51 protein-coding genes (1 of these 51 running past the window's edge) are annotated in these 57,671 nt (G+C 42.4%); 32 read left to right on the top strand and 19 right to left on the bottom strand.

Going from position 1 to position 57,671, the window contains the following annotated elements; all coding sequences use genetic code 11:
* From NE535_RS15055 to hemC, 3 genes are all read right to left on the bottom strand, one after another.
* A protein-coding gene (locus NE535_RS15055; protein ID WP_188843644.1) for a uroporphyrinogen-III C-methyltransferase crosses the window boundary here: on the bottom strand, positions 1-58 show its 5' end (the start). Its footprint begins 1,136 nt before the window's first position; the window shows 58 of its 1,194 coding nt (coding positions 1-58); it begins with the start codon at positions 56-58; its stop codon lies beyond the left edge, outside the window.
* Between the two features lie 78 nt (positions 59-136).
* Positions 137-859 (bottom strand): uroporphyrinogen-III synthase, encoded by a 723-nt coding sequence (locus NE535_RS15050; RefSeq protein ID WP_188843646.1) that lies wholly within the window; start codon positions 857-859, stop codon positions 137-139.
* Positions 860-869: 10 nt separating this feature from the next.
* Positions 870-1,799: a hydroxymethylbilane synthase gene (hemC, locus tag NE535_RS15045; protein ID WP_261299436.1), complete on the bottom strand. Its 930-nt coding sequence runs from the start codon at positions 1,797-1,799 to the stop codon at positions 870-872.
* Positions 1,800-2,307: 508 nt separating this feature from the next.
* Here hemC and NE535_RS15040 point away from each other — a divergent pair.
* The gene (locus NE535_RS15040; RefSeq protein ID WP_261299430.1) at positions 2,308-4,749 is read left to right on the top strand and encodes a class I adenylate cyclase; all 2,442 of its coding nucleotides are present in this window, start codon (positions 2,308-2,310) and stop codon (positions 4,747-4,749) included.
* A 31-nt stretch (positions 4,750-4,780) separates the two neighbouring features.
* On the opposite strand, the gene cyaY is transcribed toward NE535_RS15040, so the two are convergent.
* Complete coding sequence (cyaY, locus tag NE535_RS15035) at positions 4,781-5,110, bottom strand: iron donor protein CyaY (protein WP_261299429.1); 330 nt, start codon at positions 5,108-5,110, stop codon at positions 4,781-4,783.
* A 67-nt stretch (positions 5,111-5,177) separates the two neighbouring features.
* Here cyaY and lptM point away from each other — a divergent pair, with 67 nt between their 5' ends.
* From lptM to NE535_RS15000, 7 genes are all read left to right on the top strand, one after another.
* Positions 5,178-5,366 (top strand): LPS translocon maturation chaperone LptM, encoded by a 189-nt coding sequence (gene lptM, locus NE535_RS15030; RefSeq protein WP_261299428.1) that lies wholly within the window; start codon positions 5,178-5,180, stop codon positions 5,364-5,366.
* 15 nt (positions 5,367-5,381) lie between these two features.
* Positions 5,382-6,626: a diaminopimelate decarboxylase gene (gene lysA / locus NE535_RS15025; protein ID WP_261299427.1), complete on the top strand. Its 1,245-nt coding sequence runs from the start codon at positions 5,382-5,384 to the stop codon at positions 6,624-6,626.
* Positions 6,627-6,651: 25 nt separating this feature from the next.
* On the top strand, positions 6,652-7,479 hold the full coding sequence (gene dapF, locus NE535_RS15020; RefSeq protein ID WP_261299426.1) for a diaminopimelate epimerase: 828 nt from the start codon (positions 6,652-6,654) through the stop codon (positions 7,477-7,479).
* Between the two features lie 124 nt (positions 7,480-7,603).
* Positions 7,604-8,233 (top strand): DUF484 family protein, encoded by a 630-nt coding sequence (locus tag NE535_RS15015; RefSeq protein ID WP_261299435.1) that lies wholly within the window; start codon positions 7,604-7,606, stop codon positions 8,231-8,233.
* 80 nt (positions 8,234-8,313) lie between these two features.
* Positions 8,314-9,216, top strand: coding sequence for a tyrosine recombinase XerC (gene xerC, locus NE535_RS15010; RefSeq protein ID WP_261299425.1), 903 nt, complete (start codon positions 8,314-8,316; stop codon positions 9,214-9,216).
* Entirely contained in the window at positions 9,213-10,013 is an 801-nt protein-coding gene (locus tag NE535_RS15005) for an HAD-IA family hydrolase (protein ID WP_261299424.1), read from the top strand. Before xerC ends, NE535_RS15005 begins: the two co-directional genes overlap by 4 nt.
* Before the next feature lie 90 nt (positions 10,014-10,103).
* Positions 10,104-10,595, top strand: a complete 492-nt coding sequence (locus tag NE535_RS15000) for an Sbal_3080 family lipoprotein (protein WP_261299423.1) — start codon at positions 10,104-10,106, stop codon at positions 10,593-10,595.
* 80 nt (positions 10,596-10,675) lie between these two features.
* On the opposite strand, the gene NE535_RS14995 is transcribed toward NE535_RS15000, so the two are convergent.
* The 4 genes from NE535_RS14995 to NE535_RS14980 form a co-directional block, all read right to left on the bottom strand.
* Positions 10,676-11,173: an AlbA family DNA-binding domain-containing protein gene (locus NE535_RS14995; protein ID WP_261299422.1), complete on the bottom strand. Its 498-nt coding sequence runs from the start codon at positions 11,171-11,173 to the stop codon at positions 10,676-10,678.
* 91 nt (positions 11,174-11,264) lie between these two features.
* On the bottom strand, positions 11,265-11,801 hold the full coding sequence (locus NE535_RS14990) for a hemerythrin domain-containing protein (protein WP_261299421.1): 537 nt from the start codon (positions 11,799-11,801) through the stop codon (positions 11,265-11,267).
* A 370-nt stretch (positions 11,802-12,171) separates the two neighbouring features.
* On the bottom strand, positions 12,172-12,618 hold the full coding sequence (locus NE535_RS14985) for a YeeE/YedE family protein (RefSeq protein ID WP_261299420.1): 447 nt from the start codon (positions 12,616-12,618) through the stop codon (positions 12,172-12,174).
* A gap of 1 nt (position 12,619) precedes the next feature.
* Positions 12,620-13,042, bottom strand: a complete 423-nt coding sequence (locus NE535_RS14980) for a YeeE/YedE family protein (RefSeq protein ID WP_261299419.1) — start codon at positions 13,040-13,042, stop codon at positions 12,620-12,622.
* Positions 13,043-13,326: 284 nt separating this feature from the next.
* Between NE535_RS14980 and NE535_RS14975 the strand changes: the two genes are divergently transcribed.
* Positions 13,327-13,851 (top strand): DUF3087 domain-containing protein, encoded by a 525-nt coding sequence (locus NE535_RS14975; RefSeq protein ID WP_261299418.1) that lies wholly within the window; start codon positions 13,327-13,329, stop codon positions 13,849-13,851.
* A gap of 90 nt (positions 13,852-13,941) precedes the next feature.
* On the opposite strand, the gene ohr is transcribed toward NE535_RS14975, so the two are convergent.
* A complete protein-coding gene (ohr, locus tag NE535_RS14970; RefSeq protein ID WP_261299417.1) occupies positions 13,942-14,364 on the bottom strand; it encodes an organic hydroperoxide reductase Ohr in 423 nt (140 codons plus the stop codon).
* 263 nt (positions 14,365-14,627) lie between these two features.
* Between ohr and NE535_RS14965 the strand changes: the two genes are divergently transcribed.
* Positions 14,628-15,746 carry a tetratricopeptide repeat protein gene (locus tag NE535_RS14965; RefSeq protein WP_261299416.1) on the top strand — a complete coding sequence of 373 codons (1,119 nt, stop codon included), beginning with the start codon at positions 14,628-14,630 and terminating at the stop codon, positions 15,744-15,746.
* Positions 15,747-15,974: 228 nt separating this feature from the next.
* Positions 15,975-17,735 carry an alkaline phosphatase D family protein gene (locus tag NE535_RS14960; RefSeq protein WP_261299415.1) on the top strand — a complete coding sequence of 587 codons (1,761 nt, stop codon included), beginning with the start codon at positions 15,975-15,977 and terminating at the stop codon, positions 17,733-17,735.
* 79 nt (positions 17,736-17,814) lie between these two features.
* On the opposite strand, the gene NE535_RS14955 is transcribed toward NE535_RS14960, so the two are convergent.
* Positions 17,815-18,870, bottom strand: coding sequence for a class I SAM-dependent rRNA methyltransferase (locus NE535_RS14955; RefSeq protein ID WP_261299414.1), 1,056 nt, complete (start codon positions 18,868-18,870; stop codon positions 17,815-17,817).
* A 201-nt stretch (positions 18,871-19,071) separates the two neighbouring features.
* Positions 19,072-21,240, bottom strand: coding sequence for an OmcA/MtrC family decaheme c-type cytochrome (locus tag NE535_RS14950; RefSeq protein WP_261299413.1), 2,169 nt, complete (start codon positions 21,238-21,240; stop codon positions 19,072-19,074).
* A 504-nt stretch (positions 21,241-21,744) separates the two neighbouring features.
* Between NE535_RS14950 and NE535_RS14945 the strand changes: the two genes are divergently transcribed.
* Positions 21,745-22,722, top strand: a complete 978-nt coding sequence (locus tag NE535_RS14945) for a LysR family transcriptional regulator (RefSeq protein WP_261299412.1) — start codon at positions 21,745-21,747, stop codon at positions 22,720-22,722.
* Entirely contained in the window at positions 22,709-23,662 is a 954-nt protein-coding gene (locus tag NE535_RS14940) for a LysR family transcriptional regulator (RefSeq protein WP_261299411.1), read from the top strand. Before NE535_RS14945 ends, NE535_RS14940 begins: the two co-directional genes overlap by 14 nt.
* 16 nt (positions 23,663-23,678) lie before the next feature.
* Here the strand turns inward: NE535_RS14940 and aroQ are convergent, their stop codons facing one another.
* A complete protein-coding gene (aroQ, locus tag NE535_RS14935) occupies positions 23,679-24,134 on the bottom strand; it encodes a type II 3-dehydroquinate dehydratase (protein WP_261299410.1) in 456 nt (151 codons plus the stop codon).
* A gap of 119 nt (positions 24,135-24,253) precedes the next feature.
* A complete protein-coding gene (gene arfB / locus NE535_RS14930; RefSeq protein WP_261299409.1) occupies positions 24,254-24,673 on the bottom strand; it encodes an alternative ribosome rescue aminoacyl-tRNA hydrolase ArfB in 420 nt (139 codons plus the stop codon).
* A 138-nt stretch (positions 24,674-24,811) separates the two neighbouring features.
* On the opposite strand from arfB, the gene NE535_RS14925 reads away from it, so the two are divergent.
* The 9 genes from NE535_RS14925 to NE535_RS14885 all read left to right on the top strand — a co-directional run bounded on the left by NE535_RS14925 (position 24,812) and on the right by NE535_RS14885 (position 38,398).
* Complete coding sequence (locus NE535_RS14925) at positions 24,812-25,177, top strand: SpoIIAA family protein (RefSeq protein WP_261299434.1); 366 nt, start codon at positions 24,812-24,814, stop codon at positions 25,175-25,177.
* 64 nt (positions 25,178-25,241) lie between these two features.
* On the top strand, positions 25,242-25,418 hold the full coding sequence (locus tag NE535_RS14920; RefSeq protein WP_261299408.1) for a DUF3012 domain-containing protein: 177 nt from the start codon (positions 25,242-25,244) through the stop codon (positions 25,416-25,418).
* Positions 25,419-25,439: 21 nt separating this feature from the next.
* On the top strand, positions 25,440-25,883 hold the full coding sequence (locus NE535_RS14915; protein ID WP_261299407.1) for a hypothetical protein: 444 nt from the start codon (positions 25,440-25,442) through the stop codon (positions 25,881-25,883).
* Between the two features lie 126 nt (positions 25,884-26,009).
* The gene (locus tag NE535_RS14910; RefSeq protein WP_261299406.1) at positions 26,010-27,257 is read left to right on the top strand and encodes an efflux RND transporter periplasmic adaptor subunit; all 1,248 of its coding nucleotides are present in this window, start codon (positions 26,010-26,012) and stop codon (positions 27,255-27,257) included.
* 9 nt (positions 27,258-27,266) lie between these two features.
* Positions 27,267-30,446: an efflux RND transporter permease subunit gene (locus tag NE535_RS14905; protein WP_261299405.1), complete on the top strand. Its 3,180-nt coding sequence runs from the start codon at positions 27,267-27,269 to the stop codon at positions 30,444-30,446.
* Positions 30,447-30,624: 178 nt separating this feature from the next.
* On the top strand, positions 30,625-30,999 hold the full coding sequence (locus NE535_RS14900; protein ID WP_226413031.1) for a BlaI/MecI/CopY family transcriptional regulator: 375 nt from the start codon (positions 30,625-30,627) through the stop codon (positions 30,997-30,999).
* A complete protein-coding gene (locus tag NE535_RS14895; protein WP_261299404.1) occupies positions 30,999-32,216 on the top strand; it encodes a M56 family metallopeptidase in 1,218 nt (405 codons plus the stop codon). The genes NE535_RS14900 and NE535_RS14895 overlap by 1 nt, the downstream gene beginning before the upstream one ends.
* Before the next feature lie 549 nt (positions 32,217-32,765).
* On the top strand, positions 32,766-35,600 hold the full coding sequence (locus NE535_RS14890) for a hypothetical protein (RefSeq protein ID WP_261299403.1): 2,835 nt from the start codon (positions 32,766-32,768) through the stop codon (positions 35,598-35,600).
* Between the two features lie 89 nt (positions 35,601-35,689).
* Positions 35,690-38,398: a TonB-dependent receptor domain-containing protein gene (locus tag NE535_RS14885; RefSeq protein ID WP_261299402.1), complete on the top strand. Its 2,709-nt coding sequence runs from the start codon at positions 35,690-35,692 to the stop codon at positions 38,396-38,398.
* A 593-nt stretch (positions 38,399-38,991) separates the two neighbouring features.
* Here NE535_RS14885 and NE535_RS14880 read toward each other — a convergent pair.
* Entirely contained in the window at positions 38,992-40,926 is a 1,935-nt protein-coding gene (locus NE535_RS14880; protein ID WP_261299401.1) for a B12-binding domain-containing radical SAM protein, read from the bottom strand.
* A gap of 160 nt (positions 40,927-41,086) precedes the next feature.
* Positions 41,087-41,767, bottom strand: a complete 681-nt coding sequence (gene mtgA, locus NE535_RS14875; RefSeq protein WP_261299400.1) for a monofunctional biosynthetic peptidoglycan transglycosylase — start codon at positions 41,765-41,767, stop codon at positions 41,087-41,089.
* Between the two features lie 225 nt (positions 41,768-41,992).
* Here mtgA and NE535_RS14870 point away from each other — a divergent pair, with 225 nt between their 5' ends.
* The gene (locus tag NE535_RS14870) at positions 41,993-43,276 is read left to right on the top strand and encodes a glycerophosphodiester phosphodiesterase family protein (RefSeq protein ID WP_261299399.1); all 1,284 of its coding nucleotides are present in this window, start codon (positions 41,993-41,995) and stop codon (positions 43,274-43,276) included.
* 184 nt (positions 43,277-43,460) lie between these two features.
* On the opposite strand, the gene NE535_RS14865 is transcribed toward NE535_RS14870, so the two are convergent.
* Positions 43,461-44,015 carry a protein tyrosine phosphatase family protein gene (locus NE535_RS14865; protein WP_261299398.1) on the bottom strand — a complete coding sequence of 185 codons (555 nt, stop codon included), beginning with the start codon at positions 44,013-44,015 and terminating at the stop codon, positions 43,461-43,463.
* 34 nt (positions 44,016-44,049) lie between these two features.
* A complete protein-coding gene (locus tag NE535_RS14860; RefSeq protein WP_261299433.1) occupies positions 44,050-44,676 on the bottom strand; it encodes a DsbA family protein in 627 nt (208 codons plus the stop codon).
* A 194-nt stretch (positions 44,677-44,870) separates the two neighbouring features.
* On the opposite strand from NE535_RS14860, the gene NE535_RS14855 reads away from it, so the two are divergent.
* The 5 genes from NE535_RS14855 (at position 44,871) to NE535_RS14835 (ending at position 49,839) form a co-directional block, all read left to right on the top strand.
* On the top strand, positions 44,871-45,254 hold the full coding sequence (locus NE535_RS14855; RefSeq protein ID WP_261299397.1) for a hypothetical protein: 384 nt from the start codon (positions 44,871-44,873) through the stop codon (positions 45,252-45,254).
* Positions 45,244-45,729, top strand: a complete 486-nt coding sequence (locus tag NE535_RS14850) for a GNAT family N-acetyltransferase (protein ID WP_261299396.1) — start codon at positions 45,244-45,246, stop codon at positions 45,727-45,729. The genes NE535_RS14855 and NE535_RS14850 overlap by 11 nt, the downstream gene beginning before the upstream one ends.
* Before the next feature lie 122 nt (positions 45,730-45,851).
* The gene (locus tag NE535_RS14845) at positions 45,852-47,114 is read left to right on the top strand and encodes a DEAD/DEAH box helicase (RefSeq protein ID WP_261299395.1); all 1,263 of its coding nucleotides are present in this window, start codon (positions 45,852-45,854) and stop codon (positions 47,112-47,114) included.
* Between the two features lie 32 nt (positions 47,115-47,146).
* The gene (locus NE535_RS14840) at positions 47,147-47,455 is read left to right on the top strand and encodes a hypothetical protein (RefSeq protein WP_261299394.1); all 309 of its coding nucleotides are present in this window, start codon (positions 47,147-47,149) and stop codon (positions 47,453-47,455) included.
* Positions 47,456-47,769: 314 nt separating this feature from the next.
* On the top strand, positions 47,770-49,839 hold the full coding sequence (locus NE535_RS14835) for a PhoX family protein (RefSeq protein WP_261299393.1): 2,070 nt from the start codon (positions 47,770-47,772) through the stop codon (positions 49,837-49,839).
* 94 nt (positions 49,840-49,933) lie between these two features.
* Here the strand turns inward: NE535_RS14835 and NE535_RS14830 are convergent, their stop codons facing one another.
* Positions 49,934-52,234, bottom strand: a complete 2,301-nt coding sequence (locus NE535_RS14830) for an aminotransferase class V-fold PLP-dependent enzyme (protein ID WP_261299392.1) — start codon at positions 52,232-52,234, stop codon at positions 49,934-49,936.
* A gap of 275 nt (positions 52,235-52,509) precedes the next feature.
* Entirely contained in the window at positions 52,510-52,971 is a 462-nt protein-coding gene (locus NE535_RS14825; protein WP_261299391.1) for a NanQ anomerase/TabA/YiaL family protein, read from the bottom strand.
* 90 nt (positions 52,972-53,061) lie between these two features.
* On the opposite strand from NE535_RS14825, the gene NE535_RS14820 reads away from it, so the two are divergent.
* From NE535_RS14820 to NE535_RS14805, 4 genes are all read left to right on the top strand, one after another.
* Entirely contained in the window at positions 53,062-54,117 is a 1,056-nt protein-coding gene (locus NE535_RS14820) for a patatin-like phospholipase family protein (RefSeq protein WP_261299390.1), read from the top strand.
* Positions 54,118-54,315: 198 nt separating this feature from the next.
* Positions 54,316-54,894 carry an LON peptidase substrate-binding domain-containing protein gene (locus tag NE535_RS14815; protein ID WP_261299389.1) on the top strand — a complete coding sequence of 193 codons (579 nt, stop codon included), beginning with the start codon at positions 54,316-54,318 and terminating at the stop codon, positions 54,892-54,894.
* A gap of 42 nt (positions 54,895-54,936) precedes the next feature.
* Positions 54,937-55,872, top strand: coding sequence for a pseudouridine synthase (locus NE535_RS14810; RefSeq protein WP_261299388.1), 936 nt, complete (start codon positions 54,937-54,939; stop codon positions 55,870-55,872).
* Positions 55,873-55,952: 80 nt separating this feature from the next.
* Positions 55,953-57,446: an EAL domain-containing protein gene (locus NE535_RS14805; RefSeq protein ID WP_261299387.1), complete on the top strand. Its 1,494-nt coding sequence runs from the start codon at positions 55,953-55,955 to the stop codon at positions 57,444-57,446.
* Positions 57,447-57,671 lie beyond the last annotated feature (225 nt).

Genomic DNA, 57,671 nt, shown 5'->3' with positions numbered 1-57,671 from the left:
GTTTTAACACTGTTTCGTTAGTGTCAACGTCAGTGGTTTCGGGTTTGTTGTTATCCATGAACAGTCCTTGAAAGCAAAATACGACAATTTGATCGTGAAAAACTCACCATCATTCAACCATGTGATGAAGTGTAAATTACGCAGACAGACCTAAAGCAGCAAGCACAGCTTGAGTATTTGCTCCATTTGCATTGGTTACTCGGTGTAATCCTAATGCATTTGCCTGTAATTCCACACGATTACTTGGCACTATGATATGACATGAATGTAGCCATGCAAATAATTCTTTTGGAATTACCGTAATTAAATTGGTTAATATCTCACCGCTGGTGACCACAATAGTATCGATACCAAATTCGGTCCATTGTTGATATATCGGTTGTTCATGGAATTGAGGTGAGGTGCGTTGATAGACATCCCAATAACATACTGTGGCGCCTCGTAGTAGGAGTGCTTCAGCAATCGTTTCTCGGCCGCCAGATCCTCTGCAGATGATAAATGATTGTTTATTCACATCTTGCAGTTCAGGTAAAGATAATAATCCTTCGCTATCCTGGCTTTCTTCTGGCGCGGTAAAAACACTTAAATTAAAACGTTTTAGCGCATCTGCAGTGGCTTGTCCTACGGCAAAGTATCGGCATTGTGGAGGGAATTTATTCTGGAGTTTTTCAGCTGTAAATTTAACGGCATTGGTGCTGATGAAAATAAGGTTATTTGCATCAAAAAAATGTCTGGGTACTGCTTGTTGAGTGGCTTCAACCGCTAAAAGCGGAGTAACCAAATGAGCAACTTGAAGCTTTTCAAGTTGCTCAATCATATCTTGATTACGACCTTCAGGCCGCGTTAGCAAGACTTTCATGGTCAAATCGTTACTTAGCGTAAACGGCGTCTAGGATGGTTTTAGCACCGCGACTAAGTAGATCGTTAGCCAAAGCTTGTCCTAGTTCAATTGCTTGGGTTTTATCACCTGCAACTTGTCCGGTTATCACCTGACTGCCATCTGGGTTACCCACTAAACCGCGTAAGGTTAATGTGTCGCCAATGATTTCAGCATATGCACCGATAGGTACCTGACAACCGCCTTCTAGGCGCGTGTTCATAGCTCGCTCAGCCAATACGCGATAACGCGTTTCTAAATGTTCAAGGGGAGCAAGTAAACTTTTAACGCGCTCATCATTGGTACGACATTCAATGCCTACCGCACCTTGGCCGTTAGCAGGTAATGACTCTTCGGCAGAAATAAAGCTAGCAATACGTTGCTCTAACTTAAGACGAATTAGGCCAGCAGCGGCAAGAATAATTGCGTCATAATCACCGCTGTCTAGCTTAGCTAAACGGGTGCCAACGTTGCCACGTAAATCTTTGATAACAAGATCTGGGCGAGACGCACGAATTTGACATTGGCGACGAAGACTTGATGTTCCTACTACTGCACCTTGTGGTAATTCGCTGATGTTTTTATAACTATTTGACACAAATGCATCGCGGGGATCTTCACGCTCACAAATGACTTGTAAGCCTAGTCCTTCAGGAAAATCTACTGGCACATCTTTCATTGAATGCACTGCGATATCAGCACGGTCTTCCAGCATGGCAACTTCAAGTTCTTTAACAAATAAGCCTTTGCCACCCACTTTAGCCAATGGGGTGTCTAAAATAACATCACCTTTGGTGCTCATTGGAAGCAGTTCAACGATTAACCCTGGGTGAATGCGCTCTAATTCTGCTTTTACAAACTCAGCTTGCCACATTGCCAGTGGACTTTTACGCGTTGCGATACGAATAGTGTTTTCAGACATAGCCATATTTATCCATCTACTAACAGTAATTGCGCTAATGCTAACATTGGCTTTAGGCATTTGTCATAACTGTGTTGAAATTGTTTGAAGTCGCACCATGATTTCTTAATTTCGCCACAAATTTGCCAAATAAGTTTAATGATGAAGGTCAATAATGTTGATGTTGCGAAGATTTTTTAATGGGCGCTTAGTCAATTGGTATTAACGCGTCATGTTGATTTGGAATAAAAATAAGCATCATCTTTGTATGAATTTCATTAATGTTAATAGTATATCTGACATTTTTAGGTGCTACTGTGTTTGAATTTAAAACGTTTTAAAGGCGCTCAGTTTCAGTCGATATCATTTAGTTTTTACAACAAGACTTTTGGATAGATTGCGAAAATCTAATTTAGTGTTAACCTTATCACGTGTTAGTTGTTTTATTTGATATTGGTCACACTAATTGTCAGGTGAAGCTAATCTGAGTTGTATAGCTATAATATCGTTGGATGTGAGTGATTTAAGGATGGAATCTTTGCCAGTTATTCAGCATGAACATGTTGAAAATAGCAGTGCGGTTATGTGCGCTGAAAAATTAAATACGTTGCGATTACAACGTGTTCAACTCACTTTACCTGAATATCAGTATCAACTCTTTCTGCTCATTCCTTATTTTCTTCAGGTTAATCATAATCAATTACCCGGTTATAGCGACGCTTTAACTCCCTCTGGCATCTGTCAATTTTCATTTAATGCGGCCATAAAACACGCATGCCAAATCGCTGATATTGAATACTTTCCAATCGTATCTGCACAGCCTTATGCATTTGAGGGCGTTTATGCCATGGGCAGCTCGTCGAGTTTTGGGCAAAACCTGAATAGCGATGTGGATATTTGGCTTGTTCATCAGAAATCATTAAATAACGCCGATCTTAGGTTAATTACTAACAAAACGGCTCGATTAACCGCCTGGTTTGCGCAATTTGATTTTGAAGTCAATTTTTACCTTATTCATCCAAACCAATTTCAAGAATGTGGTTTATATGACAACTGCCAACCTTTGGGTGAAGAGCACAGTGGCTCAGCCCAACATTGGCTTTTATTAGAAGAGTTCTATCGTACTCATATTCGGTTGGCAGGAAAGTCTGTGGCTTGGTGGCCCGATGCTCAGGGCGATAATTTACTGTTTTTAGGGACATTAGATAATATTCCAGCTAGCGAGTATTTTGGTGCCTCTTTGTGGCAGTTATATAAAGGATTAAATAAACCACATAAAGCGCTATTAAAAGTACTATTGCTAGAAGTCTATGCCAGCGATTATCCTCAAAAGCACATGATTACCGACACTATTTGGCAATATTGTTTAGCGGGTAATTTTTCTGATGATAATGATGCTTACCTCATTTTGTATCAAAGAATAGAAGCGTATTTATTATCAAGACGAGAAGTCAGACGGCTTGAAATTGTTAGACGGTGTTTTTATCTTAAATGCGGTATTGCTTTATCAGATCCGCAGCTGGTGCAAAATGATTGGCGTGCGAAAAAGCTAACCCAGTTAACCTTAGATTGGCGCTGGCCAAGCAGTTTATTGACCACCTTAGATAATGCAAATAATTGGCATTCTGGCCAATTACAATGGTTTAACCAACAGTTAAATGAGCTGTTACTGACCAGCTATAAAAATTTACTCCAGTTTGCCTCAAAGCATGAATTAAGTGATCGTATGCGGGTAGAGGAGTTAGGGCTGTTAGCACGTAAACTGCATGGTTTTTTTAACGATGACCCTCATATTTTACCCACATTAAACCCTTTGTGGAGTCAAGGTGTTAATGAACCCGTATTATCCGTCTGGTATTCGAAGAAAAAATCACAATATCAATTGTTCCGTGAGATCACTTCAGCCAAGCAGTTAATAGGTCAGCAAGCTTTGTTTGTTGGTAAAACGGTGGTTGATGTTGTGGCTTGGGCGGTGATGAATGGTCTTGTAACCCCTAAAACGCGTTGGTTTGGCATTGAACGAAGCAAAGCGTATGCAACCAAGTTAGCACACCTTGGTAATGCTTTATTACCCCATGTTCACCATTGTTTTGAGGTTACAAAACGCCACTTATGTCAGTCTTGGTTTTATCAGCAAGTGATTGTGGTTGCAAATATGGATGATGATCCAACCGTGGCATGGAATGGTCAGGAAATCATGGTGGACTACATGAATGGTGACATTTTATCCTTAGGCCGTGATAAACAAAATATGCTCTCCAGTATCGATATCATCAGTTTAAATAGCTGGGGAGAGTGGCATTGTCATCGATTTGAAGGTGAAATGGCACTTCTCGATGCGATTTCATTTTTAGTGTTAGGACTAAAGCGGGCTAATGATCAAAGTCATATATCAGTAGTTTCATGCTCTGCTAAATTATCCAAGCAAATAAGCGATCAACTCACCCAGCTGCTTAATTTGTGTTACCAAACGATTCAAAGCGTGACTGACAGCCAAACATTATTAATTGAACTCAATTTAGCCGATAAAAAGTATGGCTTACATTTCAATTCATTAGGTATGGTCTACAAACCATTAATCGCTCAAAAGGCAGTGTTTCATTATAATCATCCGCGTTTAGTGACCCATCTACCTAGGCAAGAACTGAATAATGAGCCTTTTGCAACCGTCCCCACTATTATTCAGCGGTATATTTCACATGGCGCAAAACAGTTCTTTTTACGTCAATTAAAACAGAAGCTTGAAGTCATCTTAGTCGATGAGAATAATAATTTAAGTCATACCGTGTTAGATAAAATGACGATCACACAGTTAGTTAGCCAACAAAGCATGCACTTTGTAAAAAATAGCCATCAACACCAGCAAGCATTTTTTAATATGCCGCAATTTTTCCATTTAGTGCGAAAGGATGGCGTGTTGTTGGTAGAGCCTTTTGGGGTAACAGAAGATGAAATGGGCTCAGCGTTCTAACTGAGCCTATTTAAAAACAAGGATGCTGTGATCAGATGCTGATCACAATCCCGCCTTGTTTGGCAATTGATTCAAGTACAAAAGGCACAAAATCAATGTTGTTTCGAGTGTCTAACCATTTACCGTCATGATAGGCAAAGTGATATCCACCTGTTTTGGTCGCCAGCCAAATCTCATGCAATGGCTCTTGTTTATTGATAACAATTTGCGAGCCATCTTCAAAACTTAACTGCACTACATTACCGCTGTAATCGATATCCACATCCGCGTCTTGTTCATCAATAGCGGTTTCAATGGCGCTATCAATTGCGCTGAAAATTTCATCAGCCAATTGGTGAAACTCAGTATCTGTCATAGCCATGCATTTCTATCCTTTGCTTTCTGCGTTATGAATGCGATTATAAGGCCATTATTGATCAGATGCACAGATGTTGAGAAAAATGAGACTGCTTTTATTACTTTTGCTTGCTAGCCTATTGCTTACTGCTTGTGGTCAGAAAGGGTCGTTATATAAAACGCCTACACCGGAAGATAACCAAACTGCCGTTGTGCCCGTAGTTGCTGACACCAAAATAACTCCAGTAGAATTGGACTCAACCGCTGAAAAACAGCAATAGAATAGGAAACGCATAGTGGATTTTTTTACTTATCAAGACAGTAAGTTATTTGCCGAAGGTTGCGATGTAAGTGCGTTAGCTAAAAAACATGGTACACCACTTTATATATATTCCCGTGCAACTCTAGAGCGTCATTGGCATGCTTTTGATAAGGCCGTGGCTAATCATCCTCATTTAGTCTGTTATGCCGTTAAAGCAAACTCTAACCTAGGGGTATTGAATACCTTAGCTCGTTTAGGCAGTGGTTTTGACATTGTATCGGGCGGTGAGTTATCACGTGTACTACAAGCCGGCGGCGATCCAAGTAAAGTCGTTTTTTCAGGTGTAGGTAAAACCGTACCAGAAATGGAACAAGCGCTTAAAGTTGGTATTTACTGTTTTAATGTTGAATCCAGTGCAGAGCTTGAATTGCTAAACGAGGTAGCGGGTCGCTTAGGTTACATTGCTCCTGTGTCTTTGCGGATTAACCCTGATGTCGATGCTGGTACCCACCCTTATATTTCTACCGGATTAAAAGAAAACAAATTTGGTATCGCTATGGATGAGGCTGAGCAGGTCTTTGCCCGTGCAGCCGCATTACCTCATTTGCATGTCAAAGGGGTCGATTGTCATATTGGTTCACAGCTCACCGAAATTAAGCCCTTTTTAGATGCGATGGATCGCATGTTAGCCTTGATTGATCGTTTAGCAGAGCACGGCATTGTTATCGAGCACTTTGACGTTGGTGGGGGGCTAGGTGTGCCATATAACAATGAAACACCTCCGCACCCAGATGTCTACGCAGCAGCCTTACTTGAGCGCTTAGGTCAACGTCCGATCAAACTGATATTTGAGCCTGGGCGAGCGATTGCTGCCAATGCGGGGATTTTTGTTACTGAGGTGCTTTTCCTTAAAGAAAATAGCGATAAGCGTTTTGCTATTGTCGACGGGGCAATGAATGATTTAATTCGCCCATCGCTTTACAGCGCATGGCAGAATATTATTCCTGTTAATCAAACTGATGCACCAACCCAAGCTTATGATGTGGTGGGTCCGGTATGTGAAACGGGTGACTTTTTAGGAAAAGATCGACAACTATCAGTTAAAGCGGGTGATTTACTTGCTGTTCGCTCAAGTGGTGCTTATGGCTTTGTTATGTCATCTAATTATAACTCTCGTCCACGTGTGGCAGAGGTGATGGTTGATGGTGAACAAGATATATTAGTACGTGAACGCGAAACGGTTGCCCAACTTTGGCAAGGTGAACACTTACTGCCTTAATGCGTCAATAGAAAAGGAAACACCTGTGATTCAATTCACTAAAATGCATGGGCTAGGCAACGACTTTATGGTGGTTGATGGCGTCACCCAAAATGTATTTTTTTCGCCAGAGCAAATTCGTCGATTAGCCGATCGGAATTTTGGGATCGGCTTTGATCAATTGTTATTGGTTGAGCCACCTTATGATCCCGATTTAGATTTTCATTATCGTATTTTTAATGCCGATGGCAGCGAAGTGGAGCAGTGCGGCAATGGTGCACGCTGCTTTGCTCGCTTTGTTCGCAATAAAGGCTTAACCAATAAGAATAAAATCCGTGTTAGCACAAGCTCTGGCAAAATTACTTTGCGAATTGAACGCGATGGTCATGTGACTGTTAACATGGGCGTGCCGATCATCGACCCAAGTCAGATCCCTTTTAAAGCCAAAAAGAGTGAAAAAACTTATTTACTGCAAACCCCGATGCAAACCTTTTTATGTGGTGCTGTTTCTATGGGAAATCCACATTGCGTATTAGAAGTGGAAGATGTAGAGCAGGCGGCCGTGGCGGAAATTGGCGCGATGTTAACTAACCACGAGCGTTTCCCTAAAGGGGTTAATGTTGGGTTTATGCAGGTGATTAGCTCTAGTCATATCAAGTTACGTGTATATGAGCGTGGTGCAGCCGAAACGTTAGCTTGCGGTACAGGTGCATGTGCTGCAGTCGCAGTTGGTATGTTGCAAGATAAATTAGATAACCAGGTGAGGGTGGATTTACCCGGTGGTTCACTAACCATTAATTGGGAAGGTGAAGGTAAATCATTATGGATGACAGGCCCGGCCGAACATGTATATGATGGTCAAATTCAGTTGTAATATTAAGGTAGATTAATTTTTTATGAGTGACTTAATTTCAGCCGCTGATGTGGCATCAAATCAAGATATGCCATCAGAACCAGCATTAGATATTGATGCAATTGGCCAGGATTTAAGTGCTGAAATGATGGCAAACTTTAATCATCAATTACTCGATGAACACTTAATTCGTGAATATTTGTTGGATAATCCTGACTTTTTCAATCGTCATCCTGAATTGCTTATTGCGTTAAGATTAAGCCACCATGAACGTGGCGCGGTATCTTTAGTTGAGCGCAGGCAAGAACTATTGCGTCAAAAAGTGACTCAACTAGAAGAAGAAATTACCAGCTTAATGAATGTGGCTAAACAAAATGAGCGCATTTTTTTATTCAACACTGAATTGTCGTTTAAGCTGCTCGCGTGTGAAGATTTAGGGGAGCTGAGACAAACCCTGTCAGAAGGGTTACAAAATGAATTTGGCTTCACCCATGTGCGATTAATTACTGTACACGATATTGACAGTGAACTGGCTAATATATGGCGTCACAGGATCCATAATAATTACTATTTTGGTCGCTTAACTCAATCAGAATCAAAACGATTATTTGGCAGTGAAGTTGGTTCAGTGGCATTAACACGATTATCAAATGAAAATGGTCAAGTGATATTTGCTATTGCCAGCGGCGACCCTGCTCATTTTTATCCCGATATGGATTCATTACTGTTCAGCCAATTGCGTCGCTTATTGGATCACTTATTACCCACTTTTTAACCGTGTCTTTGTGGCTGAATTTCGGAGCATTTTTCGATTAACGATAGGTGCTTCGCTTAATAACAACCGGAGTGAAGACGATGCCACACATAGATTGGCAAGCAAAGTATTGTCAATATCTGACGTCCGAACGTCAGTTGTCTGCTTACACTATTCGCAATTACCTGTATGAATTAACGCGGGCTCAATCGATATTGGGTGATGAGGTTTTATTACAAGATGCCAGTCGCGAGCAATTGCAAAAAGTGTTGGCTAAGTTACATCGTCAGGGCTTAAGCCCAAGATCAATTTCATTGCATTTGTCAGCGCAAAAGCAGTTTTTTGAGTTTCTATTAACTGAGAAACGACTCGAGATTAATCCCGCTAAAACCTTGAGTGCCCCCAAACAGAATAAACCCTTACCTAAAAATATGGATGTAGATGCTGTTAGTCATTTACTTGATATCAATGGTGATGATCCACTCGCTATTCGTGATAAAGCCATCATGGAATTGTTCTATTCAAGCGGCCTGCGTTTAGCTGAACTCGCAGGTTTGAATTGCGATGATATTCAGTTAAATAATGCTGAAGTAAAAGTGATGGGGAAAGGCAGTAAGCAACGTATTGTGCCGGTAGGAAAGGTGGCCATGGAAGCATTAAGGTTGTGGCTGACACGCCGAGGTGATATGCCAACTCAAGATGCTGGCGATGCTTTATTTGTCAGTCATCAGGGGAAACGTTTATCCCACCGCAGCATTCAAGCTCGGATGAATAAATGGGGGCAAGAACAAGCATTATCAGTAAAAGTGCATCCGCATAAACTGCGTCATTCATTTGCAACTCATATGCTCGAATCTAGTGCAGACTTAAGGGCGGTGCAGGAGTTATTGGGGCATGCTAATCTTTCTACTACCCAAATTTATACCAGTCTCGATTTTCAGCACTTAGCCAAAGTCTATGATGGCGCTCATCCTCGAGCCAAGAAAACGAAAGGGAGTTCATGATGGAACATCACGGCCTAAAGCACCAGCCTGCAACAACTTCAAACGCCTCATCTCCAATAACTGCGTATCCTCAATCAGGCATTATTCAATACCAACGCCTTAAACCGTTCAAGGCAATAAGCTTTGATTTAGACGACACTTTATATGATAACCAGCCAATTATTGCCAATGCAGTAAAGCAGTCATTTGCGTTATTACATCGCGATTATCCGGCTTCTGCCCAATGGACTACAAAGGATTGGCTTCAGTGCAAACTAGCGCAGCAAGCCCTTCATCCTGAGCTTAAACATGATACTTCGGCGGCTCGCTATACCATGCTCAGAGAGGGATTACTTCAGCTTGGCTATAATGAAACACAAGCAACCCAAGGTGCGCAAGCGGGATTAGCCTGTTTTCAGCATTACCGCAGTGATTTTAAAGTTGCCGAAGATGTCATCGCTATTCTGCAAACATTGAAAACCCGTTTTACTTTAGTGGGGATCACTAATGGTAATGTCGATGCCAGTCGCATTGGATTGAGCCAGGTATTGGAATTTGTTTTACATCCAGGTTATGGCGTCAAAATGAAACCTCACAGTGACATGTTTACATTGGCTTGTAAGCAGTTAGCTATTTTACCGTCAGAGTTGTTACATATAGGCGATCATCCCCACTCTGATATTGTGGGAGCAAAAATGGTTGGCTGTCAGACTGTCTGGCTTAACCCTTGCCAACAAAACAGAGATAAAAAACCGTCGAGTTTATTGCCCCAGATAACAATAATGCACTTAAGCAAATTATTGGATTTCTGTCATTAAATTATTATGTTATTAATATGTTGAGTGTAAGTCTTTTGTATGATTTAATTTTTGGGTTGTCACCCTAACCATATTTAATCAAGGAAGAAAATGCGTGTTAAATTAAGATCTAGCTTCATTATTGCGTTATCTTTTTTAAGTTTATCGGCATGTTCGATTAAGCAAAAGATTGATCCCATTGAAGTGACCAGTGCTACAGAAGTGTGTATTGTCGAAAATAAAGATGTTCGTGAAGGCTTTTTAAAAGAATTTGAAAAAGTGTTACAGCAAAAACAAATTAAATACCGACTGATTCAAGAGCTAGATGCCCAAAATGGTTGCGAGTGGACGGCAACTTATACAGCAAATTGGGCGTGGGATTTAGCGCTATATATGGTTTATGCCGAAATAAAGGTATTTTATCAAGGCCGATTAGATGGTGAAGCTATCTATGATGCAAGAATGGGTGGCGCTAACATGAATAAGTTTATCGATGCAGAACCTAAAATACGTGAGTTAGTGGAGCAATTGATTCAGCAGAAACAAGCTAATAATCAATTTAGAGTTATTCACTCATTTACCGAGCATCAAGTGGCAATTTAAATAAACTTATCGTTCAATTTTTAAAGCCAATAAACCTGTTTTTATTGGCTTTTTTATTTACTCAACTGGAGTTAATCGGGTCACTTAAATTTTAAACCGCTACGCTTACTCATTTGATCAATCTGCTCACGGCTAGCGTGCATATCGGCATCGCCTACCCGAAAATAGCTGCCGCTGTATGGATCGGGGCCGATGTAAATCGGCCTAAGTTTAAGGTCGACAGCGGGAACATGAATGCGGATCAGCTTCTTACCCATAATTTCAATAATTTGTACGTCAGTTGGCGATAGAATGTTATGGCTAATTTTTTGCGGATTATTGAGAATTTGCCAGATTTCACTGAGCATAGGCATCGGGTTTACAATGCCTTCAATGCTAAATTCTCCATGTTCTTCTTTTACACCTAAAATAATCTCACCGCCTAAGGTATTCGCAAAGGCACTATAGGTTTCCCACATGCCTTCTGGCAGTTTTCCATTACCATCACGCCCACCGGCAAGCTTAAATTCTACTTGGGCAGATTCATGAAGATTGGCAATATCATCTAGGGCAAAAGTAGGGTATTGATGATTAGGCATAACATTAGTCAATTATTCATATTCTGTGATTAGCTTATGAATAATCGACTGAAAAAGATAGTGATAAGTCAAAGAGACTTAGATGATAAAACTATAGCGCTAAGGCCTTAGGAAACAGCATATTATTTTCAAGGTGAATATGCATTTGTAAGTCGGCATCAAATTCTGCCAGCGTTTTATAACAGGTGCGCCAGGTATTACAGGCCCCTTCAGGAATAAGGTAGTTATGGGTAATTGTTCTTAACTGCTGAAGTATCTCACCCGCATTATCATGCTCATGCTCCATAACATGAATAGGATTTCCAATGTGACCGAAACACCCATTTACTTCTTGTCCCATGCTTAGCGATCGTATTGCAGGAAATAAAATGCGTTCTTCTTTAATAAGGTGCGGCATCAGCTCTGCTATTAATTCAGTAACACAATGTGATAAAGGGAGGATTTCTTCATGATCATCGGCATGCGCAATCACCATTCGTTGCAGGTACTCTTGTAATAAGGGGGCTGTGTCACGAATATATTTATGGTGGGTTGCTTCAATGTGATTAAGTAGATCAATAAGGGGTAGCTGATCTAGTTGTGACAAGTGAGCTTGTTGTTCAGCAGAGAATAATTCGGGAGTAAGCATGACGATTCCAAAGAGTAAATATTAAGCTGAATGTTAGATACATCTTTAAATTTGGCAAGATAATCCCGACCAATTTGCTAGGTTAATCACAAATTGGCGAGTCATTAACCTCAACTCTGGTTAAGAGATGGGCTCAATAAGCTGAATTCAACAGATTTAGCTAATTTTGTAGCAAACTTGTCATTTGTTTTGAAAACAAGGCACATTAACACGTCAATAGCTGTCCTATTGCACCTTAATGAAACGCAATGAGCAAGACAAAGGGCTGTTTGGTTAGCGTTTATTATTCCGAGTTAAGGTTAAGGTTAAGTAATGCTACAGATAACGCAAGGGGCAGTGTAATCAGATTAAAAATTGTAACTCACTAAGGTTAAGTGCTTTTTACCAGTTTTTTTGCAGTCAACATGCCCAATAGCATTGCGATGACAAATCCGATAAATTGGCCGTTCAGTGTGACTAAATTGACGATGGCGGGGCCAGGGCAAATCCCTACAAGTCCCCAGCCTAACCCGAATAAGCTGGCACCAGTTAATAATTTTTTATCGATGATGGTTTTTGTTGGTAGAAAAAATTGTTCATCTAATAAAGGCTTACTTTTGGGTTTAACCCCAAACACATATCCAAGACTATATACGCTTAATCCAGCGGCCATAACTAAAGCAAGGCTCGGGTCCCAATGGCCAAAAAAGTCTAGAAAATTAAGCACTTTATTAGCATCAACCATTTGTGCAACAATCAAACCTAAGCCAAATAAACAGCCTGAAATGAACGCGACTAGCGCCTGTAATCGATAGTGAGTATTTGCTTGCTGATTCATATTAAGCCCCGATAACATGACGTGTGAAAAATACCACGACAGCGGCAACGAACATAAACACCAGCGTGGCAACAATAGAGCGTTTAGACATTCTGCCAATACCACAAATACCATGACCACTGGTGCAACCGGCACTTAAGTAAGTGCCAAAACCGACAGCAAAACCGCCTAAAATAGTCAGTGTCCAACTAGCATTTAACTGTGTAGCTAAAGAGAAATCCAAAGCGGGTGCTAAAAAACCACTTAATATAAGACCAGCAATAAAAGCCAATCGCCACTTTGCATTAGGATTTTTGAATTGCAATGCACCGCTTAAAATCCCCGATATACCTGCAATACGGCCATTGAGTAGCATCAATAGCAACGCCCCAAAACCAAGTAAAGCACCGCCAATTATGGCGCTAACAGGAGTAAATTCAGTCATATTTATCATCAACTTTTAAAAGACGGCAAAGTTTACCACAGGACTATGCTTACCTTCACCCAGATTAAGGGATGTCCTCTAGCTGTTGCGGTTAAAATAGTTAAGGCAAATTCACCAATAAGCTCGTCACAGTAACCCATTTTCTGCTTCAGTGTTTAAACCTGAGCGCGACAGTCATAGCCGACTAAAGTGTTTGTATTAATCTGTTTAGTTTATGCGGTTAATGAGTGATTCACATTAAGCAGGTATAATGCCGCCAGTATTGAACCTTAAGAGCCATATTTATGAGATTAAGACACGTAGATAAACCGCAATATCGCAAAATGACCAATCAAGTACAGATTGGATTAATTGCCATTTTAGCTATTTCATCGGTGGTATTTGGACAGATATTGATTGCGCTATTAGGTTCTGCTTCTGTTGAGGCTGGGCAGCCAACAGGTAATTTTTACTTTAATTTTGCCGGAGTGATTTTAGGCTTAATGCTGTGCACCCTAGTGGTAAAATATGGTCGAGTAAAACCACAATATACTGACGTTTATTATGTTTTCCAGCTTAAGCAGCTACAAAATAAAATTTATCGCAAGCTTAACGCAGTGCAAAAGTCGGCTGCAGATAACAACCATGATGCCCTGGTGGTTTTGTGTTTTTATTATCAAAGTTTAGCGCTGGTTTACGAACTAGATAACAACACCTTGACGATAACTGAAGTGAATAAGCAAATTGCTGCATTAGAAAAACAAATTACTGATAACCAATTAACATGCGATGTGAGTGAATTTGATATCAAGCTGTTAGGGCGCTTTTAAGTATCAACTTAACTGTTATTAGGTTCAAAAATAGATATGAAAAAGCCAGAAAGATTTATGCTTGCTGGCTGTTTTATTAAGATAGCGTGCTTAAATTGCCGCGTTATTTACCGTTAACTTCACATCGATATTACCGCGTACCGCATTAGAGTATGGACAAACTTGATGTGCGGTTTGTACTAGCTTAACCGCATCGTCTTGAGGTAAATCTAGTTCCACAGCTAGGGCAACGGTTAAGGCAAACCCTTTATTATCATTGGGACCAATACCCACAGTTGCGGTTGTTGGAGCGGCTTTAATTGCCACTTTCATTTCACGAGCCACATGTAAAATGGCGTTCGAAAAACAGGCAGCATAACCCGCGGCAAATAGCTGCTCAGGGTTAGTATGCTCGCCAGAGCCGCCCATTTCTTTGGGGTAGCTTAAACCGACATCGAGTTTTTTATCATCTGTAGTGACTTGACCATTACGACCTGCCAATGCTGTTGCTGAAGTTGTATATAAAGTTGTCATAGGAATACCTCAAAAAATAAGTTAATTTAAGTTGCGTGCAATTTAATTGTGCCCACTATAAATGAGCGTTTATAAATACGCAACTAAATTGCGTGAAATTTAATTTGGTTGCTGAGGTTAGGGCATGGAGATGATCTTGTAATGTGAAACGAGTTCATTCATATTGGATTAACTAAAACGTACATGGAATGTAGCAAATGCTTCGGTTAAATCATTATCGGCAATTTAAACATTACTCGATATTGTCTTTATGCTTTCTGTTGATGAGTGCGTGTACAGTCAACACAGAAAATGCTCATAAGTCATATTATTTACCTGATTTTAATCATGCCCTCATTCAGAAAAACACTCCATATAATGTCACTTCTATCAAAAACTTAACCCGTTTATCAGAAGCGCAGCGACAGGAGTTACAAGCCTTTATCTCAAAAGATGATATGAAGGATTTACCGAATCGTTTAAAAGTGGCTCATTTTATCAATGATAAAATGGTTAACTTTAATTATGAAGGCCGTAATTCTACTAGTAGTGAGTCTTGGGAAAGTAAATCGGGTAATTGCATGGCTTTAGCGCTATTGACCTATTCAATAGCAAAAGAACTAGGCGTCTACCCCGTATTTCAAGTGGTTTACGCCTCGCCCGTATTGACCAATATTACTTCAGATCTTTTAGTCACATCCGATCATGTACGTACATTCTTATATGATGAACAACCTAGTGGTCACTATCTTAGTGGCAGTACGTCAACCGTAATTGATTACTTTCCTGATAGGTTTGATAGAACGGGTGCCATTGTTTCGGAAAATGAGTTTTTAGCAATGTTTTACCGAAATTTAGCCGCAGATGCGTTGTTATTGCACAATTATGAACATGCCTTTGTGTTATTAAAACAAGGATTCACCCTTGCGCCAGAATATGAACCTTTGATCAATATGATGGCGATTGTTCATCGTCGCTTAGGAGATAATGTCACCGCGGAAAAGTTATATCGTTACGGTCTTAATATTGAGCCAAGCTCCTTAACAATATTAAGTAATTATCGCTTACTACTTGAATTACAGGGTCGTAAAGATGACGTTGCTAAAATAGAACAACAATTATTATCTATTGAGTCTAGTAACCCTTATCGATACTACAGTTTGGGGATTGAAGCGTTAGAGTTTGAAGATTATTACAGGACGATCATTTTTTTAGAGAAATTTATCAAGAGTGCGCCATATTTTCATCAAGCATATTTAGCATTAGCTAAAGCTCAGCTAGGTTTAGGCAATACAAAAAAGGCGCAGAAAATTTTGAAACAAGCAGTCGAGCTAACAGATATCCCTGAGAATAAAAAATATTATTTAACAAAACTGGAAGCACTTAATAATACGCTTCATTAAGTTGCGGCTTACATTACTGTTTCCATATTTCAGCTCAACCAATTCCCTTATCTCAATTTTAGTGATGACATTTATGACTCAAAAATTAACTAAAATTGGATGATAAGGCCTTTATGTAACGATTTTGTCATGCAATTGTCATCCTGTATTCGCACAATAGCCACGCTTGTCTGACCTGTTGCAATGATTAACATGCAGACACCATTATTGACTTAAAAGGAATATCGAATGAAAACAGGGTTAAGTCGTCGCGACTTTTTAGCTATGTCAGCCAAAGGCGTTGGTGCGGTTGTTGTGTCATATGGATTAATGGGCTGTAACAGCGATGACAAAGAGATCTACTCGGGTCAATTTTTACAAGGCATTGCCAGTGGCGACCCAGCCAAAAATGCTGTGATCTTATGGACCAGGGTTACTCCAGATGTTGAAGCTGATATTACCGTGTCATGGGAAGTGGCCTTAGATGCTAATTTTAGCCAAATGGTCACAAATGGCGTGATGAAAACGAATGCTAAGCGTGATTACACGGTAAAAATTGATGCGGTTGGCCTTGAGGCTGGCAAAGGATATTTTTATCGCTTTAAATCGGGTAAATATGTTTCAGACGTTGGCATGACTAAAACCTTACCAGAAGGTACTGTTGATTCGGTCAAATTAGCTGTGATGTCATGTGCAAACTACCCAGCGGGCTACTTCAATGTGTACGCATTAGCGGCCGAGCGTAATGATTTAGATGCGGTTATTCATCTAGGAGATTACTTGTATGAGTACGGTCGTGGCGGGTATGCCAGTGAAGGTGCAGCAGCTTTAGGGCGTGAAGTGTTGCCCGCTGGTGAATTACTATTACTCAATGATTATCGTACGCGTTATGCCCAATATCGTGGTGATATCAGTCTGCAAAAACTGCACGCTAAAGTCGCCTTCATCACAGTGTGGGACGATCATGAAGTCGCTAATGACACCTGGAGAGAGGGCGCCGAAAACCACAATGACAATGAAGGTGACTTTGATTTACGCAAGCAAGCGGCACTGCAGGCATATTTTGAATGGCTGCCAATCCGTCCTTGGAGTGAAGGAAATCATCAAGAAATTTATCGTAGCTTTAACTATGGTGACCTAGTTGATTTACACATGTTAGATACTCGATTGCTGGGGCGAGACAAGCAGCTAGACTATGCTAACTACATGGACCCGGCAACAAAGGCATTTAATAGCGCTACCTTTTCAAGTGATGCAACTGATGTTAATCGCACCATGTTAGGCCAATCTCAATTATTATGGTTACAGCAGACATTACTTGAATCCACTGCCAAGTGGCAGGTGCTCGGCCAGCAAGTGTTGATGGGTAAAATGCTACTGCCAGCGGCTATTGCGACGCAACAAATGAGTATTCCTCAATTTGCTCAGCTGGCGACGCTAGCCCAATTAGCCGCGCGTGCTCAGGCAGGCGACCCGACATTATCCGCGCAAGAGTTAGCTTACTTACAAGCTAATCAAAGTCAGTTAACCCCAGCGGTGCTAGCTTTACTTCAATTGCCTTCTATTCCATATAATTTAGATGCTTGGGACGGATACGCCTATGAGCGAGAAGTGATTCTGGCCACAGCTAAATCGATGCAGCATAACTTAGTGGTTATCGCTGGTGACACTCACAATGCTTGGGCAAATGAGCTAACCGACAATCAAGGTGAAGTGGTTGGAGTTGAATTTGCCACCAGTTCAGTATCCTCACCTGGGTTAGAATACTACTTAGGCCTATCTGACGCTGAAATTCCTGCTACTGAAGTGGCTATAGTGAATCTTATCAATGATTTAAAATATGCTAATTTGAAAGATCGCGGTTACTTATTGCTGACCTTTAGTGCCGAAGAAGCTAATAGTGAGTGGTTTTATGTGAATACGATTAAAGATGAGTCATTCACCACATTAGTTGAGCGCTCAGCTTCAGCTAAAGTTAACATCCAACAACCGAAAATCATTTTTGGTTAACAATCAACGACATCAGTCAATGCCTCATTGGTTTTGGCTGATGTCGTCATGGTTATAATGTGCTAGCCTAAGTTGATGTTTAATCTATGCTCAGGGCCACAATTTTCAGCGGATGATTATCATCAAATGCAGGAAAGTCCTGATGACAGTCTAACCATTCAAAATGGGTTACTTTACGGCCTTGTTTTTCAACACATCTGACTAAGCTGTCTAGCCAAGATTGGCGCTCCACTTTGGCGACATTATTACAGCACACTATGGTGCCGCCGGATTTTGTGGTTAGCATGGCTGGTTTAAATAAGCCTTGGTAATCATTGATTAAATCGACGACGCCGAACGCGCTTTTAGCAAAACGTGGCGGATCTAAAAAAACCAAGTCAAAAGTGGTTTTAGCCAGTTTAGGGAACTTGGGCAACTTTTGATTACGACGTCCACCCACAGGCAAACCTGCTAGTTGACGTAGGGCTGGAAATGCATCGCTTTGGACAAACTCACATACAGAATCAACCTGATTTAGCGCTGCATTTTTTTGGCCCGCAGCCAATGCAAATGATGAAAAATCGACATTCATTACTCGCTTGGCGCCGCCAACAGCCGCCGCGGTACCAATACCACAGGTGTAAGAAAATAAATTTAATACCGTTTTGTTATTACTGTGCAGGCGAACGTACTCACGGCCAATACGCATGTCTAAAAATAATAATGGGTCTTGGCCTTCATGGCGTAATTTAGTGGTAAATGCGATGCCGTTTTCGTGCATCACTTGTTCCGACATCGCATAGTCTTGTGCTTCATTGACTAAGTTATTGGCAACGCGAGAATTTTTTTGCGAGCGGTCGTTATACACCAGGGGGAAGTCGCCATGCTTAATCAATACTTGGCTTATTTGTGCTAGCTGTTGCTCTGATAATGTCTCGTGAAAAGATTGCACTAACCATGCATCGCCATAGCGGTCGATGTTCAAGCCATTAGCGCCTTCTACCGTGCCATGAAATACACGATAGCAGTCAGTATTGTGCTGTTTTGCATGCGCAAAAAAGTCTTCTCGTTGGGTAAAGGCATCAGCGAGCACTTGTGTAAAATCGATTGCCGCTTGTTCAGGTGTGGCAATGCTAGCAGAAGTTGGGGTCGTCATAGAAAAAGGCCGCTGAGTTAGGGTAGAAAGCGCGTCATTATATCAGAGTCTTATGCAGGAAGCAGTCAAAGTCATCAGTGGTTTTAGGTAAGAGCTGATTGAAAAAGGTGCCTTTATAAAAATAAAGGCACCGAAGGTCTTGCTTGGGTTGTTGCGGGGGAACGAATGATTGGTGCTAGGTATCACCTAGCACCAATAGGGTTATAGCTTGTGACCGTGATGCTCCATAATTTTTTCAGGGCTATGACAGGTAGCACAGGCTTCTTTAGCTGATTTAGCTTGTTGCTTATCTGGGCCAAAGTACGCGCCATTACTTTGCATATGGGCCATTGCCGCATCTGAAAGATACTTCTGGTGACAGCTAATACATGATGCAGCATCAGATGATGCGTACCAGGTTTCAACTGGTGTTAGGCTAGGATCGTTTTGTTTACCAGGAATAAAGCTTGGTACAGCATGTGCCTGCCCAGCATTACGACCTAACTCAAATCCGTAAGCTTTACCGCCCCATCCTTCAACTTCAGCATGGCATGTCATACAGTCGGTTTTGAGTATGGTGCCACTACCACCATGGCCATTATCATGTCCTTTGGCTCTGTGGGCTTTATACATAAAGCTTGTTGACTTCATTTCACCCCATGCCACAGCATCACCGTTAGTATCTTCAACCGCACCAAGTTTCTTATCATTGGTGTGGCAAGCAATACAGTTTACGCCGTTTGAGTCATGGTAAAACTCAAAGCTATGACAGCTATGACAGGTTTGGTTATCAACAATGGCACGACGCATCGCAACCACAGCTTCATTATCATCTAGCACTGTGCGGTACGCGGGTGTTTGTACATAAGCTGGATAAGCGTCGGTATTATCACACGCTGTGCGTGTAGATGTTCCTTCGGTAAAACACACTTTCAGTACAGGTAACACTTCAAGCGAACGAGAAGCAATGTCAGTAGGGAAGTTCATGCCCACTTTTACGCTGACACTATTGTCTGCATTCCAGGTGGCTTTGTTGGCATCTTTGATGTCAATACGACGCTCACTATAGGGTGATTGATCAAAATCAGGGTAGTCTTTTTCAACATCCCAGCTGATCACTACATAGGGCTTGCTATAGCCTTTTTTGTAGATTTCATTCTGCGCAACAGCGTTGCCAGTGCCATCTACAATCTTCATTTCGAAGCTGATTTCATTGGCGGCACTAATTGCAACATTACTGACAGACACGTCATACTCTTTTGCCGCTTGGTAAGGCTTAGTATGATTGTCATGCACCGCAGCGCTATGACAGTCGGTACAGGTCAGTTGTGGGTTTTTATCTGATTTATGCTGTGCTGGTGAATCAGTATGGCAGCCAATACAAGCATTGGCATTGGCATTGGCAAGCCACAGGTCTTTGTCGGCTAAAGTGTCATCTTCTACGTGACAGGTTGCACAATCCATAAAGGGTTTAGTTGGGAACGCTGGGTAATCAAAGGCATGATCACCGCCATAACCTGCAATGGTATATGGCATAGGAACGATATTGCCTTGTTCGTCTTTACCTTCCCGGTTAGGCCCCATATGAATCGCGTGAACCATATGACCTAGCTCAACCGATACAGCATTCGGATCGGTCACAATACCATTATGGCAAGATTGACAGTTTTCCATGTCTAAACGACGTCCGCCATGGGCTTTAAGGCTGTCTGGCTGATGACAGGTATAGCAGGTTTGTAATGTGACTAGATCACGGGTTTCTATGCCTTCAGACGCATTTGTTGCGGGTATCCAGTCAAAATGGGCATTCTCTGCTAACTCTTTCCCTGAGTCATATTCAAATTGCATTTCAATCGCGATACGTTGGGTTAATGCAGGGTCAAAAGTCACTCCCGCTGGGTCATCTGATGCAGTTAGATCGGTTTTGAAGGTGTAAGTGTAAGTACCATTTTTATGATCGACTAAACATTCAACGCAGTTTTTAATTTGTTCAAAACCTTGTTCAAAGGTTGTGCCAGCATCATTGGTGGTTTCGTTAAGTAGCGACATCCACTGTTTTAACTCGCTGCCTTCTGTGGTTTGCAATTGCGCTAATGAGAAGCGGAAATCATGAAATGGATTCGTGCCACTTAAACCAAATAAGCCAACACCCTGTTTGTTTTCTAATTCAAAATCAACGCTAATAATGCCGTTGCTATAGCTTGCTTGGGTAATATTAGCGATAGCTTCATTCGCCATATCAATATTTAAACCGCTAGTGCCAGGCGTACCAGGAATACCTGGGGTGCCGTCTTCACCATTTTTACCATCATCGCCATCACTACAGGCCGATAACATCATGGTGGATGCGATCAGCAGTGCAAGTGTGGTTGTTTTTGTTTTTATCATCATCTTTATCTCCAATGTTCACTCTAGGTGTCACAGGTGTAAATGTTAATGATTGGTAGGAAATCTGATATGAAGCTCATCACTCAAACAGCTATTATTCCGTTTGTTTTTTGTGCTGTACTTTTGTGGTTTTTAAGTGATTAATATGGCTTATATAGCCGTTATGGCGAATGTTAGTGACATTTATATTGTCAATGTGGTGTATTGCTAGTGTTTTGTATCAAATTTCACAAAATAAAACTCTAATATCTATATTCAGCAAATCACAATCATGCATTTTAAATACTCTAACCAAGTACAATTATCACTTTGTTTATGTTAGCTATTTATTATCCAGCAGGCTTCACAGTTATGCACTAAATACAGGAATATCAGCAGTAGTCTATGTAAAATAATGATCAATAATGTTATCAAGCTTGCGCAGCACAAAGGCGTTCACTACCAACTCACGTAAAATTGCATAACCAACCTTAAGATGGCTAAAGTTGACGTTTACCAGGGAGAGGCATGAGCCGGATTAATTCTAATACGCTATTTAATATCAAAGTCTTTGTTTTACTATTTGAAACCTTAAATTCCTCAGAAGTCGCTCAACAATTAGGTGTGGCAGCATCTAAAATTAGCCGCAGTCTTAAAGCTTTACGCCACTCTTTTGATGAGCCGTTATTTATTCGTAAACAACACGGTTTTGAACACACGCCTTTTGCACAGGAAATTTATCCGCAATTAAAACAAATGCTGCTTTTATCTGAGCAATGTTTAGCTCTGTCGGAGTCTGAAAGTAGCGATATTAGACAAGAGGTGATGATTGCCTGTCCGCCATCATTGTCATTGAATTTACTCAGCTATTTACAAGATAAAGCCTCACAGTTAAAGCAACCTTTAACTTTTAATATTAAGCCTTGCAGCCACAATATTGACAAGCTGCTGAATCGTTTTGATGTTGATTATGCGATTACTTTTGAGGCATATAATTCTGAACGATTAGCTTCCACGTTTGTGGCAAAAGCCAATGCATATGTACTGCTTGGAAATGCTGAACACCCTGTTTTTCATGGTAATGATTTTGTCGATATCGATACCATCATTAAATATCCATATATCAGTTTTAACGGCCATGAATTTGAACAGGGGCATGACCCTTTGTTGCTATATGCCTTAGATAAACACTATCGAGTGGATGTGGTTGCTAAAATTTGCTTACTGGCGGATTTGATGATCCAGCTTGAACGCAGTAACGCTTTAACCTTGGTGTGTTATCGCGATGCGGTTGAGTTTTTGTGTACCAAAGGCAACATACAAGCAATGTCACTGCCAGAGGAGCAAAATAGACTGCTTAATCAACGCGCGGATGGGCATAGGCACTATTTAACTATGTTGAGGGAAAGCCACAGTAAACCCCAATGGATAGCAGATGAAATTGCTTCGTATATTCAGGGTAATGTCATTTTAAATTATGAAGGTAAGACAGATGCCAAAAGATAAATTACTCGATATTTCATTAGAGACAATTGAGATATTCTGTCAGATATACCTCAAAAAAAATGCTATTGAGGTGGCAAATCATTTGGACTTATCTCAGCCTAAAGTTAGCCGATCCCTTGGTGCGTTAAGAAGCGTATTTGATGACCCATTATTTTTACGCCGTGAAAATCAATTTCAAGCCACCGATATTGCCCATAATCTCTATCCCATATTCAATAACATGATCCAATGCCGGCAAACGCTGGACGACATGATGCGAGGTTCCGCAGGTATTATTGCCAATGCGGTTGAAGTGGCCACAGTGCCACAATTACAGGTTAATTTAATTCAAAGCGTTAAACAGGCGGTAGTGGAATTAACCGCGGCCGACATTATGATTTCAACCACTCAATGGGGAGCGGGCACTGCACAACAATTATTGAATGATGAAATTGACGCCGCCATTTGTTTTGAGCGGGCCCCAAGCCATTCAATTTTGTCTAAATCCATTATTCAACATCGGGGGGGGTATTTGGTGGCGCGAAAGCACCATCCCATTTGGGATAACCCCTGTATTGATAAGATGATTAATTATCCATTGATTAAGTTAATCACTATGCCGTTTCCTGCTAATAAGTCTCCCTTGGGCAATTATGCCAAGCGCTTAGGCAAAACATTGCAGTGTTATGCCACAGTGCCAGATCTTGGCACCGCCGCCAGTAACTTGCTTCAGTCGGATGCGATTATTGTCGTCGGGGTGAAAGAGGCGGTTAACTTTTTTAATAATGTAAATGGTTTGCATGCGCAAAAAATTGATTCAGCGCAAGACCAATCCATTTTAGAAAATTTCAGTCATCCCACAGTGTATTTGTGGTTAAAACTGGATGCTAGCGGCAAAGTGACTACCCCGTTTTGGCTTCAACGTTGTTTAGAAGATTACATCATTCAAGCGCATCAATAACGGGGCGTTAAGGTGGTTAGTGTGGCGCGTTATTATCCTGTACGTGTTTAAGCGCAGCTTGTAATGCAAACTGATAACCTTGTGCGCCCAATCCACAAATGACCCCAAGCGCTTTATCAGAAAAATACGAGTGATGTCTGAATGGCTCACGGGCGTGAACGTTAGATAAATGCACTTCAATAAACGGAATCGCCACACCCAAAATCGCATCGCGGATCGCCACACTGGTATGGGTAAATGCGGCAGGGTTAATAATAATAAACTGTGCATCAGTCGCGTGAATGGCATCAATAATTTCATGCTCAGCATTAGACTGAATATGTTCCAGCACGACACCAGCAGCACTGGCTGCGCTTTGTAATTCAGACACAATAGTCGCCAAGTTTTGAGTGCCGTAATGACCCGGCTCGCGGCGGCCGAGTAAGTTTAAATTAGGGCCGTTTACTAATAAGATTTTTGCAGTTTGGCTCATGATAATCCTTTGGCAATCACAACTTATGGCGATTATTCACCGTTTTAGTTAACCTAATTTCAGGTTGCTTAGTTTGTTTTTAACGCAAGTTAGTTGTTCAGTAAACCAAAATTTATTCATTAATCAAACTTGGGCTTACTTTGACGTAATGCTTTGGTGGCGCCGCGTTGTTTCTTGGTTTCAATACGCCGCTTTTGGCTGCCTTTAGTGGCCTTAGTCGCAATGCGTTTTTTGGCCACAATAGTGGCACTTTTTATGAGCGCAATAAACTGCTCTAACGCCAGTTGGCGATTAAAATCTTGGCTGCGAGATTGCTGACACTTAATGATGATTTTACCGCTTTGGGTAATACGATGATCTGCCTTGGCCAATAATTTTTGTTTATAAAAATCAGGTAAAGACGATTGATTGATGTCGAAAATCAGCTGTGCAGCAGTAGACACTTTATTTATGTGTTGGCCGCCTGCACCACTTGAGCGGACAAATTGCCACTCAAGTTCCTTGTCTTCGATTGTCACACTATTGGAAATATTTATCATAGTGTAAAGGGTATCACTTTTTAGATTAAAAATAGTTATATATTGGCGGCAGTAATATTTGTTATGATTTGCGCCATTGAAGTGAATGCGTTACTAATCGATTTTTATCGGTTAGTCACCATGACTCCGGAGCTGTTTATGTTATGCCAAATTTCTGATATCACCAAAGGGGTTATCAGCCTGTTTGTAAGCGGGCGGTTATCGGCACAAGATTACCGAAGCCGTCTACAGCCTGCGATTAAATCTTACCGCAAAGACTGGGGGCAGGTGTGCTTGTATATTGAAGCCGATGTCCTATTAGAGGGCTGGGAGTTTGGCTCGCTAACCGGTAGCGGTGAAGTACAATTACCTGCATTTGATGCATTAGTATTTGTAGGTGGCCCTGACTGGGTAGGTAACTCTGTCAGATTAATGGGACCGTTTATGCAAGGTGAGGTGGCCTGGTTTCCGCTTTCACAAAAACAAGATGCGATAAACTGGATCACTAAGCGATCACAACATTAAGATCATTACTCTCTGCAAGTTTGTTATGTGGGGGAATTATTGTTAACTCAATCAAGGAAGTATTATGTTATTCAAAAAACTTTTAGCACTATCAGCAGTGGGTATTTTCACGTTAGGTTTAACAGCATGCGCACCAGAAGTGGGTAGCGAAGCATGGTGTAAGCAAATGAAAGAGAAACCAAGCGGTGATTGGTCTTCAAATGAAGCTGCCGATTATGCTAAACACTGCGTGTTCAAGTAAACGCCGTTTTAGATGATTAATATGATCCATCTTAATTCGTTTTCAGTGATGCGATCAATCAAACTTTTGATCGCTATTATTGTGCTGCAATTTGCCGGCGCGAATTTAGGTGGGCATCAATTACATCTAGGCAATAGTGCTGAAGATAAAGGCAATCATGCCCATGTTCAGTTCACGCCAACCTTAGATATTGCCGCCCTTAGTCAACTTGCTGAATGTATACAATGCAGTTGCGCTGCAGAGGGGGCCCGCGAGCATGCGCCTTCAGATGATCATTCTCACCCAGCGCCTACTAACAAGACGGTTGATTTGTGCCTAGACTGCCAGTGTCACGGTGGTTTAGTGGCTATCGTGCTGCCCGAACAACTCTATACGGCTGATCAAGCTAATCAACAACCGCTTCAAACCGCTCAATCTTATTTAGCCCCCGCTTTAGGTGCGACTTACCGCCCCCCGATAATATAAATCCTGTTTAAATTCATTCATTAAAGGTTTGCTGTTTCGACAGACAAGCTTGATTATTTTTATGGCTAAATTGAATGCTTATCGAAGCATTTCAACTTGGTCATGCTTGAGTTCTAGGATTTATTTATGACAATTCCAGTTATCAATTTGCCGGTAAATACTCGGTTTTTAGCATCGTTTAGTTTCATTGTACGTCAATTAGTGTGGCTAGCCGTTATCGGCCTTGGCTTAATGCTTTTTAGCAATACGGTTATGGCAAGTGATGATCATGAACCACAGCCGTCTGCAGCTCACCCCCAAGGGGATGAGGATGAGGATGAACATGACGACGCCTTAACGTTAACAGCGCAGCAACGCGAGTTGGCTAACATTCGAGTAGAAACCCTCAATAGTAGTCCTTTTGATTTGACTTCCGTTGCCACAGCTCAGCTGGTGGTTGATAAAGATAAAACCGTCACCATTGCCCCGCAGTTAGCAATGCAAGTATTAAAACGCCATGTGGTGCCGGGGCAGCAAGTGTTAAAAGGCCAAGCATTACTCACTTTAGGTGGCACCGACATTGCTCAAGCTCAAGCCGATTATATTAATGCGGCGACAGAGTGGCAGCGAGTGAGTCGTATGGCTAAAGGGACGATTAGTGCCAGTGAGAAAATGCGCACAGAAGTGAATGCCGAGCTTAAACGTGCGGTGCTTAATGCCATTATGATGACGCCAGAACAAATTAGCGCCCTGACAACTTCGCCTCAATCGATTGGCCAATTTCAATTATTAGCGCCAATTTCAGGACGGGTGCAGCAAGATGCCGCCATGCTAGGGCAGGTATTAGCAGCGGGCACAGCGTTAATGCAACTTACCGACGAGTCGTTTTTATGGGTTGAAGCACAATTAACCCCTGTGCAGTCTGAACGTGTCGCCATTGGGCAATCGGCTTTGGTGCGTGTTGGGCAGCGAAATGTCACCGGTGTTGTGATTGGTCGCTCGCATGAGCTTAATGCCATTACCCGCACAGAACAGGTGTGGATCAGTATGCCGAATCAGCAACATGTGCTGCATGCCGGCGAGTTTGCCGAGTTGTACTTTCAGCAAAGCAGCCTTGATACCAGTAAACCAGTGACTGGCCATACCCATGCGAAAGGGAGTTTACACGGCATTATTGTGCCTGATAGCGCATTAACCCGCAGCAGTGATGGAGATTGGCAAGTGTTTATTGAAGATCAAGATGGCTTTGAGGCAGTTGAAGTTGATGTGGTGCAAAGTCAGCGTGGGCTGAATCTTGTTAGTGGGATTGAAAGTGGCTCAAAAGTGGTGGTGTCAGGGGCGTTTTTTCTAGCGTCTGAATTGGCTAAATCTGGCTTTGATATTCATAACCACTAGGAGTTTGGCATGTTAGCAACATTCATTCGTTCGGCGATAACTCAGCGACTGCTGGTGGTATTGGCGTTACTGGCAGCGATGTTCGGCAGTATTGCTGTTTTACCCAAATTGAATCTGGATGCGTTTCCAGATGTGACTAACGTACAGGTAGCGATTAACACTGCCGCCGAAGGCTTGGCTGCCGAGGAGGTTGAAAAGCTGATCAGTTACCCGGTTGAGTCGGCAATGTATGCCTTACCTGCGGTCACTGAGGTGCGATCGTTATCGCGTACCGGCTTATCAATTGTGACCGTGGTGTTTGCAGAGGGCACCGATATTTACTTTGCGCGCCAGCAAGTTTTTGAGCAGTTACAAGCTGCAAAAGAATCGATTCCTGCTGGGGTGGGCACACCAGAAATTGGCCCTAATACTTCAGGGCTTGGGCAAATATATCAATACATTTTACGCGCTACTCCAGAATCTGGTGTGGCTGCTGCCGAGCTTCGCAGCATTAATGATTACCTGGTAAAGCTTATTTTGATGCCAGTATCTGGTGTGACTGAGGTGTTGTCGTTTGGCGGCGAGGTATTGCAATATCAAGTGCAAATCGACTTAAACAAGCTACGCAGTTATTCACTGTCGATGGCGCAGGTTATCGAAGCGCTTGAAAGTAATAACCGTAATGCGGGTGGCTGGTTTATGGACCAGGGGCAATCACAGTTAGTCGTGAGAGGTTATGGTTTATTGCCGCCCGGTAATGCCGGATTAGAGGCCATTAAGCATATTCCGTTGACTGAATTTAATGGTACGCCCATTAGAGTGATGGACATCGCTAATGTCGATTATGGCAGTGAAATTCGCGTCGGTGCGGTCACCATGACGCGCAGAGACGCTAGCGGCGAATCAAACCCATTGGGTGAAGTGGTTGCAGGCGTGGTGCTTAAGCGCATGGGCGCAAATACCAAGCAAACCATTGATGACATCAATGCGCGCATTAGCTTAATTGAACAGGCTTTACCCGATGGGGTAACGTTTGAAGTGTTTTATGATCAAGCGGATTTAGTAAAGCAGGCCGTTGATACCGTGCGTGATGCTTTGCTGATGGCCTTTGTGTTTATTGTAGTTATCTTGGCACTGTTTTTAGTCAATATTCGCGCCACTTTACTGGTGTTGTTATCGATACCGATTTCAATCGGGCTGGCGTTAATGGTGATGGCGTATTTTGGTCTGTCAGCTAATTTAATGTCTTTGGGCGGCCTAGCCGTTGCCATTGGTATGCTAGTTGATGGTTCGGTGGTGATGGTTGAAAACATTTTTAAGCACTTAACCAAAAATGACAACTTGCCAGCACTTCATTCTCAGGCCGACACCCAAACTCAAAGTGGTGATGAAGCCAACTCGATTAGTCACAAAGTGTGGCTAGCAGCCAAAGAAGTGTGTAGTCCAATTTTCTTTGCCACCGCCATTATCATCGTGGTGTTTGCCCCGCTATTCGCCCTAGAAGGGGTGGAAGGTAAACTGTTTCAACCTATGGCTACCAGCATTATTTTAGCCATGATTGCTGCGTTAGTTGTGGCGCTATTTGCGGTGCCTGCGCTTGCGGTTTATGCCTTTAAACGTGGGGTGGTGATCAGACAAAGTTGGTTGTTAATGCCAGTGGAGCGGGTTTATCGTCAAGGGTTAAAGGCCACATTAGCTCGGCCAAAAATCGTGATAGCTATCGCCTTATTGATGTTTATTAGTAGCATGGCGTTGCTGCCACGTTTAGGCACTGAGTTTGTGCCTGAGTTAGAAGAGGGCACCTTAAACTTGCGGGTAACACTTGCACCTACCGCCAGTTTATCTACCTCAATTGATATCGCCCCTAAACTCGAAAAGCTGTTACTTGAGTTTCCTGAAGTCAATTACGCCCTTAGCCGTATTGGTGCGCCAGAGTTGGGGGGGGACCCTGAGCCTGTCAGCAATATTGAAGTCTATATTGGCTTAAAACCGGTTGAACAGTGGAAAAGTGCCAAAGACCGATTTGAGTTACAGCGTTTAATGGAACAAAAACTCAGCGTATTTCCGGGGTTATTATTAACGTTTTCACAACCGATAGCCACTCGGGTAGATGAGTTGTTATCAGGGGTTAAAGCACAATTAGCCATCAAAATATTCGGCCCCGATTTAGACGTATTATCGGCAAAAGGTCAGCAACTGACTGAATTAGTGCAAAAAATTGACGGCGCAGTCGATGTGTCGTTAGAACAGGTCAGTGGAGAGGCACAGCTTGTCGTTAGGCCTAAACGAGATGTGTTAGCCCGTTATGGTATCAGTGTTGATCAAGTGATGAGTTTGGTCAGCCAAGGCATAGGTGGTGTTAGCGCTGGGCAGGTGATTGATGGTAATGCTAGGTATGACATCAATGTGCGCTTGGGGGCAGAGCAACGCAATTCGCCCGATGCCCTTAGGGATTTACTCCTCACAGGAGTAAACGGTGCCACCGTGCGTTTAGGTGAAGTTGCCGATGTGGTGGTTGAAATGGCACCGCCTAATATTCGCCGTGATGATGTGCAACGCCGCGTGGTGGTGCAAGCAAACGTGTCGGGGCGCGATATGGGATCTGTGGTTAACGATATTTATGCCATCGTGCCACAAGCTAATTTACCTGCAGGTTATACCGTGGTGGTGGGTGGTCAGTATGAAAATCAGCAACGGGCACAAAAACGCTTAAGTCTGGTTGTGCCTATTTCAATTGTGTTGATTGGCTTGCTGCTGTATTTCTCGTTTGGGTCGATTAAGCAGGTGATGTTGATTATGGCTAATGTGCCGTTAGCATTAATTGGTGGCGTAGTAGCCTTGTACGTTACCGGTACCTATTTGTCTGTCCCTAGCTCAATTGGGTTTATCACCTTGTTTGGTGTGGCGGTCCTTAATGGCGTGGTGCTGGTGGACTCGATTAATCAACGCAGGCAAGCCAGTGTCGATAATCACTCAGGTGAAACCCTATATGATAGTGTGTTTGAAGGTACGGTTGGCCGTTTACGACCGGTATTAATGACCGCGTTAACCTCGGCATTAGGCCTGATCCCTATTTTGTTATCAAGCGGTGTGGGTAGCGAAATTCAGCAACCGTTAGCCGTGGTGATTATTGGCGGATTATTCAGTTCAACCGCATTGACCTTATTGGTATTGCCTACTGTTTATCAATGGCTGTACAAGGGCAAATAGCACTCACTTAAGTGGATGACACCAAGCCCAATCTTTCGATTGGGCTTTTTTATTGCAGTCATTGCTAATAAATAGATCAAATAACTGCTTGCTTATTTTAGATTACAGTTGTAATTTAATTATATTGATTACATGTGTAATCTTAATAAGTGAACCACAACCTAGTAAGTGACTAAGCATGAAAGAAATCAGTAACAGTGAATTGTTAGTATTACAGCAACTTTGGTTGCGGTCGCCATTAACCTCTAATGAGCTGGTAGAAGCATTAGAGCAAAGCCATGATATGCATGAGAAAACAGTAAAAACCTTGCTGAATCGTTTAGTTAAAAAAAATGCGTTGAGTTTTGAAAAGCAAGGGCGCACATATCATTACTCGCCGTTAATTGCTGAGCAAGAATACACATTAAAAGAGTCAGTGTCTTTTGTAGATAGACTATTTGCCGGAAAATTAACCCCATTAGTGGCCGGTTTTGCTGAGAAAAATAAGCTATCGGCTGAGGATGTTGCTGAGTTACAAAGCTTGCTTGATGATTGGCACAAGGAGCAAAAGTGATGATCAGTTGGTTTATGGAACAAACCCTATTACTTAGTTTGGTTTGTGTAACATTATTAATTTCACATCGTTTTTTATTGTCAAAAATAGGCGCGCATTATACTTATAGTCTTTGGCTTGTTGTGCCACTGTTACCACTTGCGGATGTAGTGCAAACTCTGTTACCACAGTACTTTAATTGGTTAAGCCCAAATCAAACACTGGGTGTTATTCAACAATATTATGTGCAGGCTACTGATACCGCATCGATGTCGAGTAGCTGGTTTAAGTTATTATATTTGCCTTACCTGTATGCTGCTGTAGTGCTGGTATTGGTGGTTAATTTAGTCTCAGATTCTATTCATCTGCAACAGCTCACGCGACGCGCCAAGCCTTTTGTGATTGAGTCAGGCAAGCTTAATGTATTTATTCATCCCAATATTGAATCGCCCATGTTAGTTGGGTTAATCGCGCCGCAAATATTAGTGCCAAACAGTTTTACCTTGCTTGATAGTCATCAGCAAGACGCCATTATTCAACATGAGCTTTATCATTATCAGCGCGGTGATTTATGGGCCAATATATTGGCTTATAGCTTAACGATTATGTTTTGGTTTAACCCGCTGATGTGGTGCGCTTACCGTCGTTTTAGGCAAGATCAAGAGCTGTCATGTGACGCACAAGTGACAGCCAATATGGAAACAGATTCTAAAATTGCCTATAGCAAAGCGCTATTGGCTTATTCGCAGCATGCACCGTTAAGCATGCTACATACTCACTATGGGGACAAAACCATACTTAAAGAAAGGATCTTACAAATGAAAAAACAACATGGAAAAAATACCTTGGTATTAATGGGAGTGACGCTATTACTTAGTGTTAGTGCGCTAACCTTAAATCAGCAAGCGCAAGCAGGCGACAATCAAAGCCAGACGCAAGCTAAAGCTGATGGAATATACCCTACAACACGTATTGAACCTGTTTATCCTATTGGGGCTGCTAAAGAAGGGATGAATGGTTATGTGCAATTGTCGTTTGATATTAATCCAGCAGGTAAGGTATCCAATGTGATGGTGATTAAGTCATCTCCTGCCGGGGTATTTGATGACTCCGCAGTGACAGCACTTGAGCAGTGGCAATATCAAACCTCCGCTAATGGTATGAAAGGTGCGCAGGTTCAATTAGACTTTGTTATTCATCAGCCAGATGCTTCAGTGGAAAGAATACAGGTCCGCTAAAATGATTAAAGCTAAGTTATTAAAGCTAAGTTATTAAGGCTAAGTTAGTCTGGCTAAATTAACAGGTTAAGTACAACGCTGAGGTGTCAGCTTGAGCCTGTAAATAATAATGTGCCCGTATTAGCATTGCACTAGCGTTTGTGTAGGTTTGGCTTGATCAACTAAACCTTACACTTAATCAATATTGAGATGAATTTTCTGTGTTTACTTTCCAATCAGTTTTACTGATGTCTGCTTGAAGTATTACCTCCTTAGTGATGACTTTATATTTCTATTAAGCTTAAATTTATCTTCAATAAGCGTGATTTCGTCAAAACACGATACATTTACGACATTTTTGTGAAAAAAATAATTCCCTTAAAACATACTCAAAGCCGCATCCCCACAGGGCTTTCATAATTTCGTCATGTTATAGAAATGTTGCTGTCATTTTAAAGCAGTCTTTTTGTCATTTTTACTCGTTAGTTTTATGCACCAGCAAATGCGTATGCCTGTGGCGCGCAATAAAACCTCACTAACGTTTAATACAATCCGTCTTCGGAGATGATAATGGAACTGAAAAACCTTTTTAAACTTACCGCGCTTTCTACTGCTTTAGCTGCAACTTTAGGCCTTGCGGGTTGTGGTGGTGATATTAATATCAACACGGGTAATGAAACAACAACACCAACAACACCGACGACTCCTACAACGCCAACAGAATCGGCACAGCAAAAATCTTACAGTGGTTTTGCCACTAAAAGCACTGCGTTTACTACGGTCGATGGTAAAGAAGTTTGGGAGTTAACAGGCACATTATCACCGTCTAGTGCAGCATCAACGATTTCAACGGGTGGTCAAGACGGCGATAAAATCGTGTTAGGTAACGACGTTGTTTGGTTACTAAATGGTGCAGTGGTTGCCGGTGGCGACAATGAAAACTCTGTTGAGTTATCTATATTACCCGGCACTAAAGTATTGGGTGGCAGTGATTCATATTTGGTCATTAGCCGTGGTTCAAAAATCATGGCAGAAGGCACTGCTACTGCGCCTATCGTATTTACCTCGGCTGAAACGGCCTTAGGTCAGGAAGGCAAAGCTGGCCAATGGGGTGGCTTAGTGTTACTGGGTAATGCACCGGTTAATACTTGTCCTGACTTAGCAAATTGTGATGCGTCATTTGAGGTGGGTAACCACAGTTACGGCGGTGATAACACCCAGGACAACTCTGGTGTGATTAAGTACGTCCGCGTTGAGTTTGGCGGCTTTAAAATTAACGATACCCAAGAAATGAACGGTATCAGCTTTGCTGGTGTAGGTAGCAGCACTCAAGTTGACCATATTCAAGTGCATTTAAATAACGATGACGGCGTAGAATTTTGGGGCGGTAACGTGTCAATTTCAAACGTGGTACTAACAGAAAACTTTGATGACTCGCTAGATTGGACTAACGGTTGGCAGGGAAGCGCGCAGCACGTTTATATTCGTCAAGCTGATAACGGTTCTAACCGTGGTATTGAAGCTGACAGCAACAGCGATGCCAACGCAATGCCAATGTCTAAACCTGCATTAGCTAACATCACTATCGAGGTGGCTGACGGAACAAACTCAGGTGGTGATGACGCCGAAGGGATTTTGTTCCGTAAAGGCACTGGTGTTATGGCCTATAACCTACTGGTTAAGGGCGGTGTGGATTCTGGTGAATGCTTAGAAGTGAATGATGACAACACGGTCAATAACGCCAATGGTGCAGAGTTAACCGTACAAAACAGCCTAATTGACTGTGTAGAGCCATTTAAAAATGCTAAACCCGATGCTGCAGAAGGCCGTACTTTAGCGCTAGATGTAGCAGCTTGGTACAAAGGTCAAGAGGGCAACTTAGTCGGCGCAGCAGATTTAACTGATTATATGCCAAACGCTTCATCAGTAGCATTAACGGGTGGTAAAGCAGATTTAAGTAACCTAGATGATCGCTTAGTCGACGCCCACTATATTGGTGCCTTTGATGGTTCAAACGATTGGACCGTGGGTTGGACAACCGCAATACATGACGATGCCGCGGCGACTCCAACAGCCTTACCTACATTGACATCTTGTCCTGTTGGCACAACGGCTGAAACCGTAGTGGCAGGTTTATACAAAGATGACAAGGTGACTTTAGTGTGTACCTTACAGGGTAATGTACTCAGCAATACCACCTTATTAGCTGGTCAAAATGTGATGTACAAAATTGATGGCGGCGCAGTAGTTGTGGGTGGCGATAATGAAAACTCAGCCACACTAGCGATTCAAGCGGGTACTAAGTTATTTGCCACAGACAACAGCTACATTGCCGTAAGCCGTGGTTCTAAAATTATGGCTCAGGGCAGTGCAACGCACCCAATTGAGATGACTTCGCAGCAAGATGTCATTGCTGGTGCAGAAGGTGCACGCGGTCAATGGGGCGGCTTAGTATTATTAGGAAACGGCTTAACCAATACTTGTCCTGATAAAAATGCTTGTGATGCTTCTTTCGAAGTCGGCGACTTCCCTTACGGCGGTAACGACAACGCAGACAGTAGCGGTCAAATCAGCTATGTAGTGATTAAATATGCTGGTTTTAAAGTAAATGACACTCAAGAAATGAATGGTATTTCATTTGCCGCAGTGGGCAGCGGCACTCAAGTCGACCACATCCAGGTGCATGCTAATGGCGATGATGGTGTTGAGTTCTGGGGTGGTGCGGTTAACTTAAAATATGTTTACCTTACACACAACTTTGACGACAGCTTAGATTGGACCAACGGTTGGACCGGTAAAGCACAGTTTGTGTACATTACCCATGAAGATGGCAATGCAAACCGCGGTATCGAAGGTGACAGCCACAAAGGTGCAACCGATACCCCAGTATCTAAGCCAAAACTGGCTAACTTCACTATCTTACCTGGCTCTGATATTGAAAACGCCAGCGGTGATAAAGGCGAGGGTATTTTACTTCGCGTCGCTACAGCCGGTGAGCTTTATAACGTGTTAGTGCAAGGCCGCAAAGGTAGTACAAGCACGACTGAATCTGGTGAGTGTTTAGAGCTAGATGGTAGTTATGCTGGGCTAGTTGACAATGTTAACAACAACACCTTAACCATGTCGCACTCTATTATCGACTGTAACGAACCATTTAAATACAGCTCAGATAATACTGCAACCGCAGATGCTATCAATGTTGAAACCTGGTTTATGGGTCAAGAAGGTAACGCGACTACCGCAGTAACCTTAACTGACGGTATGCCAGCGACAACCGATGCGGCATTAATCGGAACAGGTAAAGACTTAAGTACAGATGACAACTTCTTCGAAGCAACCAACTTTATTGGTGCATTCGATGGCCAAAACGATTGGCGTCAAGGTTGGGCTTACTTTCCACAGTAAACCAAACGATTAAGTATTTAAGTTAATAGCCGCCCCATGCAGTCATATTGGGGCGGTTATCTCTGAACCGCATACAGGACTTATCACGTATGAAAACCAAGCCGAGTTTTACCGCCAACAAATTAACGCTCGCGATTCTATCAGTGCTTTCAGTAACATCATTGGCCGCCACTCAGGCAATCGCTCAAGATGAAACACTCAATGAGCCAACATCTAAAACGCAAACGTCAACACAAGCCACTGGTGAATCTTTTCCGATAGAACCCATAGAAGTGATTTCGGTTACCGGGCGATTACGTACCTCAGCTTCGGCCGCGACAGAAGAGCGTCGCGAACAAATTGCTGTAGCCGATATTATGGGCTCAGAACAAATTTCTAGAACGGGTGACAGCGATGCGGCCGCCGCATTACGCCGTGTAACCGGTTTAACCTTAAAAGACGGTAAGTTCATTTATGTGCGTGGTCTAGGTGAGCGTTATTCAAGCACCTCATTAAATGGTGCGACAGTACCCTCACCGGATCCGACCCGAAATGTGGTGCCATTAGACATGTTTCCCGCATCGATAATTGAATCATTATCAGTACAAAAATCAGCCTCTGCTGACAAGCCTGCCGCATTTGGCGGTGGCCACGTGGATATTCGCACCAAAGCAATACCAGCTAATTTTTTCTTTAAAACCTCTGTTGGCGGACGCTTCAACACTAACGACAGCAATGATACCTACACTTACAATGGTGGCGGTGATGATTGGACAGGCAGAGATGACGGCACCCGCGGCATGCCAGCCAGTATTGATAACACCATTAATCAATATGGTGGTATTAGCCCTATTGATATCGTTAGCGGCTCAAATGGCGCAATCAATTATCCTGCAGCCCAAAAAATGAATCGCGAATTGGCCTTAGACATGTATCGTGACATGGCCGTTAACACTAAAAGTACCGATCCCGGTTTTAGAGGCGACATCGCGATTGGCGATCGCTTTGACATTTCAGACGATATGGTCTTTGGCGCATTGGCGGCTTATTCCTATAAAGAGCAAGCTGAAAACTACACCAAGTACGAAGTTGAGCTTGATGGTGACAGCGAACAAACCCAAATTGAAAACCAAAAAGACATTATCGGCACCGACTCTATCGTACAAATGTCGGCCATGCTGAACCTAGGTTTAGAAATTGGTTACAACCATAAAATTGAAACCTTCAGTACCTATTTGCGTGACACCTCAGATGATGTTTCCGTTGGGATTGAAGAAACCATAGACACCCTTGGCGAGCCTAATGCGCTACAGGTTTATGGTATTGATTATGAAGAAAGAACCTTAACCAGTAATCAAATTAAGGGACACCACTTTATTGAAGCATTCAACGATGCTGAATTTAATTGGATGTTTTCTGATGCTAAGTCAGAACGTAATGCCCCAAATGAGTTGTCTTACACTTATAACGTTATTTTAGATGAAGCCAACAGCCCCGTATCGCGTAATTTGAATACCCAGGATGCGCCAAAATATGTGTATTCAAATCTACAGGATGACAGCCAAAACTACGGTTGGGATTTTGCGTATCCCATACAGTTTGATGCTGCGCTGATGAAAGTCAAAGTCGGCTATCAATATTACGAGCGTACCCGCGAAAGCTATGCCACTCGCTTAGGCTTTGATGTGGATTTAAGCCCAACCGATCCCAATGGCGATATTTTGTCTGAAGAGTTCGACAAGATTTTTTCTGACGACAATATTAATAACAACACCCTAGGCCTTGAGTTAAAAGATGCCTCAACCGACACCGAAGACTATATTGCGGCAGAAAAAAATGATGCAGGCTTTATCAGTGTTGATGTCGATTTTGATGACGTGTGGCGCTTCTACGCTGGGGTGCGTTATGAAGATTTTCGTCGCGTGACGTTACCGATAACCCCTGAGGGTGACATATCTGACGAGGGCGGCCGTTACGACCTACAAGACTACGCCATCGCCGAAGACGGTTGGTTCCCTTCAATGTCATTAACCTGGAAGCAAACCGACACCACTCAATGGCGTTTAGGTGCAAGTAAAACTATTGTGCGCCCAGACTTACGTGAAGTGTCACCAGTGCGATTCCAAGACCCAGTTACTGGATTTGATTTCTTCGGTAATCCTGAGTTAACCAGTTCTGACATGTACAACCTAGATTTGCGCTGGGAATATTACTCAGATGAAGGTGATAACTACAGTTTAGGGGCATTCTATAAAGATGTTGATGCGCCTATTGAGCCTATTCAACGTATTTCAGAAGCTGGCCGTCAGCTTAAGTTTTATAACGCTGAGTCAGGTTATGTTTATGGTATTGAAGCCGAGTTTTTACAAACATTAGACTTCATCAGTGAAGGCAGTATGTTGGAAGACTTCTTTGTTGCCGGTAACCTGACCTTAGGTGACTCTGAAATCGATATTGCGCCTAATGGCGAAATCGACCCAACGAACACTAAGCGCCGGATGACTGGTCATTCGGAGTGGGTAGCAAACGTGCAGCTAAGTTATGATTCATCAAACAGTTATCATAGCGCCACTTTGGTGTACAACGTATTTGGTGAGCGGATAGCTTACGGTGGCCGAGGTGGGTTAGATGACGTGTATGAAAAACCCTTTCACAGTTTAGATTTTACTTATAGCTTTTTCCCCACCACTAGCATGGCGATTAAGCTAAAGGCGAAAAATTTATTGGGCGAAACCACTGAATATGATCAACAGGATATTCAAGTGTACGCCAAGGACCCTGGCACAGAATACACCCTACAATTTAGTTATGAGTACTAGGATCTGTTGATCTTTGCTGGTGGAATTTTGTTCGAGATAAAAACGAATTAAGCGCGGCGAGTGGAGTGTAGCCTAGCAATCTAAGCAAAGTTCACTCAACAAAGCGTAATTCGTTTTTAGCCGAATCCTTCGGACAGTGTTTGTTGGCCATTTTTACTACGTTATCGGCTTATTATGTAGAATAACTACACAGCAAAGCCTCTGCCTTGTATAAATGGCCAACAATTCGCTGCAAAACAACCATGAAAGATCAACAGACCCTAGAGATTAATACTGGAAAACGCATAACGTTAGGGAAAACGAGTACTGATTTTTAGGCGCATTTACTCATCATTTCTGCGGTTAAAAATGTACATGGCCACTTTCTTTTGGAACAAGAAAGTGGCCTTTTTATTGATCTGTTAACCGCAAGTTTTGCACCTAGGTGGTGTTAGTTGCAATTCGCTCATGCCCGTGTCAAATTAATTCAATCTGTTTTATCCGCATAGTGATTAGATTAGGTATTACATCAATACATAATCTGGATGTTCTTCTGGTTGGTTAAGGCTGAGTTATTAAATTAATTTGGATGGGATTTTAGGGGCAAACTGCCCCTAGTCTTCTTGGCTCAAAATAAAATTATTCAACGCTTTTGAGATCAAATCTTTTTTCATACTGGTACGCGCTACTTTTTGGTTAAACCAAAAACTCATGGGCTGATCAAAACCGATCCCGTGCATGTAGTTATACAGCGCTTTACGTAATCCTTCGCCTAGCATTTCATGATCGGTGCCGGTTGGGTCGGTAAACTCGACATCATTTTCGGCAAATAAAATCTCAGGGCGCTGATTAAGTGTGATGCCAAATTGTTCTGGGTTCATGCCTATTGGGCTGTGTACTGTGGCAACAAAACGGTGCCAGTAGGCCGATTGAAAACAGCCTAGCTGCATCATTTGGCGAACCATTTCTAATGAGTCTACGGTTTCTTGCTCGGTTTGAGTTGGGAAGCCATACATTAAATAAGCATGTACCAAAATCCCTGCGTCACTAAAAGCTTTGGTGACGTGGGCCACGCGCTCAACACTCACGCCTTTTTTCATCAGTTTTAATAATCTGTCCGATGCCACTTCAAGGCCGCCGCTGACGGCGATACAACCTGAGTCGGCCAGTAATTGGCAACGGGCTGGACTAAAGGTGCGTTCAAAACGGATATTGCCCCACCAACTGATCACCACATTGCGCTCAATTAAGCGTTTGGCAAAGGTAAATAAGGTTTTTGGGGGTAAGGCTTCGTCGACAAAATGAAAGCCTGTTTGGCCAGTTTCGGCGATCAGGGCTTCAATTCTATCCACTAACGCATCGGCTCCTGCGGTATCGTAGCGGTCGATGTAATCTAAGCTGACATCGCAAAAGCTACATTTACGCCAGTAACAGCCGTGAGCGATGGTGAGTTTATTCCAGCGGCCGTCACTCCATATACGATGCATTGGGTTAAGCATTTCACATAGCGACAGATATTCATCTAATGGCAAGCCATCGTAAATTGGCGCGCCGACTTCTGATTGTGGAATGTCATGTAGCTCGCTGTTTTGATTCAGATGAACATAGGGCAGGCCCTGTTCATCTTCGGCTAAAAAGTAAGTGCGTACTAGCTCGTCAACTTCTCGTTTGCCTTCAAAGTATTCCAGCAAGGTGATTAATGGGCGCTCGCCGTCGTCTAAACAAATAAAGTCGATAAACTCAAATACCCGTGGGTCTTTAAGTGCGCGCAGCTCGGTATTAATAAAGCCGCCGCCCATCACTATGGGGATGTCTGGGTTGATGGCTTTACAGGTTTGTGCAATCCGTAATGCACCTAACATATTACCGGGAAACGGCACGGTAAGTGCGACAACGCTAGGTTGGGTGTCTTCTAAATAGTGCTCTACGAGTTGTTCTAAAATTTCTGAGCTAAAGCTGGGCTCACCGGTAAGGGTGTTGTAAAGGTCGTCAAAGCTTGGATTAGCAGCGGCGAGGCGCTCACCATAACGGCTGACCTCAAAATATGGGTCAACGCCTTGGGTGATAACTGATGATAAATCATTGATAAACAGCGTGGCTAAATACTTGGCTTTATCCTGTACGCCTAAATTACCAAACGCCGCCTGTAAAACATCGCCAGATACGGCTTCCATTTGTGCTATGGCATCAAAGGCTGGGCCTTCGGGTAAAAAGCGGCGGGTGTTAATCCGCATGGCAAGACTAGGATCTTTACCCTGTAAAAAGCGGATCGCGCTTTCTACGGTAAGGTGGTAGCGATCAAATTCGGCTAGAAAAGTAAAGATGGCATCAGGCAGTTCATCGTCTTCAAAGTGCTCGAAGTTCTCTTCAACATGTTGACGAATAATCTCTAGTGCTGGAGCTGTCATCATTTCAAGAAACAGCTCGATTGCCGGATCTCGTTGTACCGCGTCATAGCCTCTTGAGCGTAAAAAACCAGTTAAATACGCAGTTGCCGGATAGGGCGTATTCAATTGGGTCATTGGAGGTGTCATTAGCAGAACGGTCATAGCCAGCCTTTATCGTCACAAGCGGATCAAAATAAGGCGGTATTCTAGCAGCAAACAGGGGGCAAATCCTGTTAATTAACATCTGCGATGCGTCATTCTGTTGTTGGCGATATCAAGATGAATGACGCAGCAGTAATCTGCTAATTGCGTCAAATTAGCTTTAATCGTTCAAAATGGGCGCAAGATAATCATTACCCAGTTGGCGCATTTGTCGTTTAACCCAGGCAACCCGTTGTTGCAGGTATGGGGTTAAATCATGCGGGTTTCGCTTACGAGGGCTGGGTAATAATATGGCTAACTGAGCTGCTTCATCAATGGTGAGATATCTAGCTGATTTATCGAAGTAATGTAGGCTAGCGGCTTCAACGCCATAAATGCCTTTGCCAAATTCTGCGACGTTTAAATACACTTCTAGAATACGTTTTTTACCCCAAACCACTTCAAAACTCACCGCTAACATAGCTTCTAATCCTTTACGTACATAGCTACGTCCAGACCATAAAAACAGGTTTTTTGCGGTTTGTTGGGTAATAGTGCTGGCCCCCCTAAGCCCTTTACCCTTGTCATGTTGGGTCAGGGCGTCGGTAATCGAGGTTAAATCAAGACCAAAATGCGCTGGAAAATGTTGATCTTCTGAGGCCACAAACGCCAGTGGTACGCGGGAAGGCAGTTTATCAATATCTATCCATTGGTAGCTTATCGGATACGGGCTTTGAAGCATAAATGAAGTGGTTGGTGGTGGAACAAATCGTAATACCAATAGGCACAGCACTAATAATAATGTGCCACTCCAAGTAATAAGCCATGCCCAACCAAAAAATCCGCGTTTAGTAGCTTCCATTCATTGCCTCATGTTGGGTTAACAAATATCAGGTGCTTAATGTGCCCAAAGTATAGATTATTGCGCTGTTAACTAAATTATTACAGCAGTGCTATTTCCATTAACTCATTTTACTCGACTACTTTGGTCAAATCGAGGTTGTCATATTATTTCGATATTTTAGTCATATTCATTTTGTAAGCTAGCCGTTTTAATGAGTTACACATGACAATATGGAGTATTAACATGGCAAGGCAATCAGGTATTACGTCGAGCATCGTTTCAGTTTTGATCAGTGTTTTATGGGTTTCGGGCTGTAATAGTAATGATAATGATCAGGCTAACATTGACTCAATAAAGTTCGATAACAGTGTCAGTGTGCAAGTCGGTGTAAGGCCGCTGTTTTTAGTGGACCAGATGCAGCCGGGTGATCTTCAAACCCAATTGGCACAATGCAAAAATGGAGCCTTTTATCGCACCGATTTTTCAATTGGTCATCGCGGTGCGTCAATGCAATTTCCAGAGCATACCAAAGAATCTTATCAAGCAGCGATTGATTCTGGGGCGGGTATTGTTGAATGTGATGTGACCTTTACAGCAGACAAAGAGCTGGTATGTCGCCATTCACAATGTGACTTAGCCACAACAACCAATATTCTTGCTATTCCGACTCTTGCTAACAAATGTTCCGTACCTTTTTCACCAGCTGATGCCGCTAATGGTATCAGTGCGACGGCAACCTGTTGTACGAGTGATATTAGCCTTGCAGAATTTATAACCTTGAAAGGTAAAATGGACGGATTTAATCCTAATGCAACAACTGTGGATGAGTTTATGGACGGCACACCCCATTGGCGTACCGATTTGTATGCTGGAAAAGGTACGTTAATGACTCATGCCCAAAGCATCGAACTATTTAAAGCCGCTGGAGTGAAAATGACCCCAGAGCTTAAATCAGCCAGTGTAAGTATGCCGTTTGATGGCTTTAGTCAGCAAGATTATGCCCAGAAAATGTTAGATGAATATATAGCGGCTGGGGTCGAAGCATCAAAGGTTTTTCCGCAATCATTTAATTTAGATGACATTAAATACTGGATAGCCAATGCTCCGGAGTTTGCCGAGCAAGCCGTATATTTAGATGATCGTTACGATCTAAGTGGTTTTGATCCGCAAAATAGTTCGACCTGGTCACCCAGTATGGACACCTTAGTTGCAGATGGCGTTAAGATTATCGCGCCACCATTATGGATGTTAGTCACCTTGGACGATAATAAGAGCATTGTGCCGTCAGAATATGCTAAAGAGGCCAACGCAGCAGGGCTGAAAATTATTGCTTGGTCACTTGAACGTTCAGGTTTGCTTAGTGAGGGGGCGGGTGGTTGGTATTATCAAAGTATTGCTGACACGATTGATAATGAAGGCGACACCTATGAGTTATTAGATGTACTTGCGAAGCAAGTTGGGGTGATGGGTGTGTTTTCCGACTGGCCTGCCACTGTAACTTATTATGCGAATTGTATGGGCAAGTAACAGATAGCTAATCATTTAGATTCATTACTTTGTGCATTCTAGCTGGTGCAACTAGATTAAAGCGGGATGTCATCATCCCGCTTTTTGTCTATTGAAACTGGTGTGAACTCAGTAATGTCGATGCTTTATTTGGTTAATCTTATGTCTTTAAAAAGGGCGGTAAAGTGCCTAGCTAGCTCATCCTCTACTGATATTTTTGTTTTACCGTTTCTATTAATGCTTGCCATTGTGGGTATTCTTTAAAGCTGTTTGATAAGTTGCCCCAAGGCGATAAAGCCTGATGCATATCGACAGCTTGATGTTGCTGAGTGGCTAAATACAGGTAATAAAATGCCGACGCGCGATAGTTTGCCGCGCAGTGTACCAGCACAGGTTGATTATTATTGGCCCGCATTAAGGCAAAAAATTGCTCAACGTTTTCAAGTGTCGGTTGTTGCCAATCAACACTGATATTGTGGTATTGCATGCCAAGGTCGGTAACAATTTGCTGCTCATTTTTAAGGGCATTAGGGTTGTTATTGGGGATTAAGTTGATCACGGTTTTTACCCCAGCTTGTTGTAATAAGCCAAACTCTTCTATTGTCGGTAGCCCAGCGGTAATAACCTGATTATCATTAAATTTAACTGCTTTAATCTGTTGCAATTTACGGGTATCTATCTGGTCGATGTTGGCCATAGTGTGGGTGCTTATCATGAGAAGTGATAACAACAGATAAGTGGCGAGCTGTAATAATTTCATAGTTTGCCTACTGTAGGTGATTGATGATTGGGTGCTAGCTTTCAATAAGGTGCTGGATGTGATTTATACTTGGGTCTGCATCTTGATAATCAAGCTTTATAGGGTAAAACTGCTGCTGATATTGCAATACTAATGACGGAAAACCTTGAATGGGTAATTGCCTTGCAAAGGTGAGTTCTGCCATTAATTGTTGATTCAATTCATCACTGCTTATTTGCTGAACAAAATGCTGCTTGTCGATACCTAAACTAACGGCGATATCGATTAACACGTCAATATTTGATGGGTTTTTAGCCTGTAAATAATACGCCTGCTGAATGGCATAGATCATTTGTGCTTCTTGCTCAGATTGGCGAGCGATAATGGCTGCGCGACAACTTGGGTATGTCGAGCGTCTGGGGTAGCAGCATGTCCAAAAGTCATGGTTAAATACCGTGCCTAATTGCTGGTGGATTTTGTGCCAGGTTTGCTGCAAAAATTGCTGCATTTCATGTGGCATAGGCAGATCACTATCAGGGGCTAGCCCGCCCAACACATATTGAACTTTTACATCTGGCATTTTGGCTGCTAACTGCTTTTGTAGCCTTGTCCATGTGATGTGGTAACCCCAACACCAACTGCACATTGGGTCATATACATAATATAAGGTGGCTTTATTCATGGTTGCTAGAGTTATTCGCTGACGGTGGAAACATAATGCCATATTTTATTAATCAGTTGGTTAGCATTTATAAACAGTGTAGAAGCAGTGGGTTAAAAATTAAATATTTTCAATGAACTAAATAAATACAACAAAGCTTGAGATGCCTAAGCGAGCCGTTATACTAATGTTCTAGATCACAAATGGAGACAAATATGTTCGTAATGGGCTTATCAAATGATGTGACTGATTCAACTCAGGCCACCATACAAAAAGGGGCATTTCGTGCAGAGGGCACCTTGTGGATTGAAGATGAACAGCTGCATTTTGAATCTTTTGACCCAGACTTAAAATACGGTCCTTATATGATTGATTTAGATAGTATTAAGTCAGTGGCAATGTGTTGGAGCCGAGGGGCTGGGCTTATTCCGATAGAGGCTGATTCTATTCAGGTGATCACTTTTGATAGTCAGAAATTTCGCTTCATTTTAGCATCACCTCAAGTGTGGCATGAGATTATTAGTTCAACCATAACGCCAACGGTATCGCTTAAATCTGCATCAGAACCTTTTTCTAAACGCCCTGCCAATGACAACTAACCCAATTGAACTGTTGCCAATAACTGAGGCTGACTTAACAAAGTTGTTTGAGTTTGAGCATGATCCTATAGCGAATAAAATGGCAGACTTCCCCCCAAGAGAACGTGCTGCTTTTTTTCAGCATTGGCAACAAAATGTGCTTGGTGTAGCAGGTAATATTGCCATGGGGATTTGGCTGAACAACACCCTTATTGGTAGTATTTTAAGTTGGCATAAACCTGCGGATGATAAAGCCATTGCAGGTCGCTTAATCGGTTACTGGATTGACCAAGACTATTGGGGGCAGGGTATCGCCTCTCAAGCATTAAAACAGTTTTTACCTTTGTTGCCCCAAGCTCCACTTTTTGCCTATGTTGCATCGCATAATGCTGGGTCTTTGGCGCTGATTAAACGCTATGGTTTCGTCAAAGTGCCACTTACCGATGAGCAGCGTAAAGATTTACCAGCCAGCTTAGATTTATATCAGCAAGCCTAAGCCTTTATGGGGTAGGAACAGTGATGAAATCTACGATATTTAGTGGTTTAGATTAGCGTTTTTCCATCTTGCATTTATCAAGCTTGTGCTAAGATCCTTTGTTCACTCTGGGAGAAACAAACATGGCTTTTGGCGCGTTAGCATTACATCCGCAACTATTATCTCGTTTAAGTACACTTAACTTTATACAACCTACCGACATACAAGCGCAGGCGATCCCGGTTATTTTGTCAGGTAAAGATGTGATGGCGGGCGCGCAAACGGGTACGGGCAAAACAGCGGCGTTTTGTTTACCCATTTTACATCAATTGCTAAGCCAGCAAGCGCTAAGCCAACACCACCATCAGCAGACGAACGACACCGCTTCAGACAAACGGGTTAGCGGATTAATTTTAACCCCAACCCGCGAGCTGGCTCAGCAGGTACATCAAAATTTAAGCCTACTTATAGGCGATAGTGCCATCAGCGCAGCGCTGCTATACGGCGGCGTGAGTACCCAAGCCCAAAAAGCGCAATTAACCGCAGGCGTTGATATTATTGTGGCGACTCCTGGGCGATTATTAGATTTACTACGCCAACGTGCGACGAGTTTGTCAGCGGTTGATTATTTTGTCATTGATGAAGCTGACCGCATGCTAGATATGGGCTTTCGTGATGAAATTATTGAGGTATTAAAACGTTTACCTAAACAGCGACAAACCTTGCTATTTTCAGCCACATTAGACGATCGAGTTTTTTCGTTCAGTAAGCGTTTACTGACCCAGGCCAAAGTGATTGAAGCCCATGCGCGTAATCAAACTGCGGTGACGGTAACCGAGCGGGTTTATAATGTAGATGCTAAACGAAAATGCGATCTATTGTGCCGACTTATTCAGGCTGAACAATGGCAGCAAGTACTTATTTTTAGCCGCACTAAACAGGACGCTGATTTACTTGTAAAGCAGATGAGCCAACGCGGCGTAAAAGTGGCTGCATTCCACGCTGATTTATCGCAATCAGTACGTGATCAAGTGCTTACTGACTTTAAGGCTGAGCAACTTACTGCGCTGGTGGCCACCGATGTAGCGGCCCGTGGTATTGATATCAGTCAGCTCAATGTTGTTGTGAATATGGAGCTCCCCTTTAAGCTGGAAGATTATGTTCATCGTATTGGTCGTACAGGCCGTGCAGGGCAAACTGGGCATGCAATAACATTGTTGAGCGTTGATGATGAGCCTTTGCTGGTCAAATTAGAGGCTTATTTAGATAAACGGCTACCGCAGCAATGGTACCCAGGGTTTGAGCCTGATTTAACCCAAATCGCCCCTGTAACCCGTAAAACTAAGAAAGGCTCATTGAAACAACAGGCAAGGCAAAAAGCACTCGCACAATCAAAGAAGCGTTAGGGCTAAATGAATACATGGTATAAGGAAGTATTATGTCAATTAATCAGATCAAATCATCTATTGCTACTGTGCAGAACGGCGTAGCAAGAGCTGATGGTAAGCTTCAGCTTACTGAAACTGAAGTGATTTTTGAGCCGTTTAACCAAATGTTCGGCCTAGGGCCTTACAAATTTAAGTGCTCAGAAATTGCTTCTGTGGGTAAATGTTTAGGCAAAGGCGGAGGCGCTATTCCGCTCACGACCGAGGCTATTCGCATCACTTTATTCAACAAACAGGTATACGAGTTTATGATTGCACAACCGGACCTATGGATAGATTTATTGGTGGGCAATGTTCATTAATCGTGCTGCTGTCAGGGGGGACAAATATTAAAGCGATCCCACTAACGCCGTTTATTTTGGACTACGAAGCCTTTTTCAGGCATTGCGAATAGAATATGCCCTTGCCTCAATACCCTGCGTTTTGGTGAATAAAGAAAACTCGGCGTTATTTAAATTAATTACCCATCTCGTTTGTCTTTAAACTGCCATTTTTATGTCATCTAATTTACGCTGAATTGTCACACTCAGTGCTTATCTTGTGTCCGGAAACTAATCTTATAAAAGCAAGTTTATTCGTTGCCGATGACAACTTAGAGACATTTAAAGGACATATTATGAGCAAAGCGACTTTTGATCCCCGCCGTTTTAACCAAAGCAATAACACGCCTTTTGAGCAAGTGATGGAAAAACACTTATCTCGTCGTAACTTTGTGAAAAGAGGCCTAGGGATCAGCGCGATGACGGCATTTGCGGGTGTTGGATTAACCGCTTGTGGTTCTGACGATAATTCAGTGACCACGACGCCAACCACGCCAACTACTCCGACAACACCTACAGCGCCCACAACAAGTTCTGCCGTGTTAGGTTTTGACTCAATTGCGGGCTCAAAAATCGATGCAGTCGCTGTGCCAGCGGGATATTCAGCTTATGTATTAGCGCCATGGGGAACGCCACTGAATTCAAAAGCATCAGAGTGGAAATCAGACGGCAGTAACACAGGTGAAGATCAAGCTAACTCAGTGGGTATGCACCATGACGGCATGCATTTTTTCCCATTAAATGATGCTGGCGACGATGGCTTATTGTGTATTAACCATGAGTATATTGATGAAGATGCCCTGCATCCAACCGGCCCCACATTTGATACCAATGGAAATCGCACGGTAATTGATGAAATCCGTAAAGAAATCAATGCTCATGGTGTGTCTGTAGTGCGCATAAAATTAACTAACGGTATGTGGGAAGTGGTAGCAAACGATGCACATAATCGTCGCTTTACCGGCGCTAGTGTGATGGATGTTGCAGGACCTCTGGCGTACACCAGCTATTTAGAAACCCGCTATTCACCAGACGGCAGCCAAGCCCGTGGTACGTTAAATAATTGTGGTAATGGCAGCACGCCTTGGGGGACGTATTTAACTTGCGAAGAAAACTGGCCAGGTTACTTTGTTAATAAAGGCACATTAGCAGCAGATCAATCACGTATTGGTATTGCGACTAAAGGGACACGTTACGGTTGGGAGCATTTAGCCGGTGATGACGATGAGCGCTTAGATGAGTTTGCCCGTTTTGACATTACGCCTGTAGGGGCTAATGCGGGACAAGATTATCGTAATGAAGCCAACGGCCATGGTTATATTGTTGAAATTGATCCATATAATCCAAATTCTCGTGCCGTTAAACGTACTGCGCTAGGTCGTTTCCGCCACGAAGGATGTACCTTTGGTAAGTTAGCCGAAGGCCAACCTATTACGTTTTATTCTGGCCATGATTCGCGTTTTGAATACCTGTATAAGTTTGTATCTGACGCGGTATGGGACCCTGCAGATGCCAATAGTAGTAATCGCATTGCTATGGGTGATAAGTACATGAATGCGGGCACACTTTATGTCGCCAAGTTTAACGAAGATGGCGTCGGCGAATGGTTACCATTAACCCTAGATGCAATCACAACAGAAGGCAGCACTTTAGCCAGTACTTTTGATTCACAGGCCGCAATTATTTTAAATACCGCTGGCGCGGCCGATTTAGTGGGCGCAACACCCATGGATCGTCCTGAGTGGGCGGCGGTCGACCCATTCACAGGCAGTGTATATTTAACCTTAACTAATAACACCAAACGTAAGGACAGCACTAACCCTGCTAACCCTCGTTTAAATAACAGTTTTGGTCATGTTATTCGTTGGGATGAAGGCGATAGCGCAACAGAATTTAGCTGGGATATCTTTGTATTTGGCGCGCCAGCTGCGGGCGACGCAGACACTAACTTATCGGGTTTAGATGATTTAAATCAGTTCGCAAGTCCCGATGGCTTAGCATTCGATGCGCGCGGTATTTTATGGGTGCAAACCGATAATGGTGCTGATGAAGTGACGTCTTACACTAACGATCAAATGCTGGCGGTAGTGCCATCTACTCTGGTAGATACTAATGGTAAACAACAGGTGATAAGTTCAGAAACCCAAGCACAGTTGAAGCGTTTCTTTGTTGGACCGAATGACTGTGAAGTGACGGGTTTTGCCATTACGCCTGATTATAAAACGGCATTTGTGAATATTCAGCATCCAGGAAACTGGCCATATTCAGCAACTGCAACTGAAGCCACTCCCGCAGGGATGCAAATTCGTCCACGTGCGGCGACAGTGATGATCCGTAAAAATGATGGCGGTGAAATTGGCGTGTAATGCCAACGGCATCTATTTTGCGCCCAGTAAAAAAGCCCTCTTTAGGGCTTTTTTACTTTTAAGCAATCTTGCTTAACGCAAGTGGACGTTTTCTCTAACTCGCATTGGCAAGGGCATAACCGCCTTTAAGGTGGGCAACATTGGTAAATCCAAGGCGGTGCATAGCTTGTGCTGCTACCAATGAGCGACTGCCGCTACGACACACCAACACCCATTCGCTACGCTTGTCATGCTGATGTTGCTGCATAAACTGCACTAAGCGAGTTAATGGCACGTTTTCGCATGAGTCTAATGAATGTTGTAAGGCGTATTCGTGGGGCTCACGTATATCAATTAACTTTACTTTTGAGGTATTCAAAGCAACATCTAAGCTGGCCGCAGAATACTCAGTGATTGGGGTGACTTTATGACAACTGCCAGCAGGCAGCGCGCCGCAGAGGATCTCCGTGCCAATTTGATCATTTAATTGGCTGTCTATTTTCGCTTTGTGACTCACAAATTCATCTACGCTGATAGTGCCTTGAATAACCTGCTGCAATAGCGTGTTACGTAAACATTCTGCTGTAAGATGGGTGGCAAATTCATGTTGATAATCATGACTGGGACAAATCAGGCTTTGTGGCGCAAGCACGGCACTTAATAACTCGATACTGGCATACATGGCTTTAGCCGAACTACTTTCAAAATTGGTTCTGCCTAAGGTGCCCATTAAAATCGTGTCGCCACAAAATGCAAACAAAGTGTTATTGGCTAAGGTTTGTGAGCCTGTAATAGGGTGACATAGTAGCAGACTGATACTGTCGGCGGTATGCCCTGGTGTCGGCACTTTAACCAGCCATTTGTCTGCTACGGTAATGTATTCAAACTGCTGGTTATTTTCTGTGAAGGTTAGCGAGGTTTGTGGCCAGCCTAAGGCGTCAGTGTGGCCCGTAATGCCTCGCTTTAGCGTTAACAACTCACGACCAGAAATATGATCAGCATGGCCATGGGTATCAATGAGCGCTACTAGAGTGAGTTGTTGGCATTGCAGTAGAGTATCTAATCGCTCTGTAAGTTCAGGTAGCGGGTCGATAATAAAAGCCTGTTTAGAGGGAGCATCGACATAAATCCAAGTACAACTTGCACCAGAGCGTAATTGTACTAAGCCATTTAAAGGTGTCTTGTCATTCATGTTAGCACTGTCTAAAACCATACAGCTTTGGGTTAACGCATTGGCTGCACTAGAAATGCGATCGCAAGCTTGGTTCACTTCATCCTGGGTCATGGCAGGACCAAATGATAATCTAATTGCCGATTCACTTTGCCAAGCTGGTAACCCCATAGCATCAAGCACAAAACTGCGAGTCACTTTAGATGAACAAGCCGAACCTGAGCTTACCCGTATGTTTGCGGCATCAAATAAATCCATGATTTCTTTGCTGCTGAAGCCTTTAATGGCGAAGTTTAATGTGGTTGGGACACTGTTGTCGAAACTGTGGTTAAACACGATTTGCGGGAAGGCTTGCTTGAGGGTGTCAGTGAGTTGCTGGCGAAATGTATGCAAAGTTTGATGGTCGGCAAAGCAAGATTCTTCAGCAATCAGCTGTTCAAAAATAACGTTAATCGCTGCCATACCCGGTAAGTTTTCAGTGCCTGAACGCAGGCCACTTTCTTGACCCCCTCCAGCAATAACAGGTGTAAAAGGGGCATTTTCACGGATATAGACAAAGCCAATCCCTTTAGGTGCATACAGTTTATGGCCGCTAAACGGTGCGTAATCTATGCTAGTTTGGGCTAGATTTAAGGAAATTTTACCCAGAGCCTGCACGCAATCCACCATCCAAAAAATGTCAGGGTTAGCGTGACGAATCGTGTGCTCTAAGCGACTGATATCCTGATAAACACCGGTTTCATTATTCACAGCCATTGTGCATATCATTAATGATTTAGGGGCGTATGTGCTAATAAAGGCGTGATCTAAATTGCCCTGGCGATCCACTGGAATCGCGATGATTTTTGCATTAATACCTAAAATAGCATTCCAGTGTTTCAGTGATTCTGGCACGGCTTTATGCTCAGTCGCGCCGTATAGCAAATAAAAATCTTCGCCCAGCTGCGCGCTTGATACTAAGCGAGTTCGAGCACTGACCAATGCCGACAAAATAGCGGTTTGAATCCCTTCTGTCGCACCACTGGTAAAGATAATTTTGCCATTAGCCGAACCAATAATTTGCTTGGCTTTAGCACGGGTTTGTTCCATTAGATTTTTGGCGCGCAAACCTGTGATATGGCTTGAGCTCGGATTACCAAAAAGGTGCTCCATGGCAGACATTGCGGCATTTGCAGCCTGAGGTAATACAGGGGTTGTGGCGTTAGCATCGAGATATATTTGGCTTAAATTATTGTTATTATTCATTTATGTCAGCTCTATACTTTTTTGTTAAGAAATGAAATTAATATTTCTTTTTGTTATATGTAATTTCGTTTGAGTATATTAGCAGTTTGTTATTGGGTTACAAGCCTAAAATGTGTTTCAAATAATGTGCGCAATTCACCAACAGGCTGGGGCTATTTAATGGCGAAACAAAGGAGTGTGTTTTAGGAGGGATGAAGATTGAATAACAATACCCGCACAGCAGAAATACATCATAACAGCGACTTCACAGATAAAGTCGCTGTCCATGAAAAAACCTAAATACGCACTTTTATAACGACCTTGCGCACTTTTTGTGGTGATGCACTGGTTCCTGGCATGTGCATGTCACCAGGAAAGAAAATCGCAAACATACCAGACTTTAATGGTATAAAGGCTGCGTCATCTTTGTTTGATTCGAAATCAAACTCAGCGTAATCGTGTTTGTCATAATAAGGTTTTGACGGAATTTGGTCTGCTAAAGGCAAATAACCAAATTCTTCTTCACCACTGACAACATATTGCACATCTATGTATTGTTGGTGAACTTCAAACGGCTCAATTTCACGCGGTTTAGTTTCATAATCATTTACAATCACGAACAGGTTTTTACCCTCTAATTCATAGTTGCCAACCGGCTTACTGGTAAAATCTGTTTCAGATAAATGTGTTAATGCTACCGCCAAACGTGGATGCAGTTGAGTATATAGGTGACGATTTGCTAGAGTATCGACAATCATAAGAGTTCCGTTAAGTGAGCGAGCATTAATGGGGCTGTTTATGGCAATAATACCACTGTTTAAATATATCAAAAATGAGAGGATCGACATTTGTCAGCATTACGACTTATAGCAGGTGAAACAGCTTTTAAGCAGATAGAAACGCAAGGTCTTCAGCAAAGCATGTTTACTCAGCTATTAGCTGCCTCTGGTGGACCTAAGTGGATAGGTATTGCAGGATTAGATAAATATATTTTTGGCGAGTTTTTTAAAGAACGTCAAGATCCATTATATATGCTGGGTGCATCATCTGGTGCCTGGCGATTAGCGTGTTTAGGCCAGCAAGACCCACTAGCGGCCTATGGCCGATTCGAACATTTTTATATCAACCAACGCTATGACAATGTACCAACCAGAGAGCAAGTGACGAGTCAGGTGCAAGCTGTGGTCGATGGTATTTTAGGTGAGCAAGCTGGGGCAGACATTATTGCTAACCCGTTATTTCGCCAACACATTATTGCTTGTCGTGCTCGCCATGTTAATCAAAGTAAATCAAAAGTCGGTTTAGCGATTGGTTTAGCGCTTGCTGCTGCCAGTAATAGTGTTAATCGTAAGAGTATTGCATGGCATTTTGAACGCATCATGTTGAGCCATAAAGATGCTGCCTCGCCATTTGGGCGCCTGAAAGATTTACCCACCAAACAAATGATGTTAACCAACGAAAATATTCGGCAAGCTATGATGGCAACAGGGTCTATCCCGTTGTTATTAGATCCAGTTAAAGACATTGATGGTTTACCTAAAGGTAAATATTACGACGGTGGTATTACCGATTATCATTTTGATTTACCGCTACCCAAAGAAAGTGGCTTAACCTTATATCCGCATTTCTATCCGCATATGACCCCTGGTTGGTTTGATAAATCATTGGTGTGGCGTAAAGCGAAGCAAAATTACCATAATGCGCTGATATTGGCGCCATCGCGTGATTTTATTGCTTCATTACCCTTTGGCAAAATTCCTGACCGTGAAGACTTTAAAAAGTTGGACACTGAGGCTCGTATTCATTATTGGCAAACTGTTGCTCAGCAAAGTGGTCAGTTGGCCGATGAACTAGCGAATATTGTGGCCAAAGGTTCGATTATGGACCATATAGAATCATGGTAGCGTTAGATGTTTGAGCCAGTTTAGTTGATCTAAATGTGCTGGTATCACTAATGAGGTTTCAGGCATTTTGTCGCGCATTAGCATTAATTAATGGAATAAATTTGTTGGTTTTTTAGTCGTTGACTACACTTATCATTGTTAACGTTTTCTGTGACGTTAGCTATTGATACGACTTCACCTAAGGTGTAGGAGGCGGTTATGCAATCACGTGAAATGGCGTTATTTATTCAAGATGCCGTGCTATTGCCAAATGGGCGGCTTGAGTTTCGAGTCGCTCTCGCCAGTGAGCTATCCTTAGTCGCGTCGGTGTTGAAAGGCGAATATGGCCTGGCAATGGCGGCGTTAAAATCTAACAGTAACTTGCCCTGTTATCGCAGTGTCACCGAATGCGAAATTATCGATTTTCATCAATTAGAAGATAACTCGTTAAGTATTGTGCTTGAGGGTAAACAACGTTTAAAGGTGTTGTCTGCAGCTAAACAGCGTAATGGTGTATGGATTGCGCGAACCCTACCTTGTGCTAATTGGCTTCATGAGCCCATCGCTGGTGAATTTGAAATTATCAGCGCAGCACTGGAGCAGTTTTATCAAGTTAATCCCGATTTATATGACCTTTATTCACATGTGCATCTAGAAGACGCAACCTGGGTCAGTCAGCGATGGCTGGAGGTATTGCCTATGTATAATCGAGATAAATTACGTTTGGTTGAGCAGCCTAATTGCCATAAAACCATGGATTTTGTTCTGCAATTACTAAAGTCCCATGTTGATGTATAACCTGATAATATAAGCTTATCTTTAGTCTGTTATTTTGCTCTTATGTCATCAAATTTTGTCGACGCCTCATCACCATTAGGCGCTATAGCTGCACAACCCTCTTACGTGGTATTGCCGCGTATTACTCCATCTAGTCCACACTACCTGACTGTTTTAGATTTTCTGATAGCTAAATTTGAACAAATCCCTGCGGATGTATGGTTAGAACGGATTAAACAGGGCAAGGTGCATTGGCAAAATGGTCAATTGATTACCGTACAAACTCCCTACGAAGAAACCCAGCGAGTGTATTATTTTCGCGAGGTGAATGTTGAGAAAAAAGTGCCATTTACCGAAGATATTTTGTATCAGGACGAACATAAGATCATTGTGTATAAACCGCACTTTTTGCCAGTGACCCCTGGCGGAGATTACGTTAATGAGTGTTTAGTGCATCGGTTGCGTATTCGAACTGGAATTGACACCATAGCGCCCGCCCATCGACTAGATAAAGATACCGCGGGCGTGATGTTAATGACGGTCAATCCTGACACTCGCCATGCTTACCACCAACTTTTTCTTGATGGAACAATCCGCAAAACCTATCAAGCGGTCGCTAAGCTAAATGACTCGTTGCCGACACCGGCATTACCGCAAACTTGGACGGTTAAAAATCGCTTAGAACGAGGCGTGCCAAGTTTTACCATGCAGATTGCTGATGGGGTAAGTAATAGCCACTCCGAAATTACATTGCTACAAATTAACCGTGGTTTAGGTTTGTTTGAACTTGAACCTGTAACAGGTAAAACCCATCAATTAAGAGTACACATGCAGAGTTTAGGGATGCCAATTTTGTATGACCGTTTTTACCCAGAATTACAACCTAAAGGGGATGATAATTATCAGCAACCGTTACAGCTGCTGGCGAAGCGATTACAGTTTATTGATCCTATTACCCAGCAAATAAATGATTGGCAAGTGAATGACTTAGTTATTTAAATTGGTGTGACAAAAGTAAACTACCTTAAAGCTTAGAAACTCGGTATATTAAGTTTAAGCAATAATTAAGGTGGTCATTCATGGGACGAATAATATATTACGTTGTGTTTATATTGGTATTTTCAATTTCACTAGCGGGGTTAAAGGGGCTCGATCATTTTATAGCAAAGCAAGTGATAGTGCGTGATGCTCAAATACTTACCGATAAATTTCAGCGACTTCTTCAAGACAGTGCTAAAAAATTAGATGAGTTACCCGACATTTCACTGGCTACTTTCGACTGTAATGACAATTTGGCTTCACAACTTAAGCGCACCGTGTTTGAAGCAAACTTTATTCGTTGGTTAGGTGTTACTAAAAACAATGTTATTTACTGCGAGTCAAATGAAATAATTAGAGAGATAGCAAGTGTAAAAACGCATCGAGTTAGCCAAAATTACAGTTTAGGAGTAGTCGAGCTTTCTAACAGTACTCACCATGAGTTAGTGTTAGTAAAACATGTGAATGACATGTTTTACACCGCCAGTATTATACCATTAGAGCCAAGTTACTTTGTTCCTGTTGATTGTGATAATTGCCTTGAATACAAAATGTCTTTCGACTCAGATCCGTTTTTGACATTTGGGTTCGATGAGTACGATGGGGTCAATTTTGTGTCTGAAGAGGTAACCTTGTCTTCCCCTTATTTTAATGCAAAGTTCGAGCTATCAGGTAGTTACGATTTTTATAAGCAATACAGTACTATATCCTGGTTTGTTATTATTTTGATAGCGTCAGCCTTTGCAGGCTGGGTGACCTATTTGTATTTTCGTTGGCAACAGCATTCCATTTCTGCATATCGACAAATACTTATTGGCGTTAAAAAAGAAGAGTTTATTCCTTATTATCAGCCAATTGTTGATTCAAGATCTAAAGAAGTTGTAGGCTGTGAAGTGTTAATGCGCTGGCAACGCGCAGATGGCTCCTTAATGCCTCCTAATCAATTTATCCCCTACGCTGAAGCTAATGGGTTAATTATTCCAATGACCAAAAGCTTATTGGTTCATTTAGTTAACGATATACAGCTTTTAGGTCAACACAAACCCGCGATGTTTTTTAGCGTAAACATTGTGCCTGAGCATTTAGAATCTGATGAGCTATTAACATTAGTTAAAAGCTATATTGATGATAAGGTATTTGGTCATCATCGCTTGTCGCTTGAAATTACCGAGAGAATGCCCATTAAAGACTTAGAAAAAGCACGTGTCATGTTAGATAAGTTTTATGCAATGGGTGTCGACCTTAAATTAGATGATGCAGGTACAGGCTATGGAGGTTTTAGTTATGTCCAGAAACTGGGTATGAGCACCTTGAAAATTGATAAAATGTTTGTCGATACCATTGGTCAAATAGACACATTTAACGCTAAAACTATTGATGCAATTATTTCATTTTCAGAAAAATCTGGGTTAACAACGATTGCTGAAGGTGTAGAGCATCAAAGTCAGGTTGATTATCTTGCACAGCAAGGCGTATACCTTATTCAAGGGTATGTTTATTCTAAGCCTTTACCAGCAGAGCAGTTTTTTAATTAACCGTTTATAAATGCTGATGTAAAAATGCCTTATCAAATTGACAAGGCATTTTTTTTAAGTATTTTTAAAGTGCTAAGTTTGATTATGCATCGAGTTTAATGCTGAATGCAGCAGATCATCATTCGATTGGCTGTCATGTTCAATGATAGGTTCATTAATCAAATCGAAATCATGATTTTTATGATGTTCCATGTCGTCATCTGGTAATGGATTGTCGAAATGATC

Origin of the sequence: Shewanella holmiensis (assembly GCF_025370255.1) — a bacterium.
GTDB classification, from domain to species: Bacteria; Pseudomonadota; Gammaproteobacteria; order Enterobacterales; family Shewanellaceae; genus Shewanella; species Shewanella holmiensis.
This window is presented reverse-complemented; position numbering and strand designations above follow the sequence as displayed.

What these genes read in the sequence shown, in the direction of transcription:
- NE535_RS15050 (WP_188843646.1), bottom strand. Translation starts at nt 859, where the DNA reads ATGAAAGTCTTGCTAACGCGGCCTGAAGGTCGTAATCAAGATATGATT.
- hemC (WP_261299436.1), bottom strand. Translation starts at nt 1,799, where the DNA reads ATGTCTGAAAACACTATTCGTATCGCAACGCGTAAAAGTCCACTGGCA.
- NE535_RS15040 (WP_261299430.1), top strand. Translation starts at nt 2,308, where the DNA reads ATGGAATCTTTGCCAGTTATTCAGCATGAACATGTTGAAAATAGCAGT.
- cyaY (WP_261299429.1), bottom strand. Translation starts at nt 5,110, where the DNA reads ATGGCTATGACAGATACTGAGTTTCACCAATTGGCTGATGAAATTTTC.
- lptM (WP_261299428.1), top strand. Translation starts at nt 5,178, where the DNA reads ATGTTGAGAAAAATGAGACTGCTTTTATTACTTTTGCTTGCTAGCCTA.
- NE535_RS15015 (WP_261299435.1), top strand. Translation starts at nt 7,604, where the DNA reads ATGATGGCAAACTTTAATCATCAATTACTCGATGAACACTTAATTCGT.
- xerC (WP_261299425.1), top strand. Translation starts at nt 8,314, where the DNA reads ATGCCACACATAGATTGGCAAGCAAAGTATTGTCAATATCTGACGTCC.
- NE535_RS15005 (WP_261299424.1), top strand. Translation starts at nt 9,213, where the DNA reads ATGATGGAACATCACGGCCTAAAGCACCAGCCTGCAACAACTTCAAAC.
- NE535_RS15000 (WP_261299423.1), top strand. Translation starts at nt 10,104, where the DNA reads ATGCGTGTTAAATTAAGATCTAGCTTCATTATTGCGTTATCTTTTTTA.
- NE535_RS14995 (WP_261299422.1), bottom strand. Translation starts at nt 11,173, where the DNA reads ATGCCTAATCATCAATACCCTACTTTTGCCCTAGATGATATTGCCAAT.
- NE535_RS14990 (WP_261299421.1), bottom strand. Translation starts at nt 11,801, where the DNA reads ATGCTTACTCCCGAATTATTCTCTGCTGAACAACAAGCTCACTTGTCA.
- NE535_RS14985 (WP_261299420.1), bottom strand. Translation starts at nt 12,618, where the DNA reads ATGAATCAGCAAGCAAATACTCACTATCGATTACAGGCGCTAGTCGCG.
- NE535_RS14980 (WP_261299419.1), bottom strand. Translation starts at nt 13,042, where the DNA reads ATGACTGAATTTACTCCTGTTAGCGCCATAATTGGCGGTGCTTTACTT.
- NE535_RS14975 (WP_261299418.1), top strand. Translation starts at nt 13,327, where the DNA reads ATGAGATTAAGACACGTAGATAAACCGCAATATCGCAAAATGACCAAT.
- ohr (WP_261299417.1), bottom strand. Translation starts at nt 14,364, where the DNA reads ATGACAACTTTATATACAACTTCAGCAACAGCATTGGCAGGTCGTAAT.
- NE535_RS14965 (WP_261299416.1), top strand. Translation starts at nt 14,628, where the DNA reads ATGAGTGCGTGTACAGTCAACACAGAAAATGCTCATAAGTCATATTAT.
- NE535_RS14960 (WP_261299415.1), top strand. Translation starts at nt 15,975, where the DNA reads ATGAAAACAGGGTTAAGTCGTCGCGACTTTTTAGCTATGTCAGCCAAA.
- NE535_RS14955 (WP_261299414.1), bottom strand. Translation starts at nt 18,870, where the DNA reads ATGACGACCCCAACTTCTGCTAGCATTGCCACACCTGAACAAGCGGCA.
- NE535_RS14950 (WP_261299413.1), bottom strand. Translation starts at nt 21,240, where the DNA reads ATGATGATAAAAACAAAAACAACCACACTTGCACTGCTGATCGCATCC.
- NE535_RS14945 (WP_261299412.1), top strand. Translation starts at nt 21,745, where the DNA reads ATGAGCCGGATTAATTCTAATACGCTATTTAATATCAAAGTCTTTGTT.
- NE535_RS14940 (WP_261299411.1), top strand. Translation starts at nt 22,709, where the DNA reads ATGCCAAAAGATAAATTACTCGATATTTCATTAGAGACAATTGAGATA.
- aroQ (WP_261299410.1), bottom strand. Translation starts at nt 24,134, where the DNA reads ATGAGCCAAACTGCAAAAATCTTATTAGTAAACGGCCCTAATTTAAAC.
- arfB (WP_261299409.1), bottom strand. Translation starts at nt 24,673, where the DNA reads ATGATAAATATTTCCAATAGTGTGACAATCGAAGACAAGGAACTTGAG.
- NE535_RS14925 (WP_261299434.1), top strand. Translation starts at nt 24,812, where the DNA reads ATGTTATGCCAAATTTCTGATATCACCAAAGGGGTTATCAGCCTGTTT.
- NE535_RS14920 (WP_261299408.1), top strand. Translation starts at nt 25,242, where the DNA reads ATGTTATTCAAAAAACTTTTAGCACTATCAGCAGTGGGTATTTTCACG.
- NE535_RS14915 (WP_261299407.1), top strand. Translation starts at nt 25,440, where the DNA reads ATGATCCATCTTAATTCGTTTTCAGTGATGCGATCAATCAAACTTTTG.
- NE535_RS14910 (WP_261299406.1), top strand. Translation starts at nt 26,010, where the DNA reads ATGACAATTCCAGTTATCAATTTGCCGGTAAATACTCGGTTTTTAGCA.
- NE535_RS14905 (WP_261299405.1), top strand. Translation starts at nt 27,267, where the DNA reads ATGTTAGCAACATTCATTCGTTCGGCGATAACTCAGCGACTGCTGGTG.
- NE535_RS14900 (WP_226413031.1), top strand. Translation starts at nt 30,625, where the DNA reads ATGAAAGAAATCAGTAACAGTGAATTGTTAGTATTACAGCAACTTTGG.
- NE535_RS14895 (WP_261299404.1), top strand. Translation starts at nt 30,999, where the DNA reads ATGATCAGTTGGTTTATGGAACAAACCCTATTACTTAGTTTGGTTTGT.
- NE535_RS14890 (WP_261299403.1), top strand. Translation starts at nt 32,766, where the DNA reads ATGGAACTGAAAAACCTTTTTAAACTTACCGCGCTTTCTACTGCTTTA.
- NE535_RS14885 (WP_261299402.1), top strand. Translation starts at nt 35,690, where the DNA reads ATGAAAACCAAGCCGAGTTTTACCGCCAACAAATTAACGCTCGCGATT.
- NE535_RS14880 (WP_261299401.1), bottom strand. Translation starts at nt 40,926, where the DNA reads ATGACCGTTCTGCTAATGACACCTCCAATGACCCAATTGAATACGCCC.
- mtgA (WP_261299400.1), bottom strand. Translation starts at nt 41,767, where the DNA reads ATGGAAGCTACTAAACGCGGATTTTTTGGTTGGGCATGGCTTATTACT.
- NE535_RS14870 (WP_261299399.1), top strand. Translation starts at nt 41,993, where the DNA reads ATGGCAAGGCAATCAGGTATTACGTCGAGCATCGTTTCAGTTTTGATC.
- NE535_RS14865 (WP_261299398.1), bottom strand. Translation starts at nt 44,015, where the DNA reads ATGAAATTATTACAGCTCGCCACTTATCTGTTGTTATCACTTCTCATG.
- NE535_RS14860 (WP_261299433.1), bottom strand. Translation starts at nt 44,676, where the DNA reads ATGAATAAAGCCACCTTATATTATGTATATGACCCAATGTGCAGTTGG.
- NE535_RS14855 (WP_261299397.1), top strand. Translation starts at nt 44,871, where the DNA reads ATGTTCGTAATGGGCTTATCAAATGATGTGACTGATTCAACTCAGGCC.
- NE535_RS14850 (WP_261299396.1), top strand. Translation starts at nt 45,244, where the DNA reads ATGACAACTAACCCAATTGAACTGTTGCCAATAACTGAGGCTGACTTA.
- NE535_RS14845 (WP_261299395.1), top strand. Translation starts at nt 45,852, where the DNA reads ATGGCTTTTGGCGCGTTAGCATTACATCCGCAACTATTATCTCGTTTA.
- NE535_RS14840 (WP_261299394.1), top strand. Translation starts at nt 47,147, where the DNA reads ATGTCAATTAATCAGATCAAATCATCTATTGCTACTGTGCAGAACGGC.
- NE535_RS14835 (WP_261299393.1), top strand. Translation starts at nt 47,770, where the DNA reads ATGAGCAAAGCGACTTTTGATCCCCGCCGTTTTAACCAAAGCAATAAC.
- NE535_RS14830 (WP_261299392.1), bottom strand. Translation starts at nt 52,234, where the DNA reads ATGAATAATAACAATAATTTAAGCCAAATATATCTCGATGCTAACGCC.
- NE535_RS14825 (WP_261299391.1), bottom strand. Translation starts at nt 52,971, where the DNA reads ATGATTGTCGATACTCTAGCAAATCGTCACCTATATACTCAACTGCAT.
- NE535_RS14815 (WP_261299389.1), top strand. Translation starts at nt 54,316, where the DNA reads ATGCAATCACGTGAAATGGCGTTATTTATTCAAGATGCCGTGCTATTG.
- NE535_RS14810 (WP_261299388.1), top strand. Translation starts at nt 54,937, where the DNA reads ATGTCATCAAATTTTGTCGACGCCTCATCACCATTAGGCGCTATAGCT.
- NE535_RS14805 (WP_261299387.1), top strand. Translation starts at nt 55,953, where the DNA reads ATGGGACGAATAATATATTACGTTGTGTTTATATTGGTATTTTCAATT.